We start from the raw sequence: 49,565 nt of genomic DNA, 5'->3' as shown, positions 1-49,565 counted from the left end.
GGCGCGTCTTCTCCCCGCGCTGATCCCACTCTGCCACCCTATCTTTTTCGTGGGTCCGCCCCCCCCCCCCCCCCCCCGCCACATTGGGGCGCTTGGGTCAGGAGGCGTCGAGCAGCCGGGAGGCCGACTTCGCCACCGCGTCGCGCAGCGAGCCCACGTCCGGCACCGCCTCGCCGTTGACCTGCAGTCCGACGTGGACCGAATCGCGGTAGGTGGCCACCGCGATGCCGACCGCGTGACGCGGGGCCAGCGGCACGAACGGGTAGACCGACGCCAGCCGGGCGCCGTCGAGCGACAGGCGGGCCGGGGGCACCGGCACCGTCGTGATCACCAGGTCGAAGAGCATCGGGGCGGCACGGCCCGCGGTGCGCGTGCCCAGCCGGTGCAGGAGCGGCGGGACACGGCCGGCCAGCAGCGGCAGCGCGCCGGCCCCGCGGCTCGGGCCCGCCGCCTTGTTGCGGGTCATCGCGCGGCGGACCATCCGCAGCCGCTCGACCGGGTCGTCCTCGCCGACCGGCAGGTCGCACAGGTACCCGGAAAGCTTGTTGCCGCCGAGCTCGCCGCCGGACCGGCCGCGCACGCTCACCGGGATCAGCGCGCGCAGCGTGCGGCCGTCGGCGCGCTGGCCGCGGTTCACCAGCCACTCGCGCAGCGCGCCGGACAGCACCGCCAGCACGACGTCGTTGGTCGTGCCGCCGTGGGCCCGGCGCACCCGGCGCAGCTCCGCCAGCGGCAGCCGCACGAAGCCGAGCCGCCGTTCGGCCGACGGCGGCGCCGAGATCGGCGACAGCGGCGGCCGTGCCGCGCGCACCAGCGACGTCGCGATCCCGGCGGCTTCGTTCGCCTGCCCCCACACCGTGCCCAGCGCGTCCTTCATCGTGTCCAAAGTGGAGCGCGGGGCCGGGATCGGCGCCGGGATCCGTTGCGGCAGCTCGACGCCCTCGAGCAGCCCGGCCGCGACCGCGTACGCCCCGGCGCCGTCGGTGAGCGCGTGGTGCAGCTTCAGCAGCAGTGCGAACTTCCCGTCCGGCAGCCCGGTGGCCACGGTGAGGTGCCACAGCGGCCGGGAGATGTCGAGCGGCTCGGCGATCCACCTCGACGCGTACGCGGAAAGGGGGTCCGGCTCGTACAGCGAGGTCAGCGCCGCGTGGTGGATGTGGTCCGCCGCAACGAAATCCGGGTCGTCGGCCCAGCTGGCGGCGCCCGGTGGGAACAGCTCCGCGCGGGTCCGCTGGCGCAGCTTCGGCAGCCGCGCGGCCCGATCGGCGAGGATCGCGGTCAGCGCCGCGGGATCCACCGGGCCGCGCGGGGTGAACGTGAGCACGGCACCCATGTGCATCGGGGAGGTTTCGCTTTCCAGGCACAGGAAAGCGACGTCGAGAGCGCTGAGCGGCGAGCCTGCCATGAGCGACCTTCCGGTTCACGGTTGTGCACGGCCACGTGCGGCGGGGAGGGAACCACTGCACCAGTCCGACATGACGTACGGGTGGTCGAAGTGTTTCCACGACGCTAACTGCGCACCCCGTTAATCCATTCGAGATACCCCAGGCTGCGGTGCCCGCCGTCACAAATCAACGAGATTCACTCGCCCGGGGCGGTTTCGGGCTCCTCCGCCCGGGCCACCGAGGGCCCCCATTCGGGGGTGAACGCGACCTGCTTGCCGACGCGGCGCACCGGCAGGCCGTTCGCCTGCCGCTTGCCCAGCCCCGGCCAGATCTCCGCGGCGTCCTTCGCCGCGGCCCGGATCGCGCCGCCGTCGAGCGTCGTCCGGGTCTCCGGGATTTCGCGGTCGCGCCACTGCACGACCAGTTTCAGCGGGCCGGCCGGGGGCAGCGGCCACAGGAACACGTCGTGCTCGACGGCGAAGCGCGTGCCGCCGACCGCCTGCGCCCGGAGCACCGGGCCCTCGGGCTCGGAGGCCGACGGCACCGAGATCGTCTCCGAGCTGGCCCGGCTGCCGTCGGCATAGAGCACGCCGACGAGCAGCCCGTTGTAGTCGGGCACCCGCCGGTGGCCGATCAGCCCCTCGGCCGGGTCGTCGACCAGGCCGTCCCGGGAGTACACCGTGACGCGCAGGGTCAGCGCCTCCGGCCACACCTCGATGGCCCGCAGCGCGACCACTGTGCGTTCGGACCGGCCCAGGGGCTGGGCCCACGGCAGCACGGCCGGGACGATGTGCTCGCGCGGGGCGTCGGTCCAGTGCCGGCCGTTGAACGCGTAGAGCTCCTGCTCCGGGACCGGGAACAGAGGACGCTCACGAGGACCGCCGCTGAAGAAGCTCATCGGACGGCCCCTGACCCACGGTCCGGCACCATGCGCCCACGGTAGGACAACCGCACCGGAATTTCCGCCCCCGTTCGGGGGTACCGCCCCGGCTTCCCGTGATCCACGGTCATCGGGGCGGCCCCGGACGTGGCGGTCAGTCGCTCAGCTTGAGCTCGCCGTTCTGCCGTCCGAGCTCGTCGGCGTCCTTCGACGGCGGTTGGGTCATGGCCTCCATCAGCTGGCGGGCCAGGCCGAGGCCGGTCCCGCCGAGCGACAGCGCCTTGGCGAACATGTCGGACATGCCGTCGGCGCCGTTGAGCACGACCATGTGGTCGATGTTGCCGAACGCGCTCGCGCCCGCCTCCACGATCTCCGGCCAGCGCTCGGCCAGCTGCTGCGCGACGACGGCCTCCTGGTTCTCCGCCAGCGCCGCCGCGCGCGCCTTGATGGCGTCCGCCTCGGCCAGGCCCTTGGCCCGGGCCGACTCCGCCTCGGCGAGCCCCTTCGCCTTCGCGGCTTCCGCCTCCGCGAGACCGCGGGCCTTGGCCGCGGCGGCCTCGGCCTCACCGGTCGCCCGGGTCGCGCCCGCCATCGCTTCGGCGCGCGCCTTCGTGGCCTGCGCCTCCGCCTCGGCTGCCGTCTTGACGCGCGTCGCGTCCGCCGCGGCCCGCAGCTCGGTCTCCTTCGCCTCGGCCTGCGCCTTCGCGATCGAGGCGTCACGGGCCGCGTCAGCCGCCGTACGCGTGTCGTACGCCTTCGCGTCGGCCGGCTTGCGGACCTGCGACTGCAGCCGCTGCTCGGCCAGCGCCGCCTCCAGCTCGGCCGCGCGCGTCTCCTGGACGACGACCTCCTGGCGTGCGGTCGCCTCGGCCAGCGGACCCGACTGGGACATCTTCGCCCGTGCCTGGTCGACCTCGGCCTGGTAGCCGGCCTGCTGGATCTGGCTTTCGCGGACCGCGGCCGCCTTCTTCGCCGCGGACATCTGCTCGACCTCGGCGGCCTCCTGGTCGCGCTGCGCCTCGGCGATGCGGGCCGACGCGGCGATCGCGGCGGCGTGCGGCTTGCCCAGGTTGTTGATGTAGCCGGACTCGTCGTCGATCTCCTGGATCTGCAGCGAGTCGACGATCAGCCCCAGCTTGATCATCTCCGTGGCCGAGGACTGGCGCACCTCGCCGGTGAGCGCGTCCCGGTTGTGGATCATCTCCTCGATGGTCAGTCCGCCCACGATCGAGCGCAGGTGCCCGGAGAACAGCTCGTGGATCGTGTCGTTCATGCCCTTCTGCTGGTCCAGGAACCGGCGGGCGGCGTTGGCGATCGACGCGAAGTCGTCGCCGACCTTGTAGATGACGACGGCCCGCACGGTGACCGGCAGGCCCTGCTTGGACACGCACGAGACCTGCAGGTTGACCCCGCGCGTGTCCAGCGACAGCCGCCGCGCGGTCTGGAACCCGGGGATGACGTTCACCCCGCGGCCGGTGATGATCTTGAAGCCCAAGCTGTCCGCGGTGTCCGCGCGGTCGACCCGCACGCCCAGCCCGGAGATGATCAGCGCTTCGTTCGGCTCGGCGACCTTGTACAGCAGCCGCAGGATCCCGAAGACCACGATCAGCACGACGATGAGCCCACCCGCCGCGTACAGCAGGATTTCGACGAGATTCATGGCACCGACCCCCTCGTTCTTTTCTGTTGTCAGGTGTGTTGGTGCCCCTTCGACGCCGTCAGCGGCCCAGCGGTTGCCACCGCTCGACATAAACCGTCCGCGGCGGTTCGAAGTCGACCACGAGCACCTGGGTGCCGGAGGGAAAGGTCGTGTCCGGGTCGGCCGGGTAGGCGTAGAACGCCTCCGTGCCGCCCCGGACGTTCAGGAGCACTTCACCGATGAGGCCGGGGCCGATCGTGCCGGTCACGCGGCCTCGGCTGCCGATCATCCCCCGAAGCCCTTCAGCTTGACCTTGGCGCCCTTCTGCACCTTCGTGCCCGGCTGGGGGTCCTGCTGGAAGACGAAATCGAACCCGCCGCGGCCCCGGCCCTCGCGGTCGGCCCTCAGCCCGGCCTGCTCGAGGATCTTCTGGGCGTCCTCGAACGACTTGAACCGCACGTCCGGCACCTCGACGGCGTTGGAGACGAACACGCCGATCCGCTTCGCCTTCGCGGTCGAGCCGGCCGCCGGGTCGGTCCGGGTCACCGACCCGGCCGCGACGTCCTGGTTGAACTCCTCGCCCGCCTGGAACGGCTCGAACCCGGCCTGCTGCAGCAGCTGGAAGGCCTCGTCCTTGGACCGGCCGGTGACGTCCGGGACCGGCGGCAGCGGGATCGGACCCTTCGACACGATGATCGTGACCTGGCCGCCGATGTTCAGCTGGCTGCCCGCGCTCGGCGTCGTGCGGATCACCGCGCCCTGCGGGACCTCGGCGTCGAAGTCGTCGGCCCCGCGGACCGGCGTCAGCTTGGCCGTCCTGATCGCCTGCTCGGCGTCGGCCGGCGCCGTGCCCGGCTGGATGTCCGGGACCGTCGGGCGGCCCTTCGACAGCACCACCGACACCGTCGAGTTCGGCTGCAGCCGCACGCCCTCCCCGGGCTCGGCCCGCAGCACGGTGTTCGGCGGCGCCGTGTTGTCGAACTCCTGGCTGAACTGCGGCGTCAGCTTCACCGACCGCAGCGCGTCACCCGCCGCGGCCTGGTTCAGCCCGACCAGCTTCGGCACCGTCGCCGTCTTGTCCCCGCCGGTGTCGGTGAGGATGAACGCGAACGCCGTGATCAGCCCGCCGAACAGCAGCACCGCGGCGGCGATCAGGGCGATCCGCTTCCGGTTGTCCTTCGGCTTCGCCGGCTCGGGCTCGCTGCGGCGCCTCGGCGGCGGCGGGACCTGCCCGGCCAGGGGCACACCCGGCGGCGGGGTGCCCGGGTGGCTCAGCGCCCGCGTCGCGTTCGGGCGGTGCACCGGCATGGTCTTCTCGGTGTCGGGCACCTGCGGGAGCCGCGGCAGCGTGCGCTCGGTGTCGGCCAGGTCGCCCTGGCCCTGCGACACCGGGACCGGCACGGTGACCGGCAGCAGGCCCAGCTGCGCGCGCACCGCGGTCAGCTCGGTGAGGAACTCCCCGGCGTCGGCGGGCCGCAGCGCGGGGTCGCGCCGGGTCGCGCGGGTGATCAGCTCGTCCAGGGCGGGCGGCAGGTCCGGGCGCAGCTCGCTCGGGCGCGGGACGTCGTCGTTGACGTGCCGGTACGCCACCGAGATCGCGGTGTCGCCGGTGTAGGGCGCGCGGCCGGTGAGCATCTCGTAGAGCAGGATCCCGGACGAGTAGACGTCACCGCGCGCGTCGGCCGCGCCGGTGGTGACCTGTTCGGGGGAGAGGTAGGCGACCGTGCCGAGGATGACGCTCGAACTGGTCGTCCCGGCGCTGGCCACGGCCCGCACCAGACCGAAGTCGGCGACCTTGACCACGCCGCCGGTGTGCGGCCCGGACCGGCCGATCAGCACGTTCTCCGGCTTGACGTCGCGGTGCACCAGCCCGGCCCGGTGCGCGGCGGCCAGCGCCGACAGCACGGGCTCGGCGACGCTCAGCGCGAGCGCGACGTCGAGCGGGCCCTTGTCGTCCAGCAGGTCCCGGAGGGTGCCGCCGTCGACGAGCTCCATCACCAGGAAGGCGAGGCCGCCCTCTTCGCCCTGGTCGTGCACCGCGACGACGTGCGGGTGGTGCAGCTGTGCCGCGGACTGCGCCTCCCGCACGAACCGGTCCACGAACGACCGGTCGTCCGCGAACCGCGGATCCATGATCTTGATCGCGACCGGACGGTCCAGCCGGGTGTCCGTCCCCCGGTAGACGGAAGACATTCCGCCGTGGGCGAGCAGCCGGTCCACCCGGTAGCGCCGCTCGAGGAGCGTGCCGACCAGGCTGGGATGGGTGCGTGTCACGAGTATGGATCGTACGGAACCGCACACGCGTCGTGGAGGAGACCTGGCGGGTCACCCGTGCGTACTAGCGGGTGGGGGGACGAAATGTGGCACAGTGTCACCTGTGAGTGGGATTCCTGTCGCCGAAGACATCCTCGACACCGCCATTGCGGTCCTTCCGTTGCAGGAGGTGGCGGACGTCCTCGGGACATCGAGCAACAAGGTCCGGCAGATGCTGCGCGACGGGCAGCTGATCGCCGTGCGTCGCCGCGGCGAACTGTGCGTTCCCAGCGACTTCGTCGTCAAGGACGGGGTCGTCAAGGGACTGACCGGGACGATCACCGTGCTCGCCGACTCCGGCTACAGCCGCACGGAGATGCTGCGCTGGCTGTTCACGGCCGACGACACGTTGCCCGGTAGCACCCCGATCAACGCGCTGCGCAGCAACCACGGAACCGAGGTGAAGCGGCGCGCCCAAGCGATGGCCTTCTGACCGGCCGTACACCGCCGCGGCCGCGAGCTGGACGGCGGCCGCGGTCAGCAGGCAGGCCGGGAGCGACCACGCGGCCAGCGGGCCGGCGAGGGCCGCTCCCGCCGCCAGCCCGGTGATCTTCACGCTGGCCGCCGTCGTGAAAACCTGCGCGCGGACGTGCTCCGGCGCTTCGCGGTGGCGGATCGCGAACAGCGCCGTGAGCTGCGGACCTTCCGCGAAACCGGCCAGCACCGCCGCCACGACCAGCAGCGTGAGGTCTCGGGCGAGCGCTGCCACGGTGAAGCTCGCGGCCAGCAGCAGCGTGCTCAGCCACACCGTGCGATCGGGCGCCCAGGGCAGCGGGAACTTCGCGAACATCGCGTTGGCCAGCAGGGACGCCCCCGCCAGCACGGTCAGCAGCAGGGCGCCGTCGGCCGGGCCGCGCAGGTGCGCCGCGCCCAGCAGCGGGTAGCAGACCGTGACCATGCCGATCCCGGTGCAGGAGAGCGTCGAGGCCAGGGTCGCCCGCCGGAGCGGCGCGTTGCGCACGAGGACGGCGAACCCGTCCTTGACGCGGGTCTTCGTCGTGGGCCGCCGTCGCTTCGGGAGCGACCACGCCGCCGGCGCCGCCGCGACGACGAAGGCCACCGCCACCACGAGCCCGGCCGGCCCGCCGAGCAGCCCGGCCAGCCCGGGACCCGCCAGCGCGGCGGCGGTGAACGTCAGCGCGTCGAGCCGGCTCGCTCGTTGCAGCGCCGGTCCGGTGGTGGTGAGCGGGCTCGCTCGCCGCCGTGGCCCGGCGACCGCGGGCAGCTGAGCGGTCCAGCCGCCCGCGATGGCCGGGTTGAGCAGGCCCGACACCACCGCGAGCGCGACGACCGCCGGCAGCGGCAGGTGCCCGAACACCGTGCTCACCAGCGCGATCCCGGCGGCGTAGCCCGCCAGCGCCGTGGCCAGCAGCCGGCCCGGCGCCGGGCTGCGGTCGAGCAGCGCGCCGAACACGGGCCCGCCCGCCGCGGCGGCCGCGGTCAGCCCGGCGAGCAGCGCCGACCCCGCATGCGGTCCGGCGGCCAGCCCCAGCAGAAGCAACGCGGGTGCCGACAGTTCGTCGCCGGTCCGCGCCAGCGTCGCGCCGGTGAGGTATCCGGCGAGCCTGTAACGGCTCGACATGGCCAAGACGTTACAGTGGGGGATGGCCTTTCCGCACCGGGATTCCGTTCAGCGCGCTGTCGACCTCCTGGCCGTCCTGCTCGCCGAACACCCCGCCCCGGCGCAGGTCGAGCGCGTGTTGCGCGACCACGGCGAGGCGGACCCGCGCCTGTCGCGGCAAGACGTCGCCGAGTTGTGCGAGGCAGCGCGGGAGCTGCGCGAAGTCTTCGCGGCTGCCGATGTCCGCGAAGCCGCTTCGGTGCTCAACCGGCTCTTCGCGGCGTACGCGCGTCCCCCACGGCTGACCGACCACGAGGACGGGTACGGCTGGCACCTGCACGTCGACACCGCCGACGACGGCCCGTGGGGCGCGTGGCTGGTGACGTCGTCGGCACTGGGCCTGGCGACGCTGCTGGCCGAACGCCAGGACGTGCCGGGAGGGCTGTGCGCGTCGCCGTCGTGCGGGAAGCCGTTCGCCCACCTGGGCGGCGGCAGCCCCCGGCGGTTTTGTTCGTCCCGGTGCGCGACGCGCGAACGTGTCGCCGCGCACCGGGCGCGAGGGTGAAACGTCAGCCGTTGGTCCTGTCGCGCCAGGCGATCCACGACTTGAGCGCGCCGAGGTCGTAGTCCGGGCCGCCCACGCCGACCGTGAACGTCGTGACGCCCAGGCTCAGCAGCTTCGGGCCCAGCTCGTCCGGCTCGCCCTGGACGCCGCACGAACGCTCGATCTCGGCCGGGTCGCGGCCGACGTCGGCGCAGTGCTGGTCGAGGATCTTCACCTTGCGCTCGACGACCTCCGGGTCGCCGAAGCCGTGCCAGATGTCGCCGTGCTTGGCGACCAGCTTGAGGGTCTTCTTCTCCCCGCCGCCGCCGATGAGCACCGGGATCTTGCGGGTCGGCGCCGGGTTCAGCTTGCCCAGCCGCGACTCGATGCGCGGCAGCGACTCCGCGAGGTCGTCGAGGCGGCCGCCCGCCGTGCCGAACTCGTAGCCGTACTCGTCGTAGTCCTTCTCGAACCAGCCGGAGCCGATGCCGAGGATGAGCCGCCCGCCGGAGATGTGGTCGACGGTGCGGGCCATGTCGGCCAGCAGCTCGGGATTGCGGTAGCTGTTGCAGGTCACGAGGGCGCCGATCTCCACCCGGGACGTCGACTCCGCCCACGCGCCGAGCATCGTCCAGCATTCGAAGTGCTGACCCTCGGGGTCGCCGTACAGCGGATAGAAGTGGTCCCAGTTGAAGACGATGTCGGCGCCGAGGTCCTCGGCGGCCGACGCGGTGCGCCGGATGGTGTCGTAGTCGGCGTGCTGCGGCTGGAGTTGCAGCCCGATCCGGATCGGTCGTTTGGTCATGAACGCAGCCTACGACCGCCGCGGAACGTCTCGCTCGTCCAGACCGCGGCCAACGGGGGTAGTGCCACTACCAGCCTGCGCCGCTTGGGCACCACCGCGCGCCGGGTCAGCACGTCGTAGTCCAGCGCGGCGATCTCGTCGAGGATCCCCTCGTACAGCGTCAACGCCGTCCGCACGCACGGCCGCGATTCGGGGCGCAGCAACGGAACCCCCGCTTCGGCCCGCCGGTACACCGCCCGGGTCCTGGCGACGAAGTACGCCATCGCCGCGCGGATCCGCGGGTCCGGACGCCGCTGCTCAAGGAGCTCACGGGAGACGCCGAAGGCGGCCAGCTCCGCCAGCGGCAGGTACAGCCGGCCCCGGTCGAGGTCTTCGCCGACGTCGCGCAGGAAGTTCGTCAGCTGGAACGCCTCGCCCAAGGCGATGGCCCCCGGCGAAGCGTCGGCGAGCGGGCCGACCGTGCCGAACACCGGCAGCATCTGCAGCCCGATCACCGCGGCCGAGCCGTACATGTATTCGCCCAGCTCCGCGAACGTCGCGTACTCGGCGGGCTTCAGGTCCATCCGCATGGACTTCAGGAACGCGTCGAACAGGTCGCGCTCGATGCCGTACCGGCGCACCGTGTCCGACAGCGCCGCGAGCACCGGGTCGTCCGGTGTCCCGCCCGCGAAGACGACGTCGACCATGGCCGCGACGCGGTCCAGTTCCGCCGCCGGATCACTGCCCGGGGACGGGTTGTCGACCAGCTCGTCGGCCATCCGCGCGAATCCGTACAGCGTGTGCGCGGCCGGCCGGGCCCGCGCCGGCAGCAAGCGCGTTGCCAGGAAGAACGTGCGCCCGTAATGCGCGTTGATGCGACGGCATTCGGTGTAGGCGGCGCGCAGGGCCGGTTCGGTGATGCCCGCTGCGTCGAGTTCGTTCACCGGCCGGTGATCCTTTCCGCTGCCAGTCGCCCGGAGATGAGCACCGGCGGGATGCCGACGCCCGGAGTCGTGCCGCAGCCGGCGAGCACCACGTTGTCGGCCGCGCGCACCAGGTTCGCCGGCCGGAACGGGCCGGTCTGCGTGAACGTGTGCGCCAGCGAGAACGGCGTCCCGGCCGCGAGCCCGCGGGCCGCCCAGTCCGCCGGGGTGATCGTCTCGTCGACGGTGAACTCGTCGCCGAATCCGGTCAGCCCGCGTGTCTCGAGCGTGCGAAGCAGCTCTTCGCGGTACGGCCCGCGGACGCGCTCCCAGTCGATCGGCCCGCCACGCAGGTTCGGCGACGGCGCCAGCACCGAGACGATTTCGCCGCCGCGCCCGGCCAGCCCCGGGTCGGTCGCCGTCGGCCGTGTCACCAGCAGCGACGGGTCGCTCATGAGTTTTCCTTCGCGGATGATCTCCGCGAACGTCCGCTCCCAGGCGTCGCCGAAGAAGATCGTGTGGTGCCCCAGGTTCCACGCCTTCGTGGCGCGGCCGTGCAGGACGACGGCGGACGGCGAATAGCGCAACGGCAGTGGTCGCCGTGGCCGCGCTCCGAGGAGCCGGTACGCCGTGCTCAGCTCAGTGGCCAGCACGACGGCGTCGCACTCGATCCGCTCGCCCGAGCGCGTGCGGACCGCGCGCACCCGCGAGGAGACCCGCTCGAGCCAGGCCGCTTCGGTGCCGAACCGCACGTCCGCGCCCGCCCGTGTGGCGGCGCCGGCCATCGCCCGGCCGATCTCGCCCATCCCGCCCTCGGGGTAGTAGACGCCGCCGACGGTGTCCATGTAGGCGATGACGCCGTACGCGCCGATCGCGCGGGCCGGGTCGAGACCCGCGTAGAGCGACTGGAAGGAGAAGAGCCGCCGGACCCGCTCGTCGCGCAGGTAGCGGCCGACGCGCGGGCCGAGCCTGCCGAACCCGCCGAGCGCGGCGAGCTTCACCAGTTCGGGGCGCGCCAGGTCGAGCGGCGAATCGAAGTTCGCCGCAAGGAAGTGGTCCTTCTGCACGGCGTACAGCTCGGTCAGCCAGCGCCGCAGCGCCCGGTAGCCCGCCGCCTCGCGGGCGCCGGCGAAGGCGCGGATCTCGGCCTCCATGGCGTCGCCGTCGGTACGCAGCGCCAGTTCCGAGCCGTCGGCGAACCGCGCCCGGTACGCCGGGTCGAGCCGGGTCAGGCGCAGGTTCTTGGCCAGGGGCTCGCCGACCGCGGCGAACGCCTCGTCCAGCAGCTCCGGCATGGTCAGCACGCTCGCGCCGGTGTCCACGGCGTTGCCGTCGAAGCGCTGCTGCCCGGTCCGGCCGCCGGGGGCGTCCGCCTGCTCCAGGAGCGTGACGCGGCGGCCCGCGCCGAGCAGGTGCAGGGCCGCCGACAGCCCGGCGAGGCCGGCGCCGATCACGACGACGTGGTCGGCCGGTCCGGCGGACCTCCTGGTTCCCCGCACCTCAGTACGTCCGCTGGGTGGCCTTGACGACCAGCCCGGTCAGCGCGGCGGGCGCCGGCTCGGCCAGGTGCGCGCGCTCCAGCGCGGCCATCGCCGCCGTCGTCAGCTCGTCGATCCGCCGCTCGATCGCGTCGACCGCGCCGACCTGCCGCAACGCCATCCGGACGGTCTCCACGCCCTCGTCGGACAGGTCCGCGTCGCCGATCGCGTCCGCGATGACCGTGGCCGCGGCCTTCTCGCCCTTCTCGGCGGCCAGCTGCAGGCCGAGCGCCATGAGCAGCGTGCGCTTGCCCTCGCGCAGGTCGTCCCCGGCGGGCTTGCCGGTGACCGACGGGTCGCCGAACACGCCCAGCAGGTCGTCGCGCAGCTGAAAGGCGACGCCGACCTCGCCGCCGAACTCCAGCAGCGTGGCGATCAGCTCGGGGGAGGCCCCGCCCAGCGCGGCGCCCAGGTGCAGCGGCCGCTGCACGGTGTAGGCGGCGGTCTTGAGCCGGTCGATCTTCAGCGCGGCCTCGGGGGAGGCGTCGCCGGTGGCCTGCGTGCGGACGTCGAGGTACTGCCCGGCCAGCACCTCGGTGCGCATCGCGCGCCAGGCCGGGCGGGCGGCGGCGAGCGTCTCGGCGGGCAACGGGGCTTCGGCGAACATGTCGTCGGCCCAGGCCAGCGCCAGGTCGCCGACCAGCACCGCGGTGGCAAGGCCGAACGTCGCGGGCGAGCCGAGCCAGCCCTGGTCGGCGTGCAGTTTCGCGCCCGCGATGTGCACGGTCGGGAAGCCGCGGCGGGAGTCGGAGGAGTCGATCAGGTCGTCGTGGATCAGCGCGCACGCCTGGATCAGCTCCAGGCTCGACACCGCCTGCAGCACGCCCTCGGCGTCCGGACCCGCCGGGTCGCCGCCCGCGCCGCGCCAGCCCCACCAGGCGAACGTGGGACGCAAGCGCTTGCCTCCGGTCAGCACGAACCCGCTCAGCGCGTCGATCCCGGCGGCCACGGTCGGCTCGGTCGCGAGGATTTCGGCGCCGGCCCGGCCGAGGAACCCGGCCAGCGCGCGCTCGACGTTGGCGGGCAGATCGGCGTCGGAAACGGGCGCGTTCATGCCCGTAATACTCGCCGAACCCGCCGGCGCGGAGGCCGCCGGGGCACCCCGATGTGGTGAATCAGACTTTCGCCGGAACGGCCCAGAACGGCCCCGTCAGGCCTGCCTCGGCGAAGTAGGCGGCCGCGCCGTCGGGCTCGCGCCGCCGGTAGCCGCGCTCGAGCCTGCCCGCGTACCACCCGCGCGCGAGCCGCCAGAGAGTGACGAGGTCCATCACGTAGCCCTTGTCCTGCCCGGTCTCCGCCAGCCAGGCGTCCACACAGGACTCGCAGCAGAAGAGCCGCTGGTTCCCGCACGTGTGCAGCACGTCGTCCCACATCCGCGCGGCGGGCACCAGGAAGTGCGCCACCTGCGCGCCGTCGGGCGGCACCGCCCGGTCCACGACCAGCGCGTGCGGCTGGCCGCAGCCCGGGCAGCGCGTCGCGACGAGCACCTCCGGCTCATCCTCCACCAGGTGCGGGATGGCGAACGAGTCCCACGCGCAGCCGCCCCACCAGAGGGTGTGCGAGCCCATCACGGAGAAGCCGAGCGACTTCGCGGCGAACGGGTGCGCCAGCACGACGTGCTCGCACTCGTCGAGCACCAGGTGGTGGGCGTCGGCGAGGCGGTGCAGCGCCTGCTTGGCGACGGCCAGCGACCCGCCCGCCGCGTCGGCCAGTTCCGGCGCGGCGGGCGCGCGGCCGCGGTCGGCGAAGGCGTGGTAGACGGCCAGGCGCACGTCCTCGTCCCAGCTCGCGTCGTCGTACCTCATCGCTCACTCCCGGTGGTGCGGGACCAGTCTAGTCCGCCGTGCCCGGTCGGAGGTCGCCCGAACGGCTGTCCCGCGACGCGGACGGGGGCTCCCGCATCCCGGGCGGCGGCCCTTAACATTCGGGTATGACGTCGGTGATCGAGCGGTTGCGAGGAGACGGGCCGAAGTTCTCCATCGAGTTCTTCCCACCCCGGGACACGGCGGACGAGGCCGTCCTGTGGAAGGCCATCCGGGAGCTCGAGCCGTACGACCCGGCCTACATGTCGATCACCTACGGGGCCGGCGGCTCCAGCCGCGACGGCACGATCCGCAGCATCGCCCGCGTCGCGACCGAGACGACGCTGGTGCCGATGGCGCACCTGACCGCGGTCAACCACTCCGTCGCCGAGCTGCGCAACGTGATCGGCTGGTACGCCTCGGTCGGCGTCCGCAACATCCTCGCGCTGCGCGGCGACCCGCCGGGCGACGTCTACGGCGAGTGGACCCCGCACCCCGAGGGCCTGACCTACGCCGAAGAGCTGGTTCAGCTGGTGCGCGAGCTGGGCGACTTCTGCATCGGCGTCTCGGCGTACACCTACGGCCACCCGCGCTCGGCAGACCTTGAGTCGGACACGAAGTACCTGGTCAGCAAGCTGCGCGCGGGCGCCGACTTCGCGATCGCGCAGCTGTTCCACGACGCCGAGGACTTCCTGCGGCTGCGCGACCGGGTGGCCGCGACCGGCTGCGACGTCCCGGTGCTGCCCGGCGTGATGCCGCTGACGACGATGCGGACGTTGCAGACGACGATCAAGCTGTCCGGCGCACCGGCGCCCCGCAAGCTCCTCGACCGGCTCGAACCGCTGGCCGACGACCCCAAGGCGTTCCGCGCGGCAGGCATCGACGTCACCACGGAGCTGTGCGAGAAGCTGATCGCGGAAGGCGTGCCGAACCTGCACTTCTACACCTTCAACCGGTCGAAGGCGACGCGCGAGGTGATCGCGCGGCTAGGGCTGGTCCCGGCCCGTGCTTAAGTACGTACCACCGCGTACGGATGGCCCGGTAGCGTGCGGCGCATGGCTTCTACTGCTTCCGAAGGCGTGCACGAGATCTGTGACCGCTACGTCGACGACTACGTGGCCGCGGACCCGGTCGCGGCGACCGTCCACGGCGTCGCCGGCCACGACCACCGGCTGACCGACTACTCGGCGGACGGCTTCGCCGAGCGCGCCGGACTGGCCGCGCGGGCGCACGCCGCCGTCACCGCCGCGGAGCCGCGGGACGCCGCCGAGCGGGCGGCGAAGGCCGTGTTCACCGAGCGCGTCGGCCTGGAGCTGGAGATCCACGAAGCCGGCTTGGACGTGGCGGGCCTCAACGTCATCGCCAGCCCGGTGCAGGACCTGCGGATGGTGTTCGACCTGATGCCGCTGGAAACCGAGCAGGACTGGGCGGTCGTCTCGGCCCGGATCGACGAGGTCCCGCGCGCGCTCGTGAGCCTCCGCAACGGCCTGCTCTCGGCGGCCGACGCGGGGCGCGTGTCCGCGTTGCGGCAGGTCGCGAAGGTGGCCGAGCAGTGCGAGACGTGGGCGGGCCTGAAAGAGGAGACGGGCTTCTTCACCCAGTTCGTCGGCGGCGCGTCTTCGCAGGACTCGACGCTTGCGGCCGACCTCGGGCACCGCGCGCGAGCCGCGGAGGAGGCGTTCGCGGAGTTCGCCGGGTTCCTGCGGGCCGAGCTGGCGCCGAAGGCCCCCGTCAAGGACGCCGTCGGCGAGGACGTCTACCGCCTGTGGTCGCGGTACTTCGTCGGCGCGGCGCTGGACCTGCGGGAATCCTACGAGTGGGGCTGGGCGGAGTTCGCCCGGATCGAGGCCGAGCTGCGCACGGTGGCGAACCGCGTCAAGCCGGGCTCGACCCCGGCGGAGGCCGCGGCGGCGCTGGACGCGGACCCGAGGTACCGCATCCGCGGCCGCGCCGAGTTCGAGGCGTGGATGCAGCGGCTGTCCGACGACGCCCTGGAATCGTTGCGCGGCAAGCACTTCGACATCTCCGACCGCGTGATGGCCCTGGACTGCAAGATCGCCCCGCCGGGCGGCGGAGTGGGCGCGTACTACACGGGACCGAGCGAGGACTTCTCGCGTCCGGGCCGCATGTGGTGGTCCCTGCCGGCGGGCCGCGACGAGTTCAGCACCTGGCGCGAGACGAGCACGGTGTACCACGAGGGAGCGCCGGGCCACCACCTCCAGATCGCGACGGCGGTGGACCAGTCGGGCGGGCTGAACAAGTACCAGCGGCTGATGGCGTTCACGTCGGGCCACGCGGAGGGCTGGGCCTTGTACGCGGAGCGCCTGATGGAGGAACTGGGGTACCTGTCGGACGACGGAGACCTGCTGGGAATGCTGTCGGAGCAGCTGTTCCGCGCCGCCCGCGTGGTGGTGGACCTCGGCATGCACCTGGAGCTCCCCATCCCGGCGGGCACCGGGTTCCACGAAGGATCCCGCTGGACGCCGGAGCTGGGCCTGGAGTTCATGCTGACCCGCACGATCACGGACCAGGCCCACATCCGCGACGAGATCGACCGGTACCTGGGCTGGCCGGGCCAGGCCCCGGCGTACAAGATCGGCGAGCGCCTGTGGCTGGCGGCCCGGTCGGAAGCCCAGGCCAGGGCGGGGGCCGGGTTCGACATCAAGCGGTTCCACACGGAGGCGCTGAAGATGGGCGGAATGGGGCTGGACACGCTGCGCGAACAGCTGTCCCACCTGGACTGAGCGCCCGCGGGGCGGGGTCACCGGAAAACCGGTGGCTCCGCTGCCCGCCTCCCCGTTAGGTTCTCCTCGTGCGCCGAATCCTCTTCGTCACCCCACCGCCTCGCGCCTGAGCGGGGTGGTCCTCCGCCGCGTGGCCCGCATGGCCCGCGGCTGATTCGTCTTGCGCACCGCCCCGCGTCGTCGAGCTCCCCTTTTCCTTCGACGCAGGAGCGTTTCCCTTGGTGTCTCTGCCCACGCGCGCCCGTTCTTCGGCCGCGCTCGTCATCGCCGGTGTCCTCTGGGGCACCGGCGGCCTCGCCGGCTCGCTGCTCGGCGACCTCGCCGGCCTCCGCCCGCTCGCCGTCGCCGACTACCGGCTGCTCGTCGGCGGCGCCGTCGCGACCCTCCTCCTGAAAGGCCGTCCCCTTCCGCGCACCGCGAACGCGGCCCGGCGCATCCTCGCCGTCGGTGCGCTGTTCGCCCTGTTCCAGGCGAGCTACTTCGCCGCCGTCGCGCTCAGCTCGGTGAGCGTCGCCACCATGACCACGATCGGTGCCGCGCCCGTCTTCGTCACCCTCGCGTCGGTGCGGAAACTCCGTCGCTGGACGGTGGTGTCCGTGGTGGGCACCCTCGCCGGTCTGGTGCTGCTCCAGTGGTCACCGGGCGAAGCGATCTCATTCGGAGGCCTCGGCTGCGCCCTGCTCGCGGCGGCCGGCTTCGCGACGCTCACCCTGGTCACCGCGAAGCCCGTCGAAGGCCTGGAGCCGCTGTCGACGACGGCGTTCGGCTGCCTCACCGGCGGCCTGCTGCTGCTCCCGGTCGCGAGCTGGTCCGGCATGACGATCCCGCTGCACGCGGACGTCCTCGCGGTCGTCTGCTACCTCGGCGCCGTGCCGACAGCGCTCGCGTACGCCGCGTACCTCCGCGGGCTGGCCGACGCGCATCCCGTGCTCGGCTCGCTGTCGGCGGTGCTCGAGCCGCTGACCGCCGCGGTGCTGTCCGCCGCGCTGCTCGGTGAACGGCTGAGCGGCACGGCGTGGTGCGGTGCCGCCGTGCTCGTCGCGGCGCTGGCCGTCGGCTACTGGCGGCCCGAGCCGCGCTGACGACGGGCGCTGCCCCTCAGCGTGGCTCGAGGGGCAGCGCCCGCCCCAGGATCGCGAACGGCCGCGGGTCGCCGGCGAAGTAGTAGTCGCGCAGGACGTCGACGAACCCGGTGCGCCGGTACAGCTTCCACGCCCGGCTGGTGCCCTCGGGTGTCGACAGCAGCACGTTCGCGCTCGGCACGCCCTCGAGCAGGCCGCGCAGCAGGTCCTCGCCGATCTGGTGGCCCTGGTTCTCCGGCCGGACGTGGATCTCGGTCAGCTCGAAGTAGTCCGACAGCCAGCGGTCGGCCTCGGCGGCCCCGGACCGGCGGCTCAGGCCGTGCCGCACCTGCTCGTGCCACCACTGGCCGGCCCGGCCGCGGTAGCCGTAGGCCAGGCCGAGCAGGACGCCGTCGGCGTCGAGCGCGGCCATGCAGCGCCAGCCCTCGCGAAGCGCGTGGGTGAGCCACATCGGCGCGCGCTGTTCGGCGGTGCCCGCCGGGTACCGCATCGCCCGGACGTAGATGTCGAGCGCGTCGGGCAGGCGGGCGCGGAACTCGTCCGCGGAGAGCTGGACGTAGCGGGAGCAGCCGGCGGGCATCGCGGTCACGGCTGTCCATCTTCCTCGGCGCCGGCGAGCGCGCCCGGGGTGCCCCCGGTCAAGGCCACCAGCCCGGCGAAGGTGGTGGGGAAGACGGCTTTCGGGTGCCCGGCGGCGGCCCACACGACGTCGTGCGCGCGCAGCGCGGTGTCGACGAGGGTGGGCAGCCGCTCCGGGTGCCCGACCGGGGCGACGCCGCCGATCGGCTGCCCGGTGTGCGCCCGCACGAAGTCGGCGTCCGCCTTCCCGACCTCGGCGACGCCGGCCAGCTCGGCGAGCGTTTCCGGGTCCGCGCGGTGCGCGCCGGAGGTCAGCGCGAGCAGCGCCGACGCGTTTTTGTCGGACCCCAGGCGGAAGATGAGGCTGTTGGCGATGGCCCCCACGGGCACGCCGAGCGCTTCGGCCGCCTGCGCGGCGGTCCGGACCTCGGCGGGCAGCACGCGGATGCCTTCGGCGGCGGCCGCCTGCCCGGCTTCGGCCAGCGCGGCTGCCACCTTGGCGACGGCGGGGTGGTCCAGCGAACTCATGAACCTATGAGATCACGCCACCCACCTGGTGTCCCGCACCACGTCCGGGGATTCCGCCGCTGGGGTTGAGCGGACACCGGGTGCGGGGTTACTCTGGAAATTGTTCGAACAGGCGTTCGACATCTGGTGAGCGCGCACCGGTCAGGTGCCCGGTACCGGGACGGGGGAAGCGTCTCGGCACCGGGCCCCCGATCGGGCTCACCCCGCGCAGGAGGAGGGTCGTCATGTCCGTCAAGGTCGTGTCCCCCACGGATTCCGGGCAGCCGCAGCTGCCCCTGTCGCTGCGCTCGCCGGTCATCCCGGCGGAGGCTGAGCGGTCGGCGTCGCCGCGTATGCCCGCCGCTGGTGCGGAAGGTGGGCAGCCGCAGCTGCCCTTGTCGCGGCGGTCGCCGGTTGCCTCGGCGGAGGTTGAGCGGCCGGCGTCGCCGCGTCCGTCCGCCGTTGATGCGGAAGGTGGGCAGTCGCAGCTCCCCATGTCCCTGCGCTCGGCGGAGGCTGAGCGGCCGGTGTCGCCGCGCTTGCCCGCCGCTAGTGGGGAAGCTGACCAGCCGCAGCTCCCGATGTCCCTGCGCTTGCCGGTTGCCTCGGCGGAGGTTGAGCGGCCGGTGTCGCCGCGCTTGCCCGCCGCTGGTGCGGAAGATGGGCACCCGCAGCTGCCTCTGTCGCTGCGCTCGCCGGAAGCCGGGCGGCCCGCGTCGCCGCGCCCGTCCGTCGCCGGTGCGGAGGGTGAGCAGCCGCGTCCGCCCGCCACGCCGACGGCCGGCGTCGATGCCGGGCAGCTTCAGGCGCCGATGCCGATGCCGGCGCGCTCCTCCGCCGCGGATTCCGGGCAGCCCCGGTTGCCGATGCCGGTGCGTTCGCCCGTCGTGGATCATCGGCAGTCTCAGCTGCCCCTGTCCTCGCGGCCGGCCACCGTTGAACGCGGGCAGCCCCCGGTGCCGATGCCGCGTCCCCCCGTCGTCGACCACCAGCAGTCCCAGCTCTCCATGCCCCTGCGCCCGCCTGCCCCGCCGGTGGCGGCCGGCCTGCTCGCGCAGGCGCGGCGCGGGCTCGCCGAGGCCGAGCGGGAGACCGATCCCGCGGAGCGGTTCATCGGCGCCTACCTCGCGGCGCTGCGCGGCGCCGCCGCCGTGCTCGCCGCCCGTGGCCGTCCGCACCGGGGCCGCGCGCGCCCGGCCAGCACGTGGGTCCTGCTCGACTCCGTCGCTCCCGAGCTGCGGGAGTGGTCCGTCTTCTTCGAGAGCAACTCGGCCGCGCGAGCCGCCGCGCAAGCCGGGATCACCGGCAAGGTCACCGCGGAGTCGGCCGCGCAGCTGGTCCGCGCCGCCACGCCGTTCCTGGAGCTGGTCCGCCGCCTGGTGCACGGCCTGCCGATCACCGGGGAAGCCCATGTCGCGTGAGCACGGCCCGGTCGACCAGGGCAGGCTGCTCACGGCGTTGGGGAGCGAAGGCCGGGTGCTGGCCGAGGCGGTGCGCGCCGGGCCGGTCGAAGCGCCGGTGCCCGCCTGCCCGGGCTGGTCGCTCGGCGAGGTGGCCCGGCACGTCGGGAGCCTCTACCGGATGGTCCGGCGCCGGCTGGCCGATGGCCGGAATCCCGAGGACTGGCAGCGCGACCCCGAACCGGGCCAGAGCCTGCCGGAGTTCCTGGTGACGGGCCTGGCCGAGCTGCTCGACGAGCTGGCCGCGCACGACCCGGAGGAGCGCGCCGACACCTGGTGGCCGGCCGACCCGACGTACGGGTTCTGGCGGCGGCGGATGCTGCACGAGACGATGGTCCACCGGGTCGACGTCGAACAGGCGGCGGGCGCGGACACGCGCGGGGTGCCCGAAGACCTCGCGATCGACGGCATCGACGAGGCGCTGACCCTGTGGTTCGGGCGGAAGCTTCCGATGCTCGGGCTGACCGGCACGAAAGCGGGCTCGGTCGGCGTGCGGGCCGGCGCGCACAGCTGGATCGCGCGGGCCGGACCCGAGATCACGGAGGCCTGGCGCTGTTCGGACGAGGAGGCCGAGGCCGCGGACGACGTCGTCTCGGCCGAACCCGGGCGGCTCTACCTGTGGCTCTGGGGCCGGGCGTCCCTGACCTCGGTGACCGTGCGAGGAGTGCACGACCAGGCGGCCCAGCTCTGGGCGCTGCTGCGGCTCGCGACCCGATGACCCGGCCGGTGGGGAAGCCGAACCGGAACTGTCGGGGGTGGCGGTTAGTCTGCGGCGCATGGACACGCGCCTGGTGAACCTGGTGATCGACGCGGCGCGGCCGAGGGTCCTGGCGGACTTCTGGGTCGCGCTGCTCGGCTGGCACGTCGCCGAGGAGGCGCCGGACGGGGTCGACGTGCGCGCCCCGGAGGACGACGGCTGGGACCTGGCCCTGGTGTTCGTCCCAGTACCCGGACCCAAGGAAGTGAAGAACCGGATCCACCTGGACCTGGCGAGCACGACGCTCGAGCACCAGGCCGAGCTGGTGGAGCGCGCCTTGGCGCTGGGCGGCCGCCGGGTCGACCTCGGGCAGGGCGCGGTGCCGTGGGTCGTCCTGGCGGATCCCGAGGGCAACGAGTTCTGCGTCCTCGAGCCGCGTGAGCGGTACAAGGAGTCGGGCGCGGTGGCGTCGATCGTGGTCGACGCCCACGGCCCGGAGCGCCTGGCGGCCTTCTGGGCGGAGGTCGCGGGCCGGCCGGTCGAGGCCCGGGAGGGCGACGTCCTGGTGGGGCTGCGCGCGCCATCGGGCCGCGGGCCGTGGCTGGAGTTCCTCCGCAACGACGACGTCAAGCGGGTCAAGAACCGGGTGCACCTGGACATCGCACTCCCGGCGGGCGCCGACCAGGCGACGGCGGTGTCGGAGGTCCTGTCGGCCGGGGCGGCCCCGGCGGATCTCGGCGGTCCGCCCCTGCCGTGGCGGGTGCTGGCGGACCCGGAAGGCAACGAGTTCTGCGTGCTGACGCCGCGCTGATCTTCCGGGGCGCGGTTCACCCGTGTTTCGCCCGGGTTGCCCGGCCGCATCGAACGCTGACCTGCGCGAAACACCGGCGTCCTGGGGCGGCAACAACCGCGCGGGACCGTGGAAGGCATGGAGACCTCCAGAGCGTTGCCCCAGCCGGGCCGGACGACCGCCGTCGAGGAGCCCGCCGCTCCGTCCGCGTGGCGGGTGCGGATCCGGATGCACGACCACCCGGGCACCCTCGCCCGCATCGCCATCCGGCTCGCCGACCTCGAGTGCAACATCCTCGGCCTGTCCGTGCTGCCGGTGCCCGGCGGGGTGCTCGACGAGATCGTGCTGCGCCCCGCGATCGGCCTGCCCCGGCAGCACCTGGTCGACGCCATCCGCGACGAGGGCTGCGAATGCACCGCGATCATCGACGCCGACGTCCACGAGCTGGTCGACCCGTCCTCGTCGACGCTGCTCGCGGCCCGCCGCGCGGTCGACGACCCGGCTCGCCTCGCCGAGGTGCTGAAGGACGTCCTGGCGGCCGACGTCGTCACGCTCGTCCCCGCCGCCGAGGCCAACCCGGCCCGCACCGAGAGCGGGCACCGGGCGGTGTTCGAGCTGGGCGCCGGCAGCGCCTTGGTGGCGCGCCGTCAGTGGGCGCCGTTCGTGGAGCTTGAGCTGACGCGCGCCGGTGCGCTGGTGACGCTGCTGACCGCGGCGAGCCGGAACGTCGCCGGGCCGGTCGTGCTCGACCGTCCGGACGGCGCCGCGATCGTCCTGCGCAGGGGCATCCCCGGCGACGCCGACGCGGTGTCCGAACTGCACCGCCGCTGCTCGATGGCCACGCTCTTCCGGCGTTACCAAACGGGCGTGCGGTCGGTGCCGCGCCGCTGGCTGCACCGGCTGCTGGTGCCCCCGCGCGGCACGAGCGTGCTCGCCGTGTTCGGCCGTGAGGTGATCGGACTGGCGCAGCTCATCCCGCAGGTCACCGGGGGCGCCGAGATCTCACTCCTCGTGGAGGACGACTGGCAGCGCCAGGGCATCGGCACGGCGCTGCTCGCCCGGCTCGCGGTGCTCGCCGAGGCCCAGGGAATCACGGAGCTGTCGGCGGACTGCCCAGCGGGCGACGACGTGCTGCCCCGCACGGCGGCCCGCGCCGGCCTGCGCACGGAACGCGGCACCGAGGACGGCGCCAAGCTGCGGCTGTTCCTGCCGGCTTGAGCCGGTACTTCCGGATCGCGGCGCGAAGCTGTGGCTGTCGGTCGGCTTGAGGCTGGTTCGAGGCTTCCTGAACGGCGCAAGCCGCGGCTGTTCCTGCTCGCCTGAGCCGGTTCAGCGTTTCCAGAACCAGTCTTTGTCCCGCGCTTCCCGCAGGGCGGACTTCTTGCGTTCGGCGGTGAGCCGGTCGAGGTAGAGAACGCCGTCGAGGTGGTCGGTCTCGTGCTGGAGGCACTGCGCCAGCACGTCCTCGCCTTCGACCTCGATCGGTTCGTTGTGCACGTCGACGCCCCGGACCTTCGCGTGCTTCGCCCGCTTGGTGGGGAACCACAGCTCCGGCACGGACAGGCAGCCCTCGTTGATCTCGTGCGTCTCTTCGGACAGCTCGACGATCTCGGGGTTGATCACGTACCCGGTCAGCCCGGCGACGTCGTAGCTGAAGACGCGAAGCCCGACCCCGATCTGCGGCGCGGCCAGCCCAGCCCGCCCCTCCGGTTTGACGGAGTCGAGCAGATCCCGCACCAGCGCTTCGAGCTTCTCGTCGAACACGGTGACGGGATCGCAGACGGACTTGAGGATCGGATCCCCGAAATAGCGCAGTGCGCGCATCGCCATGAGCAGAACATCCTTCGTGCGGTGTCGGACTGGCAGCTTAGGGCAGCACGGAATGGAGCCGTCCGGGGAATCGGCGACTCGATGGCCAAGCCAAGCCAGGCCAGGCTCGGGCGTGCCGGTGCGGCCACGGAGCTTGCCCGGGAGGCGGGACCGCGACCGGCGCGAGCCGGCCGGGCGAACTCCCAGGTCCGTCGCGTTCCTCAAGCCCGGAGGCGCAAGCCCGACGGCGTCGCCCGGAAACCGGCCTCCCGGAGGACCTCCGCCAGTTCCGAGGTCAGTGCCTGCTCGCCGTCCGCGCGTTGAACCGCCAGCTGGCCCAGCCAACCCTCCCGGACCGCTGCCGACAAGGCCTGGGCCGCCTCCGACAGGGGTTGCCGTTCCTCCGTGAAGCTCAGCAGGGACCTGCCTCCCCGCTCGACGTACATCGCCGGGACCCCGTCCACCAGCACCGCCAGTGCGCCCGCTTTGCGCGCGGGGCGGTGCTTCGTGTCGCCCGTCGCCGCCGGCCAGGGGAGGGCCGCGCCGTACGGCTGGGCCGGGTCCGCCGCGGCCAGCACCACCGCGCGGCCGGGCGCCGGGCGGCCCGGACCGGACAGCGCGCGCAGCCGGTCCACCGCGCCCTTCGCCGCGAACTGGGCGGCGCCGAGCCCCTCCACGACGTAGCCGCGGATCACCTGGCCGGTGTCCTCCATGCCGCGGAGCACCTTGTAGATCCCGGAAAACCCGCCGGTGACGCGCTCGGTGTCGAGCGCGCCGCGGGTCAGCACGCCGTGCCGCTCGAGGAACGCTTCCGTCCGCGCGTGAGCCCGGCGGGTCGCGTCGGTCTCGCGGGCCGGGGTCAGCGCCCACCGGCCGGCGACCGTCGGCGGCCCGGACCTTGACGGCATCTGCGGCCGCCCCGCCCGCAGCCGCGCATACCGGCCGCGGGGCGCCTGCCGCCGGGGCTTGTGCGCCCCGTGCCCGGCGACCTGGGCCCGCAGCGGTCCCAGCGTGTCGCCCGTGACCAGCCCGGCCCACACCAGGTCCCACAGCGCGGCCACGACTTCGGCGTCGCTCGGCGCCTTGTCCACCAGCACGGTCGCCCGGTCCACCAGCTGCCGGAAGAACAGCGCGCCACCCTCCAAAGTGGACGCGATCGCGTCGTGCAGCGGGCCCGTCGGGATGTCCTCGACGACCTCCGGCAGCAAGAGGTCGGCGACGTCCGTGGGGGCGAGGGCGATCCAGCCGTCCCCGCCGGACAGCGCGCCGCAGCCCGCCCACGTGACCTCGCCCGCGGTCGTCAGCTCGTCCAGCAGCGCGGGGGAGTAGCCCGGCAGCCGTCCGGGCAGGATCAGCGACTCCACCGCGCTCGCCGGCAGCGGCGCCCCGGCCAGTTGCTCGACCACCGACAGCACGTCGTCCGCCGTCGGCGCCGCCCGGACGCGCCCGCCGAACCCGTGCCACGCGGGCAGGAACCGGCCCAGCGCCGCCGGTTCGACCGGCTCCACCTCGGCTCGCAGCTTCGCCAGCGACGCCCGCCGTAGCCGCCGAAGGACCGCGGAGTCGCAGTATTCGATCCCGACACCGTGCGTGTCCGGATGCCCGACCGGGCTCAGCTCGCCCCGGACCAGCCGGCCTTCGCCGGTCATCCGGTCGAGGACCCCGGTGACGACCGCCGTGCCGAGCCCGAACCGCGCGGCCGCGTCCGCCGCGGCGAACGGGCCCCGGCTCCGGGCGTAGCGCGACAGCAGGTCGCCGAGCGGGTCCGCGACCGGTTCGGTGAACGCCTCGGGCACACCCACCGGCAGCGCCGTGCCCAGCGCGTCGCGCACCCGGCCCGCGTCCTCGATCGCCAGGAACCGTTCGGTACCCCCGATCCGGACCCGGATCGCCCGCCGCGCCGCCGCCAGCTCGGTGAGCCACTCCGCCTGGATCCCGCGCTCGGCGGCTTCCTCGACGGTCAGGTCGCCGAGGAACCGCAGCAGGTCGGCGGCGTCCTCGGCCGAGCGCGCGTGCCGGTCGGGATCGAGCCGCTGCAGCGATCGTTCGACCTCGGTGACGGCCTCGGGGTCGAGCAGCTCCCGGATCGCCTCGGTGCCCAGGAGCTCGGCCAGCAGCGCCGAATCCAGCGACAGCGCCGCCGCCCGCCGTTCGGCCAGTGGCGCGTCGGTCTCGTAGAGGAACATCCCGACGTAGCCGAAGAGCAAGCTGCGCGCGAACGGCGACGGGGCCGGCGTCTCAACCTCCACCAGCCGGACCTTGCGGGCCCGGACGTCGGCCATCAGCTCACGCAGCCCGCCCACGTCGTAGACGTCCTGCAGGACCTCCCGCATCGCTTCCAGCACGACCGGGAACCGTTCGTACTTCGCCGCGACCGACAGCAGCTGCGACGCGCGTTGCCGTTGCTGCCACAGCGGGGTGCGGCGCCGCGGGTCCCGGCGCGGCAGCAGCAGCGACCGCGCCGCGCACTCGCGGAACCGCGCCGCGAACACGGCCGAGCCGCCGACCTCGGCGACGATCAGCTGCTCGACCTCTTCGGGGTCGAGCAGGATGTCGTCGGCGCCGATGGTCACGTCGCCGCCCTCGGCGTCCAGCGCGTCCGGCAGGCGCAGCACGATGCCGTCGTCGGAGTGCGCGATCTGCGCGTCGACGCCGCGGTTCTCGCGCAGCCGCGCCGCGATCGCCAGTGCCCACGGCGCGTTCACCTGCGCGCCGAACGGCGAGTGCACGACGATCCGCCAGTCGCCCAGCTCGTCGCGGTAGCGCTCCAGCAGGATCGTCCGGTCGTTCGGCACGTGCCGGGTGGCGGCCTTCTGCTCGGCCAGGTAAGTGAGGAGGTTGTCGCACGCCCGCTCGTCGAGCCCCGCCGCCTCGGCCCGCTCGCGTGCCTTCTTTTCGTCCGATGTGGACAGTTCGCGGACGAACTTCCCCAGCGCCCGGCCGAGTTCCAGCGGACGGCCCGGCGCGTCACCCTTCCAGAACGGCATCCGCGCCGGTTCGCCCGGCGCGGGCACCACGATGACCCGGTCGTGCGTGATGTCGGTGATCCGCCACGACGACGTGCCCAGCAGGATGGTGTCGCCGACGCGCGACTCGTACACCATCTCCTCGTCGAACTCGCCGACGCGTTGCCCCGAAGCACGCTTTCCCGCTGAGGGGCCATCGACACTGCCGGGTTTGCCGTCCCCGCCCGGGGTCATCACGGTGAACAGCCCGCGGTCCGGGATGGTGCCGCCCGAGGTCACCGCCAGCCGCTGCGAACCCGGCCGCCCGCGCAGCTCGCCGCTGATCCGGTCCCAGGTGATCCGCGCGCGCAGCTCGCCGAATTCCTCGCTCGGGTACCGGCCCGCGAGCATGTCGAGCACGGCGTGCAGCGCGTCGTCCGGCAGGGAGGCGAACGGCGCCGCCCGCCGCACCAGCGACGCGAGGTCCGGCACCGTCCACGGTTCGAGTGCCACCATCGCGACGACGTGCTGGGCCAGGACGTCCAGCGGGTTGCGCGGGTAGCGCACCGCTTCGATGGCCCCGCTCGCCATCCGTTCCGCGACCACCGCGCAGGAGACGAGGTCACCGCGGAACTTCGGGAACATCACCCCCGACGACACCGCGCCGACCTGGTGCCCGGCCCGGCCGACGCGCTGCAGCCCGGACGCCACCGTCGGCGGCGCCTCGATCTGCACCACCAGGTCGACCGCGCCCATGTCGATGCCCAGCTCCAGCGACGACGTCGCCACCACGCACGGCAGCTGCCCGGACTTGAGCGACTCCTCGACGTGCGTGCGCTGCTCCCGCGACATCGACCCGTGGTGCGCCCTGGCGATCACCGGCGGCGCGCCGGTGCTCACGCCGGACTGCCCGACGGCTTCCGCCGGGAACGCGTCGGCCGGGGTGAGTTCCGTCTGCTCGGCGGCCAGTTCGTTGAGCCGCGCGGTGAGCCGCTCGGTGAGCCGGCGGGAGTTGGCGAACACGATCGTCGACCGGTGCGCGCGGATCAGGCTCAGCACTCGTTCCTCGACCGCCGGCCAGATCGACGGCCGCTGCACGGGGTTGCCGGCCATCTCCTCCAGCGTGCCCAGCCCGCCCGGCGCGATGCCCCCGGGCGGGAACGCCTCGGTCAGCGACTCCAACGACTCCGGCGAGTCCGGCGACTCCGGCGACTCCAGCGCGTCGAGCGGGCTCGGTGCCGGGCCGCCGCGTGGCGCGTCGAGGTTGCCCATGTCCTCGACCGGGACCTCGACGCGGACCTCGATGGTCTTCGCCAGTTTCGGCTGGACCACCCGCACCGGACGGCCGCCCGCCAGGAACGCGCTGACCTCGTCGATCGGGCGGACCGTCGCCGACAGGCCGATCCGCTGCGCCGGCTTCGGCAGCAGCGAGTCCAGTCGCTCCAGCGACAGCGCGAGGTGCGCGCCGCGCTTGCCGCCCGCCACGGCGTGGACCTCGTCGACGATCACCGTCTCGACCCCGCGCAGCGACTCCCGCGCCGAGGACGTGAGGATCAGGAACAGCGACTCCGGGGTGGTCACCAGCACGTCCGGCGGGGTCTTGCCGAACGTGCGGCGCTCGGCCGCGGTGGTGTCGCCGGTGCGCATGCCCACCTCGATCTCCGGCACCGGCAGCCCGAGCCGCCGGGCGGCCTGCGAGATCCCGGCGAGCGGGGCGCGCAGGTTCCGCTGGACGTCGACGGCGAGGGCCTTCAGCGGGGAGACGTAGAGGATCCGGCAGCGCTTGGTGGCTTCCGCCGGCGGCGGCTCCACCGAGAGCCGGTCCAGCGCCCAGAGGAACGCCGACAGCGTCTTGCCGGACCCGGTGGGCGCCACGACCAGGGCGTGCTCGCCCGCGTGCGCGGCCCGCCAAGCCCCTTCCTGCGCCGCGGTGGGCGCGGCGAAGGCTCCCGCGAACCAGTCCCGGGTCGCGGGGGAGAAGAGGTCGAGCACGTCAGTGGCCACGTCGTCCATCATGCGCGGCACCACCGACAGTTTCCGGCGAGCCGGCCAGGATCACGCTCTGGGCGAACTGCGGATAGGTGACGTCGACGTTCGGTTCGTCGGTGATCAATCGGTACTCGCGGTCGAGCGGGGTCCAGTAGGGAAAAGGGGCCTGGCCCAGCTTGGAATGGTCGGCCAGCACGTACGCCTCGGTGCCCGCGCGGAGCATCGCGTGCTTGACCACCGACTGCTCCAGTGACGGACAGCACAGCCCCCGTCCGGGCACCAGGCCGTCCGCGCCCAGAAACACCCGGTCGGGTGAGATGTGCCGCAGTTGCGCCAGCACGCTCTCGCCGAGGATCGCCTCGCCGGGGTGCCGCAGCCGGCCGCCCAGCACGATCAGGTCGATCCCGGCGAAGCCGGCGAGCTCGCGGATCGCGGTGACGCCGTTGGTGACCACGGTCAGCCCCTCGCGGTGGGCGAGGTGGCGGGCGAGCCTGCCGGTGGTCGTGCCGGCGTCGAGCAGCACGACCTCGCCGTCCCGCACGAGCGTGGCGGCTTCCCGGGCGATGGCGTCCTTCGCCGCCGCGTGCTCGCGGTCCTTCTCGAGCGGACTGCGTTCGGTGTCGAGCGCGCCGCCGTAGGTGCGGACGACGTGCCCGGCCCCGGCGAGCGACGCGAGGTCGCGCCGGATCGTCGACTCCGAGACGCCGAATTCCTCGGCCAGCTCCGCGATGCCGCCCGCGCCGTCGCGGACGGCTTCGAGCAGCATCGCGCGCCGGTCACGGGTTCCTGGTCGAGGCTGGGACATGCGCCGAGTCTTCCAAGTCGTCGATGAGGGCCGGTTTCAGCCCGAAGAACGCCAGGCCGGCGGCCACGGCGAGGAACGCGGCCAGCACGACGAACCCGGTGGTCGCGCCGCCGGTGACATCGATGAGCCAGCCGACCAGGTAGGGCCCCTTCGCGCCGGCGGACAACGGGAAGTCGTCGCCGATGTAGGGCAGGATCACCGCGACGTTCGTGCGGTCGAGGTAGGCCAGCATGTACATGACCACCGCGACCGGGATGACGTACGCCCACCGCTTGCGGGGCACCCCGGCCGTCATCGGCCCGGTGGGTAGCTGGCGGGCAGCTTCCGCGCGTACGGCGCGAGTGTCGCCGCGGCCTTGAACGCCGCGCGCATCGTGCCGTGCGACGCCCGGCCGGTGCCGGCGATGTCGAACGCCGTGCCGTGGTCGACCGACGTGCGCAGGATCGGCAGGCCGACCGTCACCGAGACCGTGCCGTCGAAGTCGTACGTCTTCGCCGCGATGTGCCCCTGGTCGTGGTAGAGCGAGAGCACCCCGTCGAACCGGCCCTGGATCCCTTGGTGGAACACCGAATCCGCGGGGATCGGGCCGACCACGTCGAGCCCGGCCGCCCGCGCGGCGGCGACCGCGGGGGCGATCGCGACGATCTCCTCGTCGCCGAACTTGCCGTTCTCCCCGCCGTGCGGGTTCAGCGCCGCCACCGCCAGTCTCGGTTTCTCCGTGCCGAACACCTCCAGCGCGGTGTAGGCCTCGCGGATCGCGTGCTCGATGTTCTCCCGGGTGATCCGGTCGAGCGCCTCGCGCAGGGAAACGTGCCGCGTGGCGAAGAAGATCTTCAGCCCGGAAACCCAGAACATCGTGTTGAACCGGGTCGATCCGGTGAGCTCGCCGAGCATCTCGGTGTGCCCGAGGTGCCGCGAGCCGGCCGCCCAGATCGCCTCCTTGTTGATCGGCGCGGTCACGACCGCGTCGACCTCGCCGGCCATCGCCAGCCGGGTGGCCACCTCGATCGCGCCCACGGCGGCGGCCCCCGCGGTCGCGTTGACTTCGCCCCACGGCAGGTCTTCCCGGACGACGCCGAGGTTGAGGACGTCGACCACACCCGTGGTGAAGCGCGCGTCGGCGACCGTGGCGACTGGGTTGATTTCCACGTGCAGCCCCAGGTGCCGGGCGACGCGCTCGAGCACGATCGCGTCACCGACGGCGATCCCGCGCGCCAGTTGCAGCGCCTCCGGCTCGAGCAACGTCTTCAGGGTGATCTCCGGGCCGATGCCCACGGGGTCGCCGAGGGTGACGGCGAGGATCGGGAGGTCGCTCAAGGGTTCTTCCTTCCGGTGGCCAGGACGTGGTTCAGGTGCCAGGCAGGCGGCTGTGACAACCGAGGCTTCGCCTCGGGCAGGGGCTTCAGCACTTCGGCGGCGATGTCGCCGCCGGTGGCGTAGAGCCCGCCGATCCGGTGCGTGCCGAGCACCAGCCGGGGCCGGTTCCCCGAGCGCCGGTGGGATTCGCGCGGCGACGGCGGGACCGATGGGCGTGCCGGGGTGGGCGCGCGGGTCCGGATGCCGGCCATGCGGTGCTCTGCTGACCGCTCGATGGCGCGGCGGACCGCCTGCTCGGCGTGTGACGGCGAGGCGTGCCGGGTACCCGGATTGATCACGAGAGCGTCGATCTCCTTTGCGCGATCTGAGCAATTCGGTTGACCGAACTGCGCAACTATCGTGCCTCGTGATCGGCCGCCGCGTCAAGGAGCAGTGACTTTCCCGGGTCCGCACGCACGGTGACCGCGCGCATGGCAGCATCACCGCGAGCGCCGTCAAGGCGCGTTTTCGTGAAGGGGAGTGCTGTGCGGATCCTGTCGGTGGACCTCGGGACGTCCAACACCGTCGCCGTGCTTTCGGCGCACGGAAGGCCGCCCCGGGTCGTCGAAGTGGACGGCTCGGCCAACATGCCGTCGGCGGTGTTCGCCACCGAAGAGGGCACGATCATGGTCGGCCGCGACGCCGAGCGCCGCGCCCGCCTCGACCCGACGCGCTTCGAGCCCAACCCCAAGCGCCGCATCGACGAGCAGACCCTGCTGCTCGGCACCGACGTCGTCCCGGTGACCGAAGCGCTCGCCGCCATCCTGCGCCGGGTGCTCGAAGAGACCTCCCGCCAGCTCGGCGGCGAACAGCCCGACGAGGTCCGGCTGACCCACCCCGCGCAGTGGGGCCAGCCCCGCCGCAACGTCCTGATGTCCGCCGCCCGGCTCGCCGGGATGGGCCCGAACATCCTGCTGGTGCCCGAACCGGTCGCCGCGGCGGCGCATTTCGCCTCGTTCCCCGGCAAGGCGCTGGCCCCCGGCCAGGCGCTGGCGGTCTACGACCTCGGCGCGGGCACCTTCGACGTCGCCGTCGTCGGCGCCACGCAGAACGGGTTCACCGTGCTCGCCGAGGACGGCCTGCCCGACCTCGGCGGCCTCGACGTCGACCAGGCGCTGATGGTGCACGTCGGGCGCGAGGTCTCGCACTCCGACCCGCAGCGCTGGCAGGGGCTGCTGCGGCCCGAGTCGACCGCCGACCGGCGCACCCGGCGCGCGCTGCAGGAGGACGTCAAGGCGGCCAAGGAGGCGCTGTCGCGGCACCCGCAGACCGAGGTGCCGATGCCCGAGCCGTTCAAGGACGTCCTCGTCACCCGCGGCGAGCTGGAAGCGCTGGTCCGGCCGGCGATGCTGCGCAGCGTCGAACTGCTGTCGCGGACGCTGCGGTCCTCCGGGCTGACCCCGGACCGGCTGGCCGGCATCTACCTCGTGGGCGGGTCGAGCCGGCTGCCGCTGGTCGGCACGATGATCGCGGAGAAGCTCGGTGTCGTGCCGGGCAGCCTCGACCAGCCGGAGACCGCGGTCGCGCTCGGCGCCCAGCACGTGGCGCGGGACGGGCTGGCCGTGCGGACCCAGAACGTCGACGGGGCCATGGCCGCGACCGGCACCGCGCCGCACCGCTCGCAGTACGCGCCGCCGCCGGGCTACCAGCGGCCGTCGAACTTCCCGCCCAGCGGCCCGCAGCGGGTGCAGACGCCCGCGCCGTCGAACTTCCCGGCGTACTCGCCCGCGCCGGAGCAGGCCGCGCCGAAGCCGGGCGGGAAGAAGAAGCTGTTCATCGGGATCGCGGCCGCGGTCGTCGTGGTGCTCGCGGCGGGGCTGACCTTCGCCCTCACGTCGTCGTCCTCGGCGACCACCTACACCGCGGACCAGTGCAGGACGCCGGGGCAGGCGGACGACAAGGGCTTCACGGGCTGCCTGCGCCAGCTCGCCGGGAAGATCGCGGACACCGGCGACTGCAAACCGGGCATGGGCAACGGCCCGGCGGCGCCGGCACAGCGCATCGGGGTGTCGTCGACCTGCTCCGCCCCGGGCCGGGCGGGCACGCAGGTGACCTACGTCCACGGCGACGACGCCGCCACGCTCAAGCAGTACACCGACGGCCTGCTCGCCTCGGCGGGCGGCGACCGCACCGAGGCCGACTGGGGCGGCAACGGGCTCAAGGGGCACTACTCCTCGGCCGCGGGCAAGGCGTCGGCGGTGCTCGTGTTCACGGTGGCGGACCGGCCCCTGGCCGGGTTCATCTACCAGCTGAATTCGAGTGACCAGGCCCAGACGACGACGCCGGGCACGCTGGCCGACTACTTCGAGCAGAGCGTCCAGCCCGGCGAGTGACGCCGGCCCCGCGGTGCGCCGGGTGGGCCACGACCGGCGTCGCGGTGGCCGGCCGGCGGCGACCGGCCGGTGCGTCTCGACGGCGGCTGAACCTCGATGGCGCGAACGGGCCGTTCGTGCCCGCCGCGACCGCCCGGATAGCATGGGTCCGATGCGAATCACGGTTTTCCGGCGGCTGATGGCCGACGAGTTCGGCCCCGGGCGGGCTCAGGTGCTGGCCAGGGATCACGTGCTCAGCGCGCTCGGGGGGCGCACCGTCGACCAGGCGCTGACCGCCGGAATTCCGGTGAAGGAGATCTGGCGCGAGGTCTGCGACGCCTTCGACGTCCCGGCGGAACGCCGCTGACCTGGGCGGATCCGGACGACGCCGGCCCGGGCGGGCGAAAATCCTAGCGCAAAGGTGTGTCGCTCCCGACCTCGAACAGGTGTTCGTCTAGGGTGTTGTCCACATCGGGTCCAGCGATCCACAGATTGGGCGCCGCGCCTGGAATTGTCGGTCCCCGCCGCTAGCGTCGGACCGGACAGCTGAAGAACCGACACAGAGCCCTCGACGGGGCTCAGACCAGCGAGGTGGACTTCCATGCCTGCAGCAGCACCCGACAAGGACAAGGCGCTCGAACTGGCCCTTGCGCAGATCGACAAGCAGTACGGCAAGGGCTCGGTGATGCGCCTCGGCGAAGAAGGCCGCGCGCCCATCGCCGTGATCCCCACCGGTGCCATCGCCCTCGACGTCGCGCTCGGCATCGGCGGGCTGCCCCGCGGCCGGGTCATCGAGGTCTACGGCCCGGAGTCCTCCGGTAAGACCACGGTCGCCCTGCACGCGGTGGCGAACGCGCAGCGCAACGGCGGCATCGCGGCGTTCATCGACGCGGAGCACGCGCTGGACCCCGACTACGCCAAGAAGCTCGGCGTGGACACCGACGCGCTGCTCGTCTCCCAGCCGGACACCGGTGAGCAGGCGTTGGAGATCGCGGACATGCTGATCCGCTCCGGCGCGCTCGACATCCTGGTCATCGACTCCGTGGCCGCGCTCGTGCCGCGCGCCGAGATCGAGGGCGAGATGGGCGACTCGCACGTCGGCCTCCAGGCCCGCCTGATGAGCCAGGCGCTGCGCAAGATAACCGGCGCGATGAACAACTCCGGCACCACCGCGATCTTCATCAACCAGCTGCGCGAGAAGATCGGCGTCATGTTCGGCTCCCCGGAGACCACGACCGGTGGCAAGGCGCTGAAGTTCTACGCCTCGATCCGGCTCGACGTGCGCCGCATCGAGACGCTCAAGGACGGCGGCGAGCCGGTCGGCAACCGCACCCGCGTCAAGGTCGTGAAGAACAAGATGGCCCCGCCCTTCAAGCAGGCCGAGTTCGACATCCTGTACGGCCACGGCATCTCCCGCGAGGGTTCGCTCATCGACATGGGTGTCGACCAGGCGATCCTGCGCAAGTCCGGCGCCTGGTACACCTACGAGGGCGACCAGCTCGGCCAGGGCAAGGAGAACGCGCGGAAGTTCCTGCGCGACAACCCGGACATCGCCAACGAGATCGAGAAGCGCATCAAGGAGAAGCTCGGCATCGGCCCGCAGCTCGACGCCGAAGCCGCCGAGGCCGTTCCGGCGCCGGTCGACTTCTGATCGGGAGGGGTTCGGGCTGCGGGATTGGGTGAGGTGTGCTCGCGGAGTGCGCTCGCCTTGATCCCTCCGCCGTGTCCTCCGGGGGGCGAACCCCCGGACCCCCGCCAGGGGGCAAGCCCCCCTGGACCCCCGGTGTGGTCGCGTTTCGACGTGACGTGCGGTTCTGGATGCCAGGAGAACGAGGAGTAGTCGAGGTGGCGAGGGCGCCGAAGATCCCGCCGGCGGAGCTGCCTCCCGAGGAGCGGTACAAGAAGGCCAAGGAGATCTGCTACGACCTCCTGGCCGTGCGTGCGCGCACTCAGGAGGAGCTCCGGCAGGCGTTGCACCGCAAGGGCTTCGACGAGGAGACCAGCGAAACCCTGCTCGGCAAGCTCGACCGGGCGGGGCTGGTCAACGACGCGGAGTTCGCGGAACTGTGGGTGAAGTCCCGGCACACGAACCAGGGCCTGTCCCGCACCGCGCTCGCGGCCGAGCTGCGGCGCAAGGGCGTCGACGACGAGGTCGCGGCGCAGGCGGTGGAAGAGGTCGACCGGGAGTCCGAGGAGCAGATGGCCAGGGAACTGGTCCGCAAGCGGCTCGGGTCCCTCGGCAACGTCGACGAGCAGACGGCGTTGCGGCGGCTGCTCGGCTTCCTGGCCCGCAAGGGCTACCCGCAGGGATTGGCGTACACGGTGATCAAGGAGGAACTCCGCGAGTACGGCGCGGAGTCCACCCTCCTCGACGACGCCTACATCGACTGACGCGGCGGCCGGCCCGGCCGGACCATCGCGTCTTCTCGCCGAGCGGTCCCGACAGGCCAAAGGGCGGGGTGACGCGGTCGGGCAGGCACGGAATCCGGCGGTCGCCGACCAGCCGCCCGGCAATGGCGGCGCCTGCCCCAGGGTGGGTTCCCCGGCCGGATCGGTCAGTTCCGGACGTCCCCGCCGCCGTGTCGAAGGCGGAGTTCCGATCCGTGCCCGGTGGGCGGGTTGGCCGGCCCGCCGACGACGGCGTGCTCGGCCGCTCGCGGGCGGGGTGGCGCGGGCCGGCGGTCCGAGCGGTGCTTGCGGACCGCGAGCAACAACACCGCCAGCAGCCCCATCACCACGCAGGTGACCACGGCCGTCAGCACCAGGAACTCGTTCAGCCGGCCGGCCGACAGGTACGCGCCCAGCGCCACCGCCACCAGCGCGCACACCGCGCGGTCCATGATGGACTCCATCGACAGCAGCGTCGCGCGGTACCGCGAGTCCGGGATGGAGTCGTTCAGCAGCTGCTTCTGCACCGGGAACGCGATGCCCGTCGCCACCGCGAAGACGCACAGCAGCACCACCGCCGGGAAGGAACCGGTCACGACGACGAAACCGAGGCACAGCGCCATCACGATCGTCAGCGTGAACACCGAGCCGACCGGGCCGATGGCGCGGCGGAGCCGGTGGGGACGGGCCGCGCCCAGTGCCTCGAAGACCGTCATCGCGGCCAGCACCGCGCCGTACCAGTGCACCGACAGCGACTTGGACTCCAGGATCGGCTGGAACAGGTTCACCTGGCAGATCCGCACCAGCGTGAACATCGCGATGCCCTGCACCATCAGCAGCACCAGCCACCGCGACGAGCGCAGTGCCGACAGCGCGCCACCGACGCCGGCCAGGAGCGAGGCCGTCTTGCCGGTGGCCCGCCGTCCGCCGGGGATCGGCGGGAGCTTGCACGCGAACACCAGGGACACGGCCGCGTTGATCGCCGTCAGCCAGTACGGGGAAGGGAGGTTCCACGTCATCAGCAGGCCGATCACCGGCCAGTACACGATCTTGCCGATCAGGCTGTACGCCCGGCCGACACCTTCGACGCGAAGGTAGTGCTCCCCCGAGCCGGAGGCATGCAGGTACTCGTACAGGTACGCGCTCTGCGCGCCGGAAACCAGCGAGCGCGCCAGGGCGATCAGGACGAAGTGCACCAGGAACCCGGTGTACGAGACCAGGAAGACTGGCACCAGGTTCGCCGCCACGAGCACACCGGCGCCGGCCGCCAGCGAAGTGCGGTAGTCGAACCGGTCGGCGATCATCCCGGTCGGGATCTCCAGCAGGCAGAACACGACGTAGTAGATGCTCTGGATGCCGAAGATCTCGCCGTCGGACAGGCCGACGAGCTTCTGGTACTGGTAGAAGATCGGCACCCACAGCAGCAGGCCGAAGAAGAACTGGAACCCGTAGGTCAGCCGGACGGCGCGCTGAACGGCGGGTTTCGCGGGCAGGCGAAAGCCCAGCATGATGATCTCTCCCGGAAACTCAAACAGAATAAGGACGCAGCTGCACGATGTGGACGCGGTCGCGGTCGGCGAGCCACTCGACGTCCACCGGCGAGTCGAAGGTGTAGTCGGGCGAGAAGTGCGCCTGCAGCAGGCGGCCGGCGACGGCGAGCCGCTGCAGCTGCTCGTGCGCGTCCTCGTCGAGATCCGAAGCAGCGTCGCCGAGCGACACCGTGCGGCCGCCGCCCTCGACCGTCGAGTACAGGTACTGCATCGGCAGTGCCGAACCGTCGACGACGTCGGTGACCTGCGGGGAAACGTTGAGGTACACCGTGCGGAAGTCCGCGCGGTTCATCGGGTTCGTCGTCACCAGCACGCCGCCGAAGTCGGCCGCGACCTGCTCCTGGATCACGACGCCCATGTAGCACTCGTCGAGGGAGATCCCGGCCTGCCGCCGCAGCCGGACGCTGCGCACCGAAACCAGTGAAGCCCAGACTTCCTTGACGCTGGCGAAGATCCGCTCGGCGGTGGTGACGTGGTTGAGCGACTCGTAGATCCCGGCGGCCGAGAACCCGGCGAGGTCCTCGGCGTTCGAAGAACTGCGTACGACGAATGCCCGCACCCCGGCCAGCTCCGAGACGAGCGCCGAGTCGATCTCGCGGGCCAGCGAGTCCGGCAGTTTCGCCGACCGGATCAGGCTCTGCAGCTCGACGCACAGCGGTTCGATCTCGCGTGCGTCCAGCTCGAGAGCCATCTTCAGCTTGCCGATGGCCTGCTGGATCCGCGGTGACGACTCCAGGAACCGCCGCTGCAGCGAGAACGGCAGCGCGACGCCGCGCGGCACGCGGACGCGGTCGTCGAGCAGCCGGCGGGCCGCCTCGGCCAAGTCGGCCTCGGGCGGGACGTCCAGCAGCCGGGCCAGGTACGGCAGCAGGTTGTCCCGCGGCGGCCGCGGCACCTGGTAGAAGCCGAGGAGCCGCTGCGAACCGTGGGCCAGGACGTGGTGCAGCTCGCCGAGGTTGGCCGCCTTGGTGCCGTAGCGGTGCCGGTCCGACGCGCGCAGCCGCGCGAGGTTCACGATGGGGCTGTGGTCGGCTTCGGGCTCCTCCAGTGTGACGCGTTGGGCGTACCAGCCCGGCCGGGGCGCCGCCTCGGCCGGCTCCGCCACCTCGCGCAGGCCGATCGACGACGCCTGCGCGTCCACCGTGTACTCGACCCACTTCCCGTCGAGCCCGCGGCGGTCGATCTCGGCGAGGGCGCCGAGCTGGACGGCGTTCGGGATCTGCCAGCCGGTGGCGAGGACGTTGGTGTGCGACAACGGCGTCGTGTGCCGGGCGTTGACGATGCCGGACAGCCGCGGGATGTCGTCGGGCACGCGGTCCATCACGACGATGTCCGTCCAGTCCAGCACGGCGGCGCGGTACTCGGCTTCGGTGCGGAACGCGCGCAGCCGTCCGGTGGTCGTGCCCGGGTTCAACGCCACGAACGGCGCCGTCGAGAACAGCTCGTGCGCGAACACGCGGGGCAGCTCGCCCGCCGGGATCTCGCGGACGATCCGCTCCTGCAGCTGGTTGGCCGGTTTGAACAGCAGCGGCAGCGCCGGGTCGACGTGCTGCGCGACGAACGCGTGGAACTCGCGGATCAGGGCGGCCGGCATGGTGTCGACCTCGACCGTCTCCAGCGAAAGGATCTTCTTTTCCTGGCGCGTGTGGAGCGCGAGAATGCCGAGCAGGAACCGGCGGTCCGGCGCGTGGTAGAAGGTCTCGTTGTACGAGTCGATCTCGGCGCGCACGCGTTCTTCGGGGACGCCGAGGATCTCTTCGCCGATATAGATCGCGTGAAAGGAATGGCGCGCGTCGTTCAGGAAGTGGATGACGGATTTCTCGCGGTCCACCACGACCTTGACGAAGGAATAACCGCCGAGAGTCCCGCCCAACTGGTGGAGCGCCGACAGGGAAAGGCGTTCACCGACGAGCGCGGCGACGTTCTCGGGGGCAGGACTGGGGGCGACCACACTGGTCAGGGACACCGGTTCTCCTCGCTTGAAACAGCGAGAAGGAACGATAACAGGCCGGTAAATCACCCACCGGAACCGCGAATGACCCGTTCAGTGGAGCGGCGCGGGTTTTCATGACCGCGGCCACACCCACTCGGAGCACCGTTCCAGCGCGCTGGAACGGTGCTCCCGCCATCCGGACGCGCATTCCGCCGTTCGAGCGCGGAAATGGCCCGGGGTGATCTCCGTTACAGCTTCGCGGCTTCCGCGGCCAGCGCTTCGATCGCGGCGAAATCGCCGGCCGCCAACGCGGGCTTGGGCGTCAGCCAGGAGCCGCCGATGCAGCCGACGTTCGGCAGTGCCAGGTAGGCAGGCGCCGAAGCGACCGTGATCCCGCCCGTGGGACAGAACTTGAGCGAAGGCAACGGACCCGCGATCGACTTCAGGTACGCGACCCCGCCGCTGGCCTCCGCGGGGAAGAACTTCAGCGCCGAAAGCCCGCGTTCGGCCAGCCGCATCGCCTCGGACACGGTGCTCGCGCCGGGCAGGAACGGCAGCCCGGTCCCGAAGCACGCGTCGACGACGGCGTCCGTGCAGCCCGGGGTCACCAGGAACTTCGCGCCCGCGTCCGCCGCCTGCTTCGCCTGGCCCGGCGAGGTGACGGTGCCGGCGCCGATGACGATGTCCGGCACCTCGGCGGCGACGCGCTCGATCGCCGACAACGCCGCCGGGGTGCGCAGGGTCAGCTCGATGACCCCGATCCCGCCGGCGAGCAGGGCCCGCGCCGTGGGCACCGCGTCGCCGGCGTCGTCGATCACCACGACGGGCATCACGGGGGACAGCTCGAGCAGGTCCTGACCGGTGGTCACTGACCGACCTCCTGGGTTTCCAGAGTGTGCGTGGGAATGCCGAAGTGCTCCGGCGTGAGCGGTCCGAACACGGAAGCGCCCTGGTCGGCGGGGCCGACGGCACGGCGCAACGCGGCGAACAGCTCCCGGCCGGTGCCGGTCCAGGATGCTTCGGACGGCGGGAAGTCCACAAGCTCACGCAGGGCGAGTTCTTCGTCACCGACCAGCACGTCGAGAGAGCCCGCGGAGGCGTCGAGCCGGATGACGTCGCCGTCGGCGACGCGGGCGATCGGGCCGCCCGCCGCGGCTTCCGGCGTCACCTGGATCGCGGCCGGGATCTTGCCCGACGCGCCCGACATCCGGCCGTCGGTGAGCAGGGCCACCGCGTGCCCGCGGTCCATCAGGACGCCCAGCGCCGGGGTCAGGCCGTGCAGCTCCGGCATGCCGTTGGCCTGCGGACCCTGCTGGCGGATCACCACGACGACGTCGCGGTCCAGCTCGCCCGCCTCGAACGCGGCCGTGAACGCCTCCTGGGTGGTGAACACCCGCGCGGGCGCCTGGACGACGCGGTGCTCGGGCGCCACCGCGGACACCTTGACCACGGCGCGGCCGAGGTTGCCCTCGACCATCCGCAGCCCGCCGTCCGCGGCGAAGGGCCGCCACGCCGGGCGCAGCACCTCTTCGTCGAGGCTCCGGGTGGGGACGTCGCGCCAGACGAGCTCGCCGTCGGACAGGATCGGCTCCGCGCGGTAGCGGTGCAGCCCGAACCCGGCGACCGTGTGCACGTCCTCGTGCAGCAGCCCGGCGTCGAGCAGCGTGCCGACCAGGAACTGGATGCCGCCGGCGGCGTGGAAGTGGTTGATGTCGGCGCTGCCGTTCGGGTAGACCCGCGCCAGCAGCGGCACGACGGCCGACAGGTCGGAAAAGTCGTCCCAGGTCAGCTGGATGCCCGCGGCCGCGGCGATCGCGACCAGGTGCATCGTGTGGTTGGTCGAGCCGCCGGTGGCGAGCAGCGCGACGACGCCGTTGACGAACGCCTTCTCGTCGAGGATCCGCGAGACCGGCGTGTACTCCTCGCCCCGCGAGAGCGCGACGACCCGCCGCCCGGCTTCCTCGGTCAACGCGCGCCGCAGCGCAGAACCCGGCTGGACGAAGCTGGCGCCGGGCAGGTGCAGGCCCATCACCTCGACGACCATCTGGTTGGAGTTGGCCGTGCCGTAGAACGTGCAGGTGCCCGCCGAGTGATACGACGCCGCTTCGGCGTCCAGGAGGTCTTCCCGGGTCGCGAGGCCCTCGGCGTACAGCTGGCGGACGCGGGCCTTCTCCTTGTTGGGCAGCCCGGAGTTCATCGGCCCGGCCGGAACCAGCAGGGCCGGCAGGTGCCCGAAGGACAGCGCGCCGATCAGCAGGCCAGGCACGATCTTGTCGCAGACGCCCAGCAGCAGCGCCGCGTCGAACATGTCGTGGGACAGCGCGATCGCCGTCGACATCGCGATGACCTCGCGGCTGAACAGGGACAGCTCCATGCCCGCGCGGCCCTGGGTGATGCCGTCGCACATCGCGGGGACGCCGCCGGCGAACTGGGCGACGCCGCCAGCGGAACGCACGGACTTCTTCAGCCAGGCGGGGTACTCCTGCATCGGCTGGTGCGCCGACAGCATGTCGTTGTAGGACGAGACGATCGCGACGCCGGGGGCGCGCGCGGCCCGCAGCGCTTCCTTGTCGGCGCCCTCCATGGCGGCGAAGCCGTGGGCGAGGTTGCTGCAGGCGAGACCGCGGCGGACCGGGCCTTCGGCGTGTGCGGCGGCCATGCGGTCGAGGTACGCGGTGCGCGTCGCGGCACTGCGGGCGGCGATGCGCGCGGTGACTTCGGCGATGACAGGATGCGTCGGTGTGGTGGGCTGGCTCATGTCCGGCTCCGGATCACTGGTGTGTGGTGGTCCGCGGGACGGCAGCGCTGGCGCCTCTGGGTCGTGACTCTGGCCACAGTACCTCGCGAAAACGCCGAATCAAAATCGATTCAGATGATCGACCCGCGTGACCCCGATCACCCCCAGAACCGCTAGTGTGCTAGTTGTCACATTGCACGACGCACGGTAAAGCTCGCACGGGCGAAAGATCGCCCGGCTGGTTCCCTGCCGGCCCCACCACCATCGGGAGGCATGATGTCCACCTCCGAGATCGCCGAGCTGCGGCGAACCATCGGCCAGCTCAGGCAGTGCGTCGGCGTACTGCGCTCGCGCTACGGCGACGCGTCGGCGATCCGCCGGCTCGCCAACGACGTGGAGCGCCTCGACATCGACACCGCGGACCTCGACGGCACGCCGCTCGCGGTGCCCGCCCAGGCGAAGGCCGCGGAGCGCGTCCCCGTCCCCGACACCCCCTACGACCCGGCGCTCTGGCACGGCGCCGATGACGAAGGCGTCGGCGGCTACAAGCGCGACCAGCGGTGAGCGCTCCCGCTGACAACGGCGTCGGCACCGGCGTCCGGGCCCCGAAACGGGCCCGGATCGCCGAGCGCACCCTCCGCACGGACCGGTGGTGGCTCTCGCCGCTGCTGACCGTGCTCGGACTGTCGGCGTTCATCATCTACGCGACGGTCCGGTCGTTCGTGCGCACCGCGTACTGGGTGCCCGACTACCACTACCTGACGCCGTTCTACTCACCCTGCCTTTCCACGTCCTGCGTGGAAGGCTCGAGCCACTTCGGCCACTGGTTCGGCGACCTGCCCGGCTTCGTCCCGCTCGGCTTCGTCGTGCTGCCGTTCCTGCTCGGGTTCCGCCTGACCTGCTACTACTACCGCAAGGCCTACTACCGGGCCGTGTGGTTCTCCCCGCCCGCCTGCGCCGTCGCGGAACCGCACGCCAAGTACACCGGCGAGACCCGCCTGCCGCTGATCATCCAGAACGTCCACCGCTACTTCTTCTACGTCGCGCTGGTCGTCTCGCTGATCAACACCTACGACGCCATCACGGCGTTCCACGGGAAGACCGGCGGCTTCGGGTTCGGGCTGGGCAACATCGTCCTGCTCGGCAACGTCGTCCTGCTCTGGGCCTACACGCTTTCCTGCCACTCGTGCCGGCACGTGACCGGGGGCAGGCTGAAGCACTTCTCCAAACACCCGGTGCGCTACTGGATCTGGACGCAGGTGACGAAACTGAACACCCGCCACATGGCGCTGGCCTGGACGACGCTCGGCACGCTGGTGCTGACCGACTTCTACGTCATGCTCGTCGCCAGCGGCGCGATTTCGGACCTGAGGTTCGTGAACTAGCCCCCGACAGTGTTCCCAAAACTGACGTCCCCCAGTTCCGAGGTGGAATTCTTTTATGACCGAGGTCGAACGGCACAGCTACGACGTGGTGGTGATCGGTGCCGGTGGCGCCGGCCTGCGCGCCGTGATCGAAGCCCGCGAACGCGGCTTCCGCGTCGCCGTGGTGTGCAAGTCCCTGTTCGGCAAGGCGCACACGGTGATGGCCGAGGGCGGGTGCGCCGCGTCGATGGGCAACGCGAACTCGAACGACAACTGGCAGGTCCACTTCCGCGACACCATGCGCGGCGGGAAGTTCCTCAACAACTGGCGGATGGCCGAGCTCCACGCCAAGGAGGCGCCGGACCGCGTCTGGGAGCTGGAGACCTACGGCGCCCTGTTCGACCGCACCGCGGACGGCCGGATCAGCCAGCGCAACTTCGGCGGGCACACCTACCCGCGGCTGGCGCACGTCGGTGACCGCACCGGCCTCGAGCTGATCCGCACGATGCAGCAGAAGATCGTTTCGCTGCAGCAGGAGGACTTCGCCGAGACCGGGGACTACGAGGCGAAGATCAAGGTCTTCGCCGAGTGCACGGTCACCGAGCTGCTCACCACCGAGGGCCGCATCGCCGGCGCGTTCGGCTACTGGCGGGAGAGCGGCCGGTTCATCCTCTTCGAGGCGCCCGCGGTCGTGCTCGCCACCGGCGGCATCGGCAAGTCGTTCAAGGTGACGTCGAACTCGTGGGAGTACACCGGTGACGGCCACGCGCTGGCCCTGCGGGCGGGCGCGAAGCTGATCAACATGGAGTTCGTCCAGTTCCACCCGACCGGGATGGTCTGGCCGCCGAGCGTCAAGGGCATCCTCGTCACCGAGGGCGTGCGCGGTGACGGCGGCGTGCTGAAGAACTCCGACGGCAAGCGGTTCATGTTCGAGTACGTGCCCGACGTCTTCAAGGGCCAGTACGCCGAAAGCGAAGAGGAAGCCGACCGCTGGTACGCCGACGCGGACAACAACCGGCGCACGCCGGACCTGCTGCCCCGCGACGAGGTGGCCCGCGCGATCAACTCCGAGGTCAAGGAGGGCCGTGGCTCCCCGCACGGCGGCGTCTTCCTCGACATCGCCAGCCGGCTGCCGGCCGAGGAGATCAAGAAGCGGCTGCCGTCGATGTACCACCAGTTCAAGGAGCTGGCGGACGTCGACATCACCGCGGAGCCGATGGAGGTCGGCCCGACCTGCCACTACGTCATGGGCGGCATCGAGGTCGACCCGGACACGGCCGCGGCGAGCGTGCCCGGCCTGTTCGCCGCGGGCGAGTGCTCGGGCGGCATGCACGGGTCCAACCGGCTCGGCGGGAACTCGCTGTCGGACCTGCTGGTGTTCGGCCGCCGCGCCGGGCTCGGCGCGGCCGAGTACGTGCACGGCCTCGACGGCAGGCCCGCCGTCAAGGAGTCCGATGTGGACGCCGCGGCGAAGATGGCGCTGGCGCCGTTCGACCCGCCCGACGGCGCGTCGGCCGAGAACCCGTACACCCTGCACACCGAGCTGCAGCAGTCGATGAACGACCTGGTCGGCATCATCCGCAAGGCCGAGGAGGTCGAGCAGGCGCTGGTGAAGCTGGGCGAGCTGCGGCAGCGGATCCTGCGCGTCACCGTGGAGGGGCACCGGCAGTTCAACCCCGGCTGGCACCTCGCGATCGACCTGCGCAACATGCTGATGGTCAGCGAATGCGTCGCGAAGGCGGCGCTGATGCGGACCGAGAGCCGCGGCGGGCACACGCGGGACGACTTCCCGGGGCTGGACCCCGAATGGCGCCACAAGCTTCTCGTGTGCGCGTCGGCGCCGGGTGAGAACCCGGTGGTGCCGGAAATCGACGTGACGGTGAAGGAGCAGCTGCCGCTGCGGCAGGACCTGCTCGAGCTGTTCGAGTTCGCCGAACTCGGGAAGTACTACACCGACGAGGAGCTCGAGACGCATCCCGGGAGCAAGGCATGACCTACAAGGCGAGTTTCCGGGTCTGGCGCGGCGACGACGCGGGCGGCGAGCTGAAGGACTACACGGTCGAGGTGAACGAGGGCGAGGTCGTCCTCGACATCATCCACCGGCTGCAGGCCACCCAGGCGTCGGACCTCGCGGTGCGCTGGAACTGCAAGGCGGGCAAGTGCGGCTCGTGCTCGGCGGAGATCAACGGCCGGCCGCGGCTGCTGTGCATGACGCGGATGTCGACGTTCACCGAGGACGAGGTGATCACGGTGACGCCGATGCGGACGTTCCCGGTGATCCGCGACCTCGTCACCGACGTGTCGTTCAACTACACGAAGGCCCGGGAGATCCCGTCGTTCACCCCGCCGCCCGGTCTCGAACCGGGGGAGTACCGGATGCAGCAGGTGGACGTCGAGCGCTCGCAGGAGTTCCGCAAGTGCATCGAGTGCTTCCTGTGCCAGAACACCTGCCACGTGGTGCGGGACCACGAGGAGAACAAGGAGTCCTTCGCCGGGCCGCGGTACCTGATGCGCATCGCCGAGCTGGAGATGCACCCGCTCGACGTCGCGGACCGGCGTGACGCGGCGCAGGACGAGCACGGCCTCGGCTACTGCAACATCACCAAGTGCTGCAGCGAGGTGTGCCCGGAGGGCATCCACATCACCGACAACGCGCTGATCCCGATGAAGGAGCGCGTCGCGGACCGCAAGTACGACCCCATCGTGTGGCTGGGCAACAAGCTCTTCCGCCGCGACAAGTAGGACTTTTCTCCCGACGCTCGCGAACCGTGTGATCAAGCCGGTTCGCGAGCGTCTTTTCGTCCGGGCGGCGCCAGGAGGAAGCCGAGGGTGCCGGCGGCGAGCTTGGCCTCGACCGCGGCCGGTTCCGCGGCGGTCCGGCGACGGAACTTCTGCGACGCGACCAACGAGAGCAGCCACCAGGCGGCGGCCTCGACGTCGAGGTCCGGTCGCAGTTCGCCCCCGGCGCGTCCGCGGTCCAGCAGGTCGGTGAGCGAGCGGGCGAACCGCTGGGTGGACCTTCTCGCGGCGGCTTCGATCTCGGGCTCGTCGGTGACGGCGGCCGCGTCGGCGAAGATCGCGCCGACCGAGCCCGCGCTGTGCACCTGGTCGAGGTGGCCGGGGTCCAGCATCGTCTCGAGCAGGACGGCGACCGGGACCGCGCTCGCCGTCGTCCGGTCGAGCAGGTGGCAGACGTGGTCCGCGGCGCGGTCCACCACGGCGGCGAACAGGGCGGCCTTGGTGCCGAAGTTCTGGAAGACCACGGGCTCGCTGACGCCGACCCGGCGCGCCACGGTGGACGTCTTGCCGCGCAGGTAGCCGACCTCGGCGAAGACCTCGGTGGCGGCGGCGAGGATCGACTCTCGACGGTCCGAGGCGCTCATCCGGACGCGGCGGGCTGGTTCGGTCACGTGCGCATCGTAGTGCCCCTTGCCGGATAACTTAGTGGCGACTAACCTGGCGGCCATGTTCTTAGTCGCGACTAAGTTATGGGAGTGGTCATGAACCTGGGACAACTGCTGCACGGGAAGCGGGACCCGCGGGCGCCGGGGGCGATCCAGCACGCGCGGGCGTACGAGCTGTTGTCGGTGACGGCGTTCGCCGGCCGGCGGAGACACACGTTCGGCCGGCTGGTGGGCCTCGCGGGCGTCGCGCCGGGAGACCGGGTGCTGGACGTCGGCGCCGGCCCGGGCTACCTGACCGCGTTGGCGGCCGAAGCCGCGTCGCCGGACGGGAGCGCCGTGGGTGTCGATCCGTCCGAGCCGATGGTCGGCGAGGCGCGCCGTCTGCGTGGGAGCGCGAACTGCTCGTTCGAGGTGGGCCGGGCCGAGGCGCTGGACGCGCCGGACGGGACGTTCGACGTCGTCGTGTCGAGCCTCGCTGTGCACCACATCCCGGAAGACGTGCGCGGCGCGGCGTTCGGCGAGATGTTCCGGGTGCTGCGCCCGGGTGGCCGGATCCTGCTGGCCGACTTCCGGCCGCCCCGCGGCCGGCTGACCCGGCACCTGGTGGGCGTGACCGCCGGTGCCGGGATGCGCGACAACCCCGTCGAACGGATCGCGCCGATGCTCGCGGACGCCGGCTTCGCCACGGTGTCGGAAAGCCGCGTCGGAGCGTTCCTGCACTGCGTGCGAGCGGTGAAGCCGTGATTTCGGCAGGATGGACGCATGGAGATCGAGCTGCCGGCGCCGTCCGCGGCGGGTGACGGGCCGCTGGTCGCCCGGATCACCGCACTGGTCAACCAGGTCTACGCCGAGGCCGAGAAGGGGCTCTGGCAGGGGAGCACCGACCGGACGTCCGTCGAAGAGGTCGCCGGGTTCGTCCGGGCCGGGGAGATCGCCGTCGCGCGGGTCGACGGCGACTTCGCCGGATCCGTGCGCCTCCAGCGGCTCGACGAAACCACCGGCGAGTTCGGCATGCTCGCCGCCGACCCGGCGCGGCGCGGGATCGGCATCGGGCGCGAGCTGGTGCGGTTCGCCGTGCGGACGAGCCGGGACGCCGGGTGCCGCGAGATGCAGCTGGAACTGCTCGTGCCGCGCGAGTGGACACATCCGTCGAAGCAGTTCCTCGCCGAGTGGTACGGCCGGCTCGGCTACCGCGTGACGCATCGCGCCGATCTCGCCGAGGACTACCCGCACCTCGCGCCGTCGCTCGCCACGCCGTGCGACTTTCTCATCTACCGCAAGGAACTGGCGTGACGCTGCTCGCCGGAGCGCGCGTCTTCGACCCCGAGACCGGTGCGCGTTTTCGCGCGGATGTCCGGCTCGACGGCGACCGGATCGCCGAGGTCGGCCTCGGCCTGGACGGCGACGAGCGCGTCGACTGCGCGGGCGGCCTGCTGATCCCCGGGCTCATCGACTGCCACGTGCACGTCGCGTTCCCGCGGCCCGAGCCGCTGCCGCGCAGCGCGCGGATCCTCGAAGCCGTGCCGGTGCTGCGCGGGTTGCTGGCTCGCGGGATCACCACCGTCCGGGACGCCTGGGGCGCCGACGCCGGGGTCAAGCACGCGCTGCGCGAAGGCTGGATCAGCGGGCCCGACCTGCTGGTCAGCCTCCGCCAGCTCGGACCGACCGGCGGGCTCGGCGACAGCTGGGAGCCACCAGCGGGCGCCGTCGACCACTACGGTGATCCGTCGCTGCCCGACCCGCTGTTCGACGGGCCGGACGCCGCCCGCGCGGCGGTCCGCCGGATGGTGCGCGCGGGCGCCGACTGGATCAAGGTCGGCGCGAGCGGGCCATGCGGGCCGTCCGCGAGAACGTGGACGTCCGCCCGACCGACGACGAGCTCGTCGCCCTGGTCGACGAGGCCCGCCGCTGCGGCCGGGACGTCCTGGCCCACGCGCACTCGTCGGCGGCCGTCGTCTCGGCGGCCCGCGCCGGGGCGCGCAGCATCGAGCACGGCACCTTCCTCGACGACGACGCCGTGGCCGCGCTGGGGAACGCCTGGTACGTGCCGACGCTGTCGCCGATCAGCGACAGCGAGTTCGCGGCCGCTCATCGCCGGTCGGTCCGCCTCGCCGCCGAGGCCGGCGTGCGGATCGCCGCGGGCTCGGACCTCGCGCCGCGTCCCCATGTCGACTTGACGACCGAGCTGCGGTTGCTGGCCGAGGTGCTCGGCGACGCGGCGGCCCTGAAGGCGGCCACCTCCGAAGCGGCCCGGCTGCTCCGGCTCGACGACGACCGCGGCCGCATCGAGCCGGGCTTGCGCGCCGATCTGGTGCTCCTCGACGGCACGGACCTCACCGTGGCCGACCTGCCCGCCCGGGTCCGGGCGGTCTGGCACGACGGCCGCGAGGTCAGCGCAGCGAGCTGAGCAGCGCGCTCCAGGCGGTGTGGGGGACGGTGAGGTGCCCGGCGCCGGGCGCTTTGGAGTCGCGAACCGCGGTGGCCCCGGTGTCGAGGGCGACTTCGACGCACGTGCTGTGTTCCTGCCCGTCGCTGTGGCTGCTCTTGAACCAGGTCCGCTCGCGGGTCGTCATGGGTCACTCCCTCATGAGCTCGTACTCGTCCGCCAGCCGGATGAGCATCTCCCTCGATTCTCCCTCGGAAAGGGCGGCCTGTTCCAGCCGTGTGACGACGATGTAGAGCGCTTCGACAGCCACCCGGTCGTCGACGAAGAGACCGGCGGTGTACGTCTCCTCGTAGACCACGGGCGGGTGGCCGGGGAACTCCATCATGGTGAATGTGCTGGGGAAGACGCGGAAGACCGGCGCCGACTCGGGCACGACCCGGATCACGCACCGGGGCAGATTCGTTGTCAGCACGAGGTTCTGCAGCTGTTCGTGCATGAGCCGCGAGCCACCGACGACGGAGCGCAGCGCGCGTTCGTGGATGAAGAAGGTGCAGGCGGGCGGATTCCGGCACTGCAGCCGTTTCTGCCGGTCCACCCGTGCCTTGGTCAGCATTTCCAGCCGGTCGCTGGTGTAGCGGCCCGTGAGGTCGAAGCAGGTGCGGACATAATCCTCGATCTGGAGCATCCCCGGGATGTGGAGCGGGCTGTAGTAGGTGATCGACGTCGCGAGGTTCTCCTGGATGATGAGCGACTTCATCGGGTCGACGAGCTTGTCGAAGTAGGGCCGCACCCAGTACAGGTCGCTCGGTGGCTGCGTCAGTTCGAGGAGCCGTGCGCGTTCGGCGGCCTTCGTGCCGCAGTGGGCGAGGTAGATCGCCGCGTCGACCGGCGAGATGCGGCGGCCGTTCTCCCAGGCCGACACTTTCGCCGCCGACCAGTCGGCGCGCCGGGCCACCTCGCGCAGGGTCATCCGTTTCAGCTCACGCTGGCCCTTCAGTTCGACGGCCATTTCCCGCGTGCGCACCGTGCTCTTTTCGGTCATGCCCGCACGTTAGAGGCGACCTCCGACAAAACAGGGCAGGCCGCGCGCGGATTCACCGCAAGGAGGTCGGTGTTCCGCCTGTGTGACAACGGATTCCGCTCGCGAAGCGCTGCGAAGCAGCTTCGCAATTGAAGCGCGCTTCGCGGTTTAGTAATGCTTCGCCGGTGTCAGAGAATTCAGGTGTAAAGCGCCCCAATGTGGCGTTCGGTGCGTCCAACGCAACCAACGCCACATTGAGGTTTTCTCAGTAGCGTCCGTGGTGTTCGTGGTGGGTGAGGACGAGTGCTGCTTGGACGATCGGGCCGATGCGGTGGGGG

General features: G+C 72.2%; 47 protein-coding genes. 21 read left to right on the top strand and 26 right to left on the bottom strand.

Annotated elements, in window-relative coordinates:
• Positions 1 to 97: 97 nt before the first annotated feature.
• The 5 genes from AB0M82_RS41485 to pknB form a co-directional block, all read right to left on the bottom strand.
• Positions 98 to 1,405, bottom strand: a complete 1,308-nt coding sequence (locus AB0M82_RS41485; protein ID WP_364734515.1) for a wax ester/triacylglycerol synthase family O-acyltransferase — start codon at positions 1,403 to 1,405, stop codon at positions 98 to 100.
• A gap of 176 nt (positions 1,406 to 1,581) precedes the next feature.
• Positions 1,582 to 2,283 (bottom strand): hypothetical protein, encoded by a 702-nt coding sequence (locus tag AB0M82_RS41480; RefSeq protein ID WP_364734513.1) that lies wholly within the window; start codon positions 2,281 to 2,283, stop codon positions 1,582 to 1,584.
• Positions 2,284 to 2,419: 136 nt separating this feature from the next.
• Positions 2,420 to 3,925: an SPFH domain-containing protein gene (locus tag AB0M82_RS41475; protein WP_364734511.1), complete on the bottom strand. Its 1,506-nt coding sequence runs from the start codon at positions 3,923 to 3,925 to the stop codon at positions 2,420 to 2,422.
• 58 nt (positions 3,926 to 3,983) lie between these two features.
• Positions 3,984 to 4,193, bottom strand: a complete 210-nt coding sequence (locus tag AB0M82_RS41470) for a hypothetical protein (RefSeq protein WP_364734509.1) — start codon at positions 4,191 to 4,193, stop codon at positions 3,984 to 3,986.
• Positions 4,190 to 6,178: a Stk1 family PASTA domain-containing Ser/Thr kinase gene (pknB, locus tag AB0M82_RS41465; RefSeq protein WP_364734507.1), complete on the bottom strand. Its 1,989-nt coding sequence runs from the start codon at positions 6,176 to 6,178 to the stop codon at positions 4,190 to 4,192. The genes AB0M82_RS41470 and pknB overlap by 4 nt, the downstream gene beginning before the upstream one ends.
• 103 nt (positions 6,179 to 6,281) lie before the next feature.
• Here pknB and AB0M82_RS41460 point away from each other — a divergent pair, with 103 nt between their 5' ends.
• The 3 genes from AB0M82_RS41460 (at position 6,282) to AB0M82_RS41450 (ending at position 8,343) form a co-directional block, all read left to right on the top strand.
• Entirely contained in the window at positions 6,282 to 6,650 is a 369-nt protein-coding gene (locus tag AB0M82_RS41460) for an Rv2175c family DNA-binding protein (RefSeq protein ID WP_364734505.1), read from the top strand.
• A gap of 457 nt (positions 6,651 to 7,107) precedes the next feature.
• Complete coding sequence (locus tag AB0M82_RS41455; protein WP_364734503.1) at positions 7,108 to 7,446, top strand: hypothetical protein; 339 nt, start codon at positions 7,108 to 7,110, stop codon at positions 7,444 to 7,446.
• A gap of 375 nt (positions 7,447 to 7,821) precedes the next feature.
• Positions 7,822 to 8,343: a CGNR zinc finger domain-containing protein gene (locus AB0M82_RS41450; RefSeq protein WP_364734525.1), complete on the top strand. Its 522-nt coding sequence runs from the start codon at positions 7,822 to 7,824 to the stop codon at positions 8,341 to 8,343.
• Positions 8,344 to 8,347: 4 nt separating this feature from the next.
• Here AB0M82_RS41450 and AB0M82_RS41445 read toward each other — a convergent pair whose 3' ends face one another.
• From AB0M82_RS41445 to merB, 5 genes are all read right to left on the bottom strand, one after another.
• On the bottom strand, positions 8,348 to 9,127 hold the full coding sequence (locus AB0M82_RS41445; RefSeq protein WP_364734501.1) for an LLM class F420-dependent oxidoreductase: 780 nt from the start codon (positions 9,125 to 9,127) through the stop codon (positions 8,348 to 8,350).
• Positions 9,124 to 10,050 carry a phytoene/squalene synthase family protein gene (locus tag AB0M82_RS41440; protein WP_364734499.1) on the bottom strand — a complete coding sequence of 309 codons (927 nt, stop codon included), beginning with the start codon at positions 10,048 to 10,050 and terminating at the stop codon, positions 9,124 to 9,126. Before AB0M82_RS41440 ends, AB0M82_RS41445 begins: the two co-directional genes overlap by 4 nt.
• Complete coding sequence (gene crtI, locus AB0M82_RS41435; RefSeq protein ID WP_364734497.1) at positions 10,047 to 11,528, bottom strand: phytoene desaturase family protein; 1,482 nt, start codon at positions 11,526 to 11,528, stop codon at positions 10,047 to 10,049. The genes AB0M82_RS41440 and crtI overlap by 4 nt, the downstream gene beginning before the upstream one ends.
• A 1-nt stretch (position 11,529) precedes the next feature.
• Positions 11,530 to 12,621, bottom strand: coding sequence for a polyprenyl synthetase family protein (locus tag AB0M82_RS41430; RefSeq protein ID WP_364734495.1), 1,092 nt, complete (start codon positions 12,619 to 12,621; stop codon positions 11,530 to 11,532).
• A 61-nt stretch (positions 12,622 to 12,682) separates the two neighbouring features.
• Positions 12,683 to 13,372, bottom strand: coding sequence for an organomercurial lyase (gene merB, locus AB0M82_RS41425; protein WP_364734493.1), 690 nt, complete (start codon positions 13,370 to 13,372; stop codon positions 12,683 to 12,685).
• 125 nt (positions 13,373 to 13,497) lie between these two features.
• Here merB and metF point away from each other — a divergent pair, with 125 nt between their 5' ends.
• The 3 genes from metF to AB0M82_RS41410 all read left to right on the top strand — a co-directional run bounded on the left by metF (position 13,498) and on the right by AB0M82_RS41410 (position 17,195).
• Positions 13,498 to 14,382 carry a methylenetetrahydrofolate reductase [NAD(P)H] gene (gene metF / locus AB0M82_RS41420; RefSeq protein ID WP_364734491.1) on the top strand — a complete coding sequence of 295 codons (885 nt, stop codon included), beginning with the start codon at positions 13,498 to 13,500 and terminating at the stop codon, positions 14,380 to 14,382.
• Positions 14,383 to 14,424: 42 nt separating this feature from the next.
• The gene (locus AB0M82_RS41415; protein WP_364734489.1) at positions 14,425 to 16,113 is read left to right on the top strand and encodes a DUF885 domain-containing protein; all 1,689 of its coding nucleotides are present in this window, start codon (positions 14,425 to 14,427) and stop codon (positions 16,111 to 16,113) included.
• A 218-nt stretch (positions 16,114 to 16,331) separates the two neighbouring features.
• Positions 16,332 to 17,195: an EamA family transporter gene (locus tag AB0M82_RS41410; RefSeq protein ID WP_364734487.1), complete on the top strand. Its 864-nt coding sequence runs from the start codon at positions 16,332 to 16,334 to the stop codon at positions 17,193 to 17,195.
• Between the two features lie 16 nt (positions 17,196 to 17,211).
• Here AB0M82_RS41410 and AB0M82_RS41405 read toward each other — a convergent pair whose 3' ends face one another.
• Together AB0M82_RS41405 and AB0M82_RS41400 are read right to left on the bottom strand one after the other, a co-directional pair.
• Entirely contained in the window at positions 17,212 to 17,784 is a 573-nt protein-coding gene (locus tag AB0M82_RS41405; RefSeq protein WP_364734485.1) for a GNAT family N-acetyltransferase, read from the bottom strand.
• Positions 17,781 to 18,302, bottom strand: a complete 522-nt coding sequence (locus AB0M82_RS41400; protein ID WP_364734483.1) for a YbaK/EbsC family protein — start codon at positions 18,300 to 18,302, stop codon at positions 17,781 to 17,783. Before AB0M82_RS41400 ends, AB0M82_RS41405 begins: the two co-directional genes overlap by 4 nt.
• 941 nt (positions 18,303 to 19,243) lie before the next feature.
• On the opposite strand from AB0M82_RS41400, the gene AB0M82_RS41395 reads away from it, so the two are divergent.
• From AB0M82_RS41395 to AB0M82_RS41380, 4 genes are all read left to right on the top strand, one after another.
• The gene (locus tag AB0M82_RS41395) at positions 19,244 to 19,702 is read left to right on the top strand and encodes an SAV_6107 family HEPN domain-containing protein (RefSeq protein ID WP_364734481.1); all 459 of its coding nucleotides are present in this window, start codon (positions 19,244 to 19,246) and stop codon (positions 19,700 to 19,702) included.
• Complete coding sequence (locus AB0M82_RS41390; RefSeq protein WP_364734479.1) at positions 19,692 to 20,459, top strand: maleylpyruvate isomerase family mycothiol-dependent enzyme; 768 nt, start codon at positions 19,692 to 19,694, stop codon at positions 20,457 to 20,459. Before AB0M82_RS41395 ends, AB0M82_RS41390 begins: the two co-directional genes overlap by 11 nt.
• A 58-nt stretch (positions 20,460 to 20,517) precedes the next feature.
• Positions 20,518 to 21,249 carry a VOC family protein gene (locus tag AB0M82_RS41385; protein ID WP_364734478.1) on the top strand — a complete coding sequence of 244 codons (732 nt, stop codon included), beginning with the start codon at positions 20,518 to 20,520 and terminating at the stop codon, positions 21,247 to 21,249.
• A gap of 135 nt (positions 21,250 to 21,384) precedes the next feature.
• Positions 21,385 to 22,446: a GNAT family N-acetyltransferase gene (locus AB0M82_RS41380; RefSeq protein WP_364734523.1), complete on the top strand. Its 1,062-nt coding sequence runs from the start codon at positions 21,385 to 21,387 to the stop codon at positions 22,444 to 22,446.
• 111 nt (positions 22,447 to 22,557) lie between these two features.
• Here AB0M82_RS41380 and def read toward each other — a convergent pair whose 3' ends face one another.
• The 6 genes from def to AB0M82_RS41350 form a co-directional block, all read right to left on the bottom strand.
• Positions 22,558 to 23,058 carry a peptide deformylase gene (gene def / locus AB0M82_RS41375; RefSeq protein ID WP_364734477.1) on the bottom strand — a complete coding sequence of 167 codons (501 nt, stop codon included), beginning with the start codon at positions 23,056 to 23,058 and terminating at the stop codon, positions 22,558 to 22,560.
• Positions 23,059 to 23,258: 200 nt separating this feature from the next.
• Positions 23,259 to 27,998, bottom strand: coding sequence for a DEAD/DEAH box helicase (locus AB0M82_RS41370; RefSeq protein ID WP_364734475.1), 4,740 nt, complete (start codon positions 27,996 to 27,998; stop codon positions 23,259 to 23,261).
• Complete coding sequence (locus AB0M82_RS41365) at positions 27,976 to 28,776, bottom strand: DeoR/GlpR family DNA-binding transcription regulator (RefSeq protein ID WP_364734473.1); 801 nt, start codon at positions 28,774 to 28,776, stop codon at positions 27,976 to 27,978. The genes AB0M82_RS41370 and AB0M82_RS41365 overlap by 23 nt, the downstream gene beginning before the upstream one ends.
• Positions 28,748 to 29,071, bottom strand: coding sequence for a hypothetical protein (locus tag AB0M82_RS41360; protein WP_364734471.1), 324 nt, complete (start codon positions 29,069 to 29,071; stop codon positions 28,748 to 28,750). Before AB0M82_RS41360 ends, AB0M82_RS41365 begins: the two co-directional genes overlap by 29 nt.
• A complete protein-coding gene (pdxA, locus tag AB0M82_RS41355; protein ID WP_364734469.1) occupies positions 29,068 to 30,093 on the bottom strand; it encodes a 4-hydroxythreonine-4-phosphate dehydrogenase PdxA in 1,026 nt (341 codons plus the stop codon). Before pdxA ends, AB0M82_RS41360 begins: the two co-directional genes overlap by 4 nt.
• Complete coding sequence (locus AB0M82_RS41350; protein WP_364734467.1) at positions 30,090 to 30,431, bottom strand: hypothetical protein; 342 nt, start codon at positions 30,429 to 30,431, stop codon at positions 30,090 to 30,092. Before AB0M82_RS41350 ends, pdxA begins: the two co-directional genes overlap by 4 nt.
• Before the next feature lie 186 nt (positions 30,432 to 30,617).
• On the opposite strand from AB0M82_RS41350, the gene AB0M82_RS41345 reads away from it, so the two are divergent.
• From AB0M82_RS41345 to AB0M82_RS41330, 4 genes are all read left to right on the top strand, one after another.
• A complete protein-coding gene (locus AB0M82_RS41345) occupies positions 30,618 to 32,465 on the top strand; it encodes an Hsp70 family protein (protein ID WP_364734521.1) in 1,848 nt (615 codons plus the stop codon).
• Positions 32,466 to 32,616: 151 nt separating this feature from the next.
• Positions 32,617 to 32,811: a DUF3046 domain-containing protein gene (locus AB0M82_RS41340; protein WP_364565332.1), complete on the top strand. Its 195-nt coding sequence runs from the start codon at positions 32,617 to 32,619 to the stop codon at positions 32,809 to 32,811.
• Between the two features lie 234 nt (positions 32,812 to 33,045).
• Positions 33,046 to 34,095 (top strand): recombinase RecA, encoded by a 1,050-nt coding sequence (gene recA, locus AB0M82_RS41335; protein WP_364734465.1) that lies wholly within the window; start codon positions 33,046 to 33,048, stop codon positions 34,093 to 34,095.
• 212 nt (positions 34,096 to 34,307) lie between these two features.
• Positions 34,308 to 34,835 (top strand): regulatory protein RecX, encoded by a 528-nt coding sequence (locus AB0M82_RS41330; protein WP_364734519.1) that lies wholly within the window; start codon positions 34,308 to 34,310, stop codon positions 34,833 to 34,835.
• 164 nt (positions 34,836 to 34,999) lie between these two features.
• Here AB0M82_RS41330 and AB0M82_RS41325 read toward each other — a convergent pair whose 3' ends face one another.
• The 4 genes from AB0M82_RS41325 to edd all read right to left on the bottom strand — a co-directional run bounded on the left by AB0M82_RS41325 (position 35,000) and on the right by edd (position 41,073).
• A complete protein-coding gene (locus AB0M82_RS41325) occupies positions 35,000 to 36,340 on the bottom strand; it encodes an MFS transporter (protein ID WP_364734463.1) in 1,341 nt (446 codons plus the stop codon).
• Between the two features lie 19 nt (positions 36,341 to 36,359).
• Positions 36,360 to 38,348 carry a PEP/pyruvate-binding domain-containing protein gene (locus tag AB0M82_RS41320; protein ID WP_364734461.1) on the bottom strand — a complete coding sequence of 663 codons (1,989 nt, stop codon included), beginning with the start codon at positions 38,346 to 38,348 and terminating at the stop codon, positions 36,360 to 36,362.
• Positions 38,349 to 38,563: 215 nt separating this feature from the next.
• Complete coding sequence (gene eda / locus AB0M82_RS41315) at positions 38,564 to 39,184, bottom strand: bifunctional 4-hydroxy-2-oxoglutarate aldolase/2-dehydro-3-deoxy-phosphogluconate aldolase (RefSeq protein WP_364734459.1); 621 nt, start codon at positions 39,182 to 39,184, stop codon at positions 38,564 to 38,566.
• On the bottom strand, positions 39,181 to 41,073 hold the full coding sequence (gene edd, locus AB0M82_RS41310; RefSeq protein ID WP_364734457.1) for a phosphogluconate dehydratase: 1,893 nt from the start codon (positions 41,071 to 41,073) through the stop codon (positions 39,181 to 39,183). The genes eda and edd overlap by 4 nt, the downstream gene beginning before the upstream one ends.
• A gap of 255 nt (positions 41,074 to 41,328) precedes the next feature.
• Between edd and AB0M82_RS41305 the strand changes: the two genes are divergently transcribed.
• The 4 genes from AB0M82_RS41305 to AB0M82_RS41290 are packed head-to-tail and all read left to right on the top strand — an operon-like array spanning position 41,329 to position 45,158.
• A complete protein-coding gene (locus tag AB0M82_RS41305; RefSeq protein ID WP_364734517.1) occupies positions 41,329 to 41,616 on the top strand; it encodes a hypothetical protein in 288 nt (95 codons plus the stop codon).
• The gene (locus AB0M82_RS41300) at positions 41,613 to 42,437 is read left to right on the top strand and encodes a hypothetical protein (protein ID WP_364734455.1); all 825 of its coding nucleotides are present in this window, start codon (positions 41,613 to 41,615) and stop codon (positions 42,435 to 42,437) included. The genes AB0M82_RS41305 and AB0M82_RS41300 overlap by 4 nt, the downstream gene beginning before the upstream one ends.
• A gap of 55 nt (positions 42,438 to 42,492) precedes the next feature.
• Positions 42,493 to 44,409: a fumarate reductase/succinate dehydrogenase flavoprotein subunit gene (locus tag AB0M82_RS41295; protein ID WP_364734453.1), complete on the top strand. Its 1,917-nt coding sequence runs from the start codon at positions 42,493 to 42,495 to the stop codon at positions 44,407 to 44,409.
• Positions 44,406 to 45,158, top strand: coding sequence for a succinate dehydrogenase/fumarate reductase iron-sulfur subunit (locus AB0M82_RS41290; RefSeq protein ID WP_364734451.1), 753 nt, complete (start codon positions 44,406 to 44,408; stop codon positions 45,156 to 45,158). The genes AB0M82_RS41295 and AB0M82_RS41290 overlap by 4 nt, the downstream gene beginning before the upstream one ends.
• Positions 45,159 to 45,190: 32 nt before the next feature.
• Here the strand turns inward: AB0M82_RS41290 and AB0M82_RS41285 are convergent, their stop codons facing one another.
• Entirely contained in the window at positions 45,191 to 45,826 is a 636-nt protein-coding gene (locus tag AB0M82_RS41285) for a TetR/AcrR family transcriptional regulator (protein WP_364734449.1), read from the bottom strand.
• 90 nt (positions 45,827 to 45,916) lie between these two features.
• Here AB0M82_RS41285 and AB0M82_RS41280 point away from each other — a divergent pair, with 90 nt between their 5' ends.
• Together AB0M82_RS41280 and AB0M82_RS41275 are read left to right on the top strand one after the other, a co-directional pair.
• Positions 45,917 to 46,564 carry a methyltransferase domain-containing protein gene (locus AB0M82_RS41280; protein ID WP_364734447.1) on the top strand — a complete coding sequence of 216 codons (648 nt, stop codon included), beginning with the start codon at positions 45,917 to 45,919 and terminating at the stop codon, positions 46,562 to 46,564.
• An 18-nt stretch (positions 46,565 to 46,582) separates the two neighbouring features.
• Positions 46,583 to 47,113, top strand: coding sequence for a GNAT family N-acetyltransferase (locus AB0M82_RS41275; RefSeq protein ID WP_364734445.1), 531 nt, complete (start codon positions 46,583 to 46,585; stop codon positions 47,111 to 47,113).
• On the opposite strand, the gene AB0M82_RS41270 is transcribed toward AB0M82_RS41275, so the two are convergent.
• Positions 47,092 to 47,535, bottom strand: a complete 444-nt coding sequence (locus tag AB0M82_RS41270) for a hypothetical protein (RefSeq protein WP_364734443.1) — start codon at positions 47,533 to 47,535, stop codon at positions 47,092 to 47,094. The genes AB0M82_RS41275 and AB0M82_RS41270 overlap by 22 nt on opposite strands.
• Before the next feature lie 116 nt (positions 47,536 to 47,651).
• On the opposite strand from AB0M82_RS41270, the gene AB0M82_RS41265 reads away from it, so the two are divergent.
• Positions 47,652 to 48,227, top strand: coding sequence for an amidohydrolase family protein (locus AB0M82_RS41265; protein ID WP_364734441.1), 576 nt, complete (start codon positions 47,652 to 47,654; stop codon positions 48,225 to 48,227).
• On the opposite strand, the gene AB0M82_RS41260 is transcribed toward AB0M82_RS41265, so the two are convergent.
• Together AB0M82_RS41260 and AB0M82_RS41255 are read right to left on the bottom strand one after the other, a co-directional pair.
• Positions 48,211 to 48,393 (bottom strand): DUF397 domain-containing protein, encoded by a 183-nt coding sequence (locus tag AB0M82_RS41260; protein WP_364734439.1) that lies wholly within the window; start codon positions 48,391 to 48,393, stop codon positions 48,211 to 48,213. The genes AB0M82_RS41265 and AB0M82_RS41260 overlap by 17 nt on opposite strands.
• A gap of 3 nt (positions 48,394 to 48,396) precedes the next feature.
• The gene (locus tag AB0M82_RS41255; RefSeq protein ID WP_364734437.1) at positions 48,397 to 49,248 is read right to left on the bottom strand and encodes a helix-turn-helix transcriptional regulator; all 852 of its coding nucleotides are present in this window, start codon (positions 49,246 to 49,248) and stop codon (positions 48,397 to 48,399) included.
• Positions 49,249 to 49,565: the final 317 nt, after the last annotated feature.

It is taken from the genome of Amycolatopsis sp. NPDC051128, assembly GCF_040682715.1.
Taxonomy (GTDB): Bacteria; Actinomycetota; Actinomycetes; order Mycobacteriales; family Pseudonocardiaceae; genus Amycolatopsis.
The sequence above is the reverse complement of the archived record's forward strand: the minus strand, read 5'-3'. Positions and strand labels throughout refer to the sequence as shown.

What these genes read in the sequence shown, in the direction of transcription:
- AB0M82_RS41485 (WP_364734515.1), bottom strand. Translation starts at nt 1,405, where the DNA reads ATGGCAGGCTCGCCGCTCAGCGCTCTCGACGTCGCTTTCCTGTGCCTG.
- AB0M82_RS41480 (WP_364734513.1), bottom strand. Translation starts at nt 2,283, where the DNA reads ATGAGCTTCTTCAGCGGCGGTCCTCGTGAGCGTCCTCTGTTCCCGGTC.
- AB0M82_RS41475 (WP_364734511.1), bottom strand. Translation starts at nt 3,925, where the DNA reads ATGAATCTCGTCGAAATCCTGCTGTACGCGGCGGGTGGGCTCATCGTC.
- AB0M82_RS41470 (WP_364734509.1), bottom strand. Translation starts at nt 4,193, where the DNA reads ATGATCGGCAGCCGAGGCCGCGTGACCGGCACGATCGGCCCCGGCCTC.
- AB0M82_RS41450 (WP_364734525.1), top strand. Translation starts at nt 7,822, where the DNA reads ATGGCCTTTCCGCACCGGGATTCCGTTCAGCGCGCTGTCGACCTCCTG.
- AB0M82_RS41445 (WP_364734501.1), bottom strand. Translation starts at nt 9,127, where the DNA reads ATGACCAAACGACCGATCCGGATCGGGCTGCAACTCCAGCCGCAGCAC.
- AB0M82_RS41430 (WP_364734495.1), bottom strand. Translation starts at nt 12,621, where the DNA reads ATGAACGCGCCCGTTTCCGACGCCGATCTGCCCGCCAACGTCGAGCGC.
- merB (WP_364734493.1), bottom strand. Translation starts at nt 13,372, where the DNA reads ATGAGGTACGACGACGCGAGCTGGGACGAGGACGTGCGCCTGGCCGTC.
- metF (WP_364734491.1), top strand. Translation starts at nt 13,498, where the DNA reads ATGACGTCGGTGATCGAGCGGTTGCGAGGAGACGGGCCGAAGTTCTCC.
- AB0M82_RS41415 (WP_364734489.1), top strand. Translation starts at nt 14,425, where the DNA reads ATGGCTTCTACTGCTTCCGAAGGCGTGCACGAGATCTGTGACCGCTAC.
- AB0M82_RS41400 (WP_364734483.1), bottom strand. Translation starts at nt 18,302, where the DNA reads ATGAGTTCGCTGGACCACCCCGCCGTCGCCAAGGTGGCAGCCGCGCTG.
- AB0M82_RS41395 (WP_364734481.1), top strand. Translation starts at nt 19,244, where the DNA reads ATGCCGCGTCCCCCCGTCGTCGACCACCAGCAGTCCCAGCTCTCCATG.
- AB0M82_RS41390 (WP_364734479.1), top strand. Translation starts at nt 19,692, where the DNA reads ATGTCGCGTGAGCACGGCCCGGTCGACCAGGGCAGGCTGCTCACGGCG.
- AB0M82_RS41385 (WP_364734478.1), top strand. Translation starts at nt 20,518, where the DNA reads ATGGACACGCGCCTGGTGAACCTGGTGATCGACGCGGCGCGGCCGAGG.
- def (WP_364734477.1), bottom strand. Translation starts at nt 23,058, where the DNA reads ATGGCGATGCGCGCACTGCGCTATTTCGGGGATCCGATCCTCAAGTCC.
- AB0M82_RS41370 (WP_364734475.1), bottom strand. Translation starts at nt 27,998, where the DNA reads ATGATGGACGACGTGGCCACTGACGTGCTCGACCTCTTCTCCCCCGCG.
- AB0M82_RS41365 (WP_364734473.1), bottom strand. Translation starts at nt 28,776, where the DNA reads ATGTCCCAGCCTCGACCAGGAACCCGTGACCGGCGCGCGATGCTGCTC.
- AB0M82_RS41360 (WP_364734471.1), bottom strand. Translation starts at nt 29,071, where the DNA reads ATGACGGCCGGGGTGCCCCGCAAGCGGTGGGCGTACGTCATCCCGGTC.
- AB0M82_RS41340 (WP_364565332.1), top strand. Translation starts at nt 32,617, where the DNA reads ATGCGAATCACGGTTTTCCGGCGGCTGATGGCCGACGAGTTCGGCCCC.
- recA (WP_364734465.1), top strand. Translation starts at nt 33,046, where the DNA reads ATGCCTGCAGCAGCACCCGACAAGGACAAGGCGCTCGAACTGGCCCTT.
- AB0M82_RS41325 (WP_364734463.1), bottom strand. Translation starts at nt 36,340, where the DNA reads ATGCTGGGCTTTCGCCTGCCCGCGAAACCCGCCGTTCAGCGCGCCGTC.
- edd (WP_364734457.1), bottom strand. Translation starts at nt 41,073, where the DNA reads ATGAGCCAGCCCACCACACCGACGCATCCTGTCATCGCCGAAGTCACC.
- AB0M82_RS41305 (WP_364734517.1), top strand. Translation starts at nt 41,329, where the DNA reads ATGTCCACCTCCGAGATCGCCGAGCTGCGGCGAACCATCGGCCAGCTC.
- AB0M82_RS41295 (WP_364734453.1), top strand. Translation starts at nt 42,493, where the DNA reads ATGACCGAGGTCGAACGGCACAGCTACGACGTGGTGGTGATCGGTGCC.
- AB0M82_RS41290 (WP_364734451.1), top strand. Translation starts at nt 44,406, where the DNA reads ATGACCTACAAGGCGAGTTTCCGGGTCTGGCGCGGCGACGACGCGGGC.
- AB0M82_RS41280 (WP_364734447.1), top strand. Translation starts at nt 45,917, where the DNA reads ATGAACCTGGGACAACTGCTGCACGGGAAGCGGGACCCGCGGGCGCCG.
- AB0M82_RS41275 (WP_364734445.1), top strand. Translation starts at nt 46,583, where the DNA reads ATGGAGATCGAGCTGCCGGCGCCGTCCGCGGCGGGTGACGGGCCGCTG.
- AB0M82_RS41265 (WP_364734441.1), top strand. Translation starts at nt 47,652, where the DNA reads ATGCGGGCCGTCCGCGAGAACGTGGACGTCCGCCCGACCGACGACGAG.
- AB0M82_RS41260 (WP_364734439.1), bottom strand. Translation starts at nt 48,393, where the DNA reads ATGACGACCCGCGAGCGGACCTGGTTCAAGAGCAGCCACAGCGACGGG.
- AB0M82_RS41255 (WP_364734437.1), bottom strand. Translation starts at nt 49,248, where the DNA reads ATGACCGAAAAGAGCACGGTGCGCACGCGGGAAATGGCCGTCGAACTG.